This window comes from Stutzerimonas nitrititolerans (assembly GCF_003696285.1).
Lineage (GTDB): Bacteria > Pseudomonadota > Gammaproteobacteria > Pseudomonadales > Pseudomonadaceae > Stutzerimonas > Stutzerimonas nitrititolerans.
Genome location: NZ_RFFL01000008.1, coordinates 167291 through 223881, shown reverse-complemented (window position 1 = coordinate 223881; position 56591 = coordinate 167291). Strand labels below are relative to the sequence as shown.

Sequence of the window (56591 nt, the reverse complement as noted above, 5' to 3'; positions counted from 1 at the left end):
GGCGGTCGGCACCAAGCTCGTCTCCGGCCGCGCCGCCAGCGCGCTGAACGGCTTCGTCGAACTGATCGACACCCTCGCGCTGAAAGTCGAGGGCATGCAGTTGCACAGCATGGCGCAGCTGGTCATCGAGCAGTCCGGTCTGCTCGCCTATCACCGCGACGAAAAGGGCGAGAAGGCCCAGGCGCGGGTGGAAAACCTCGAGGAACTGGTGTCCGCCGCACGCGCCTTCGACAACTACAGCGACGAGCAGGAGGACGAGCAGACGCCGCTGGCGGCCTTCCTCGACCACGCCTCGCTGGAGGCCGGCGAACAGCAGGCCGGCGATCACGAGGACAGCGTGCAGCTGATGACTCTGCACAGCGCCAAGGGCCTGGAATTCCCACTCGTATTCCTGGTGGGCATGGAGGAAGGTCTGTTCCCGCACAAGATGAGCCTGGAGGAATCAGGCCGTCTGGAAGAGGAACGCCGTCTGGCCTACGTCGGCATCACCCGCGCCATGCAGCAGCTGATCGTCACCTACGCCGAGACCCGACGCCTGTACGGCAGCGAGACCTACAACAAGATCTCGCGCTTCGTCCGTGAGATCCCGCCGGCGCTGATCCAGGAAGTGCGGTTGAGCAATACCGTCAGCCGCTCGTTCAACAACCGCGGCATGAGCGGCTCGTCGCTGTTCGACGGCGCCGGCGTGCCGGACACCCCCTTCAACCTCGGCCAGCGCGTGCGCCACTCGCTATTCGGCGAAGGCACCATCCTCAACTTCGAAGGCGCCGGCGCCCAGGCGCGGGTGCAGGTGAATTTCGAGGATGAAGGCAGCAAATGGTTGATGTTGAGCTACGCCAAGCTCGAAGCGCTTTGACCCAAGCCCCCAACAAGAAACAAGGACATCCAGACGACATGAAACGCCGCCATCTGTTCGGTGCAGCCGCCCTGCTCGCCACGCTGGCCCTGGCCGGCTGCAAGGACGAACAATCCCAAGCGCCCAACCAGCAGGCGGCCGGCGCGCCCGCCAAGACCTATCACTGGAAGATGGTCACCGCCTGGCCGAAGAACTATCCGGGCCTCGGCACCTCGGCGGAACGCCTGGCCGAACGCGTCAACGCCATGAGCGGCGGGCGCCTGACCATCAAGGTCTACGCTGCAGGCGAGCTGGTACCGGCACTGGAAGTCTTCGACGCCGTCTCGCGCGGCACCGCCGAGCTCGGCCATGGCGCCTCCTATTACTGGAAAGGCAAAGTGCCGACCGCGCAGTTCTTCACCTCGGTACCCTTCGGCCTGTCGACCTCCGAGATGAACGCCTGGCTGAGCAAGGGTGGCGGACAGGCGTTCTGGGACGAAGCCTATGCACCCTTCGGCGTGAAGCCGCTGGTGATCGGCAACACCGGCATGCAGATGGGCGGCTGGTACAACAAGGAAATCAACAGCCTGACAGACCTCAAAGGCCTGAAGATTCGCATGCCGGGCCTGGGTGGCGAGGTCCTCAGCCGACTGGGCGCGACTACCGTCAACCTGCCCGGCGGTGAAGTCTTCACCGCGCTGCAGACCGGTGCCATCGATGCCACGGACTGGGTCAGCCCCTACAACGACCTGGCCTTCGGCCTGCACAAGGCGGCGCGCTATTACTACTACCCGGGCTGGCAGGAGCCCCAGGCTGTACTGGAACTGCTGATCAACCAGAAGGCATTCGACAGCCTGCCGGCCGACCTGCAGGTCATCGTGACCGAAGCCAGCCTTGCCGCCAGCCGCGACATGCACGACGACTACGTCTACAACAACGCCCTGGCGCTGGAGCAGCTCAAGCAACAGGGCACCGAGCTCAAGCGCTTCCCCGACGAGGTGCTGGCCGCCATGCGCGAGCAGTCGGACCTGGTACTCGGCGAACTGGCCGCGCAGAGCGAGCTGAACGGCCGCATCTGGGCCTCGATGAAAGCCTTCCAGGCCCAGGTCGAGCCGATGCACGAGATCTCCGAGAAGGAGCTGTACAACTGGCGTTGAGCGTTCCCAGCGCGAAAGACTGGCCTGGAACACATCCCTCTGCCCTTGCGGGAGAGGGCCAGGGAGAGGGGAAACAGGGTGTGCAGTGGCTCCCCTTCACCCTCGCCCCCTCTCCCTCTCCCTCTCCCGTCGAGGGAGAGGGGTGAAACACGGCTGGCCGACCTGATCAGTACGCCGCGTACTTGGCCTCGATAGTGCGCTGCTCGCGGATATGCTGCTCGTAGGTCAGCTGCTTGTCCTCGAGGCGATGATCCAGCTCGCGCAACTCGCGCGCCTTGTTGCGTTCGGCTTCCATCTTGGTTGCGTAGTAGTTGCGGCTCTTGGCCGAAGCAGCCGTGTCGAAGGGCATCCACAGCGGACCGAGAAAGGGATACAGCGGCAGCGTGGTGATGCCCAGCACGTAGTGCCCGGTGTAGAAATAGCCCGCGCCCGGAAAGATTCCCAGCACCGCCGCAGTGCCCACGCTCTTCTCCTTGACCAGCAGGCCCTTCTCTTCATAGATCGCCAGCTCGCGCTTCTGCCCCTCGGCCAGGTGCGTGGTACAGCCCTGCAGGGCCAGTGTGCAGGTGAGGGCTGCGGTGAGGGCTACGAGAGATTTCATCCGGTACTACTCCAAGTTTCAACGATTCGAACCGTCCGGGACGGCCTTGCCCGTGCGTCGGGCGGCGAGAGGGTAGACGAAAAACCGGCGAATCGAAACCAAAGTGCCATCATACTCAGAAGCAAAAGCCTGAAACATTTAGCGCTGGCGTTGTTTCACGACGCTGTGCACCATGGCGCGCGTACCTCCATCTATAAAAGCGGGAACACTCAATGCAACGTGTGCTTAGCATTTTCATGGCGCTGTGTATCGGTCTGACCCTCAGCATCGATGCCCACGCCAAGCGCTTCGGCGGCGGCAAGAGCTTCGGCTCGGCACCCAGCCACCAGACTCGCCAGGCAGCGCCTCAGCAACGCAACGATGCCGCCACCCAGCAGGCCGGACGTCAGCAGCCCGCTGCCGCAAGCGGTGCTTCGCGCTGGCTCGGCCCGCTGGCCGGCCTGGCCGCCGGTGGCCTGCTGGCCTCGATGTTCATGGGTGATGGCTTCGAGGGCATCCAGTTCATGGATATCCTGATCTTCGGCCTGATCGCCTTCGTCATCTTCCGCCTGCTCGCCGCGCGCCGACGCCAGCAGCAACCGGCCATGGCCGGGCACGGACATGCGCCGATGCAGCGCGAGATGCCGCAGCAGCCTTCGATCTTCGGTGGCAGCGCCGCGCCGGTCGCCGCCGCACCGGTGATCAACGCACCTGCCTGGTTCAACGAACAGAGCTTCGTCGGCGCCGCACGCGAGCATTTCATGTCGCTGCAACAGCACTGGGATGCCAACGAGATGGACAAGATCGCCGAGTTCGTCACCCCGCAGCTGCTGGAATTCCTCAAGCGCGAGCGCGCCGAGATCGGCGATGCCTACCAGTCGACCTACATCGACGACCTGCAGATCCAGCTCGACGGCGTGGACGACGATGCCGAGAAGACCACCGCCACCCTGACCTTCGTCGGCGTGTCGAAGAGCTCGCGTTTCGACCAGGGCGAGCCCTTCAGCGAAAGCTGGCGCATGGAGCGTGTCCAGGGTGAGAACCAGCCCTGGCTGGTGGCCGGCATCCGCCAGAACGCCTGAGCCCTTCAGGCTTGCGCAAGGTCCGCGCGATGCGCCGGACGCCATTCACTTGCGTATCGACATTGCTCGCTTCCCCCCTCGCTCCGACCCTCTCCCGCAAGGTGAGGGGTCGGTTGCGCAGCGCGATATACCGCCGCTTGATCAGGCTCAAGTTCTGTTTTTTATTGCGCGCAATAGACCCTTACAAAACCAAAGGATTAATCCTTTCAGCTAGCGGGCCATATACAATGCCGCCCAAGCGAAGCGCCACAAGCGCTAACAGGCCGCTTAAAAACTACCTGCGTTGGCAAATACCANAACAGGCCGCTTAAAAACTACCTGCGTTGGCAAATACCACGTTAAAAACAGCCTCAGAAAGCCGCTTGCGGCTAACGCGCTTCAGCGCGGCCCGAAGGGCGAACGAAGTGAGTAATGCTCATTTAGCAAAACTAAACTGCGCTTCTTCGGCTGTTTTTGCCTTGTCTTGCCTGCCTCGCCTACGTTTTTCAAGGGCCTGCCCGTCTTAGCCTGATAAGGAAGAAACGATGGACATGAACCGTCGCCAGTTCTTCAAGGTCTGCGGTATCGGCCTTGGAGCGACCAGCATGGCGGCCTTGGGCATGGCGCCCGAGACTGCCTTCGCCGAGTCGATACGGCATTTCAAGCTGACCAACACCAAGGAAACCCGCAACACCTGCCCCTACTGCTCGGTAGGCTGCGGCCTGATCCTCTACAGCCGCGGCAGCGGCGGCAAGAACGTCGCTCAGCAGATCATCCACGTCGAGGGCGACTCGGATCATCCGGTCAACCGCGGCAGCCTGTGCCCCAAGGGCGCCGGCCTGCTGGACTTCATCAAGAGCCCCAACCGCCTGCAGCACCCGATGGTGCGCAAGCCCGGCTCCAATGAGTGGACCCGCCTGTCCTGGGACGAAGCGCTCGATCGCATCGCCCGCCTGATGAAAGAGGACCGCGACGCCAACTTCGTGCAGCAGAACGCGCTGGGCCAGACGGTCAACCGCTGGACCTCGGTAGGCTTTCTCGCCGCCTCGGCCGCGTCCAACGAAACCGGCTACCTGACTCACAAGGTCGTCCGCAATCTCGGCATCGTAGGATTCGACAACCAAGCACGTGTCTGACACGGCCCGACGGTGGCAAGTCTTGCCCCGACGTACGGCCGTGGCGCCATGACCAACACCTGGACGGATATCGGCAACGCCGACCTGGTCCTGGTAATGGGTGGCAACGCTGCTGAAGCACACCCCTGCGGTTTCCGCTGGGTGACCGAAGCCAAGTCCGAGAACAAGGCCCGGCTGATCGTGGTCGATCCACGCTTCACCCGTACTGCCTCGGTGGCCGACTATTACGCGCCCATTCGTACCGGGACGGATATCGCGTTCCTGGGCGGCCTGATCAACTACCTGATCGGCAACGACAAGATTCAGCACGAATACGTGCGCAACTACACCGACGTGTCGTTCATCGTCAGCGAAGGCTTCAGCTTCGAGGATGGGCTGTTCAGCGGCTACGACGCCGAGAAACGCACCTATACCGACAAGTCCGGCTGGACCTACGAGCTGGGCGAGGACGGCTACGCCAAGGTCGATCCAACCCTGCAGCACCCGCGTTGCGTGTTCCAGCTGATGAAGCAGCACTACAGCCGCTACACGCCGGAACTGGCCAGCCAGATCTGCGGTACGCCCGTGGATCGCATGCTGAAGATCTGGGAAGAAATCGCCACCTGCTCGACGCCGGGCAAGACCATGACGATCCTCTACGCCCTCGGCTGGACCCAGCACTCGATCGGCGCACAGATCATCCGCACCGCGGCCATGGTCCAGTTGCTGCTGGGCAACGTTGGCATGCCGGGCGGTGGTGTCAACGCGCTGCGCGGGCACTCCAACATCCAGGGGCTGACCGACCTCGGCTTGCTCTCCAACCTGCTGCCGGGCTACCTGACCCTGGGGCTGGATGCCGAGCAGGTTTACTCGACCTACATTGCCAAGCGTTCGCCCAAGCCGTTGCGACCGGGACAGATGTCCTACTGGCAGAACTACGGCAAGTTCCACGTCAGTCTGATGAAGGCCTGGTACGGCCCAGCCGCCCAGGCGGACAACGACTGGTGCTTCGACTACCTGCCCAAGCTGGAATACGGCGGCGCCGGCTACGACGTGCTGCGCATGTTCGACATGATGTCGCGCGACGAAGTGAACGGCTATTTTTGCCAAGGCTTCAACCCGCTGGCGGCGCTGCCGGACAAGAACCGCGTGGTCAAATCGCTGGCCCGGCTCAAGTGGCTGGTGGTGATGGACCCGCTGCAGACCGAAACTTCCGAGTTCTGGCGCAATCACGACGAGTTCAACGACGTTGACACCGCCAGCATCCAGACCGAAGTGTTCAGCCTGCCGACCACCTGCTTCGCTGAGGAAGACGGTTCGCTGGTCAACAGTACCCGCTGGCTGCAGTGGCACTGGAAGGCTGCCGACGGCCCCGGTGAATCACGTCCAGACATCTGGATCATGTCCGGCCTGCACACGCGGCTGCGCGAGCTGTATCACACCGAGGGCGGCGTCTTCCCCGAGCCCATCCTCAACCTGCACTGGCCCTACAAGGTGGCCCACGAACCCTCGGCCGAGGAACTGGCCAAGGAATTCAACGGTTACGCAGTGACCGAGGTGACCGACGCCAACGGCAACCTGGTGGCCCGTCCCGGTCAGCAGCTGGGCGCGTTCAGTCAGTTGAAGGACGACGGCAGCACCGCTTCGGGCTGCTGGATCTTCTGCGGTTCCTGGACCGAGCAGGGCAACCTGATGGCGCGGCGCGACAACAGCGACCCGTACCACATGAAGCAGCACCAGAACTGGGCCTTCGCCTGGCCGGCGAACCGCCGCATCCTCTATAACCGCGCCTCGGCCGACCCCCAGGGCAAACCCTGGTCGGACCGCAAGAAGCTGGTCTGGTGGGATGCGCAGGCCAAGGGCTGGGCCGGTACCGACGTGCCGGACTACAACGCCAGCATCGACCCCGAAGCGGGGATGAATCCGTTCATCATGAACCCCGAAGGCGTGGCGCGTTTCTTTGCCGTGGACAAGATGGCCGAAGGCCCCTTCCCCGAGCATTACGAGCCGTTCGAGACGCCCATCGGCGTCAACCCGATGCACCCGAAAAACCGCAAGGTGATCAGCAGCCCGGCCGCACGCGTGTTCGATTCGGTGTGGGAATCGCTCGGCACCGCCGACGAGTTCCCCTATGCCGGCACCACCTACCGGCTGACGGAGCATTTCCACTACTGGACCAAGCACTGCAAGCTCAACGCCATCGCCCAGCCCGAGCAGTTCGTCGAGATCGGCGAGGTGCTGGCGCAGGAGAAGGGCATCGCTGCCGGCGACCGGGTGCGCGTCAGTTCCAAGCGCGGCTATCTGATCGCCGTGGCGGTGGTGACCAAGCGCATCCGTCCGCTGCAGGTCAACGGGCAGGTGGTGCACCAGGTCGGCATTCCGCTGCACTGGGGCTTCACCGGCGTGGCCAAGCCGGGGTACATCGCCAACACCATGGTGCCCTACATCGGTGACGGCAACACCCAGACGCCCGAGTCGAAGTCGTTCCTGGTCAACGTGGAGAAGGTGTAATGGCTACTCAAGACATCATTGCGCGCTCCGCGACCACCACGCTTGCCCCCTCGATCCGCCAGGTCGAGGAGGTGGCCAAGCTGATCGACGTGTCCAAATGCATCGGCTGCAAGGCCTGCCAGGTCGCCTGCTCGGAATGGAACGAGCTGCGTGACGAGGTGGGCAGCAACCACGGCACCTACGACAACCCGATCGACCTGACTGCCGAAAGCTGGACGGTGATGCGCTTCACCGAGCACGAGAAGGCCGACGGCGATCTGGAATGGCTGATCCGCAAGGACGGCTGCATGCACTGCGCCGAGCCGGGCTGCCTCAAGGCCTGCCCGAGCCCCGGCGCGATCGTGCAGTACGCCAACGGCATCGTCGACTTCAACCAGGACAAGTGCATCGGCTGCGGCTACTGCGTCACCGGCTGTCCGTTCAACGTGCCGCGCATCTCGCAGGAAGACAAGAAGGCCTACAAGTGCACCCTGTGCAGCGACCGCGTGGCGGTAGGCAAGGAGCCGGCCTGCGTGAAGACCTGCCCGACCAGCGCCATCGTGTTCGGCAGCAAGGCCGACATGCAGCGCCATGCCGAGGAGCGCATCGAGGACCTGAAGTCGCGCGGCTTCGAGCATGCCGGCCTCTACGATCCCGATGGCGTCGGCGGCACCCACGTCATGTACGTGCTGCACCATGCCGACAAGCCTTCGCTGTACGCGGGTCTGCCGGACCAGCCGATGATCAGCCCGATGGTCAGCCTGTGGAAAGGCATCACCAAGCCCCTGGCCCTGCTGGCCATGGGTGCGGCGGTACTGGGCGGCTTCTTCCACTACGTGCGGGTCGGCCCGCAGCGCGTCGAGGAAGAAGAGGACGAGCACCCGGCCGAGCCGGTGGTTCATCAACAGGATCCGGCGGTGCACACCTACGATCCCAAGCAGCCCTGAGGCATGCCGGCCCCGTTCGCGCGGGGCCGGTCGAGGACCATCGACATGAAAAAAGATGAAATCCAGCGTTACAACGCCAACGAGCGCAGCAACCACTGGGCCGTGGCGATCCTGTTCATCCTGGCGGGTCTGTCCGGCCTGGCACTGTTCCACCCGGCGCTGTTCTGGCTGAGCAACCTGTTTGGCGGCGGCCCCTGGACGCGCATCCTGCACCCCTTCCTGGGCGTGGCGATGTTCGTGCTGTTCCTGGGCCTGGTATTTCGCTTCTGGAGCGCCAACTACTTCTCCGGTAACGACGGCCTGTGGTTGAAGAATATCGGCAAGGTGATGCGCAACCAGGAAGACGGCGTACCGGCCATCGGCAAGTACAACCCCGGTCAGAAGCTGCTGTTCTGGGCGCTGCTGGCGAGCATGCTGGTGCTGCTGGTCTCGGGCATCGTCATCTGGCGGGCGTACTTCAGCCACCTGTTCGGTATCGACGCCATCCGCCTGGCCGCGCTGGCGCACGCCTTCGCCGCCTTCGTGCTGGTGATGGCGATCATCGTCCACGTCTACGCCGCGATCTGGATCAAGGGCTCCTTCGGCGCCATGCTCTCCGGCAAGGTCAGCCACCGCTGGGCGCGCAAGCACCACGAGCTCTGGTACCGTGAGGTCACCGACCGCAAGCAGGACTGATTGAGCCCATTGCAACGACGCGAGCGCGACCCTTGGGGTCGCGCTCGCTTTTTCAGGAGGCCAAAACGATGGCTGACAGACTTATGGAACCGGAGCAGATCAGCGCTTCGGCCAGTACCCCGCCCTACAGCGAACGGCCGCCCGCGCGCCTGTTCGCCCTGCGCGCCGAACGCCTGGAGAAACTGGCGACGAATCATCCCATGGGCGACTACCTGCGCCTGCTGGCCGGCCTTTGCCAGGCCCAGCAGCAGGTGATGGACGATCCACCCGCCTCGCTGCTGCCGACGCCAGAGCGCCTGGCCCAGGCCCGCACCCACAAGATGCCGCCGCTGGCCGTGGACAGCCTGGTGCGCGAGGATGGCTGGCAACCCTTCCTCGACGCCCTGCTGGAGCGCATCGAGGCACCGAACGACGCCGTCGCCAAGGTGCTGGACAGCCTGCGCCAGGCCGATGCCGCACAACGCCGCAACTGGGCCGTGAGCCTGCTGGACGGCGACTACTCGGCGCTCGACGCCGCCGTTGTGCCCTTCCTCGGCGCCGCCCTGCAGGCCGCCTGGAGCCAGGCGCTGCTGGCCCTGCCCGAGGGCAGCGTGACGGATATCGGCAGCGGCGCCCACTGTCCCTGCTGCGGCTCGCCGGCCATGACCGGGGTGATTCGCCATCGTGGCAAGCAGCAGGGCCTGCGTTATCTGGTCTGCTCGCTGTGCGCCTGCGAATGGCACTTCGTGCGGGTCAAGTGCGTGCATTGCGACTCCAGCAAGGACTTGCACTACGCCAGCCTGGAAAGCGACCGCCACGCCCCGGACAAGGCTCCGATCCGTGCCGAGTGCTGCCCCGGCTGCCAGAGCTACTTCAAGCTGCTTTACCTGGATTCCGACCCGGACGCCGAAGGCCTCTCCGCCGACCTCGCCAGCCTGGCCCTGGACCTGCGCATGGACCTGGAAGGCTACCAGCGCCAGGCACCCAACCTGCTGCTGGCGCCCGGCGGCTGAAGCAAACGTAGGGTGGATAACGCGAAGCTTATCCACCGCTTTCTCGGAGATCGGCCCGACGCGTGGAAAACGCTTCGCGGTTTTCTACCCTACGACTGCACGGCCCAACCTTCCCCTTGCGACAACCTGCTCCGCTCCGGGAAACTGCCCGGTCAGAACCTGCACCGGGAGTTCCCGCATGACCAGCCAAGCTGCCGAGTTTCGGCGCTCATCCCTCCGCCTGCCTTCCATCGACCGCCTGCTGCGCAGCCCAGCCTCCGTGCCGCTGCTGGATCGCTATGGCCGCGAGGCCCTGCTCGGAACCCTGCGTGAACTACTCGACGAACTTCGCGAACCGGCCCTGCTCGGCCAGCTCAGCGCGCCCGAACTGACCGAGGACGTGCTGGCCGGTCGCGCCGGCGAACGCCTGGCCAGCCAGCACCGCAGCCGCGTGCGTCGCGTGTTCAACCTCACCGGCACGGTGCTGCACACCAACCTCGGTCGTGCGTTGTTGCCGGATGAAGCCATCGAGGCCATCACCCTCGCCGCGCGCTATCCGCTGAATCTGGAATTCGACCTGGCGACCGGCAAGCGCGGCGACCGCGACGACCTGATCGAAGGGCTGATCCGCGAGCTGACCGGCGCCGAGGCCGTCACCGTGGTCAACAACAACGCCGCCGCAGTGCTGCTGGCGCTCAACAGCCTGGGCGCGCGCAAGGAAGGCATCATCTCCCGTGGCGAGCTGATCGAGATCGGCGGCGCCTTCCGCATCCCCGACATCATGGCCCGCGCCGGGGTGAAGCTGCACGAAGTCGGTACCACCAACCGCACCCACGCCAAGGATTACCAGGCCGCCATCAACCCGCGCTCGGGCCTGCTGATGCGGGTGCACACCAGCAACTACAGCGTGCAAGGCTTCACCGCCAGCGTGGCCACCCGCGAGCTGGCGGCCATTGCCCATGAACACGGCCTGCCACTGCTGGAAGACCTCGGCAGCGGCAGCCTGGTGGACCTGTCGCGCTGGGGTCTGCCCAAGGAGCCCACCGTGCAGGAAGCGCTGCGCGATGGCGCCGATATCGTCACCTTCAGCGGCGACAAGCTGCTCGGTGGTCCCCAGTCCGGGCTGATCGTCGGCCACAAGGACCTCATCGCCAGGATCAAGAAGAATCCACTCAAGCGTGCCCTGCGTGTGGACAAGCTGACCCTCGCCGCGCTGGAAGCGGTGCTCAATCTCTATCGCAACCCCGACCGCCTCGCCGAACGCCTGACCAGCCTGCGCCTGCTCAGCCGCCCACAGCAGGAAATCCGCCTGCAGGCCGAACGCATCGCCCCGGCATTGGCCGCCGTGCTCGATGAAAGCTGGCAGGTGGGTGTCATCGACGCCTTGGGCATGATCGGCAGCGGCGCGCAGCCCGTTGCGCGCCTGCCCAGCGCCGCCCTGTGCATCCGTACGCAGCAACCCAAGCGCCTGCGGGGCCGCAACCTGCGCCGGTTGGAAGAAGCCCTGCGTGGCCTGCCGATCCCGGTTCTCGGACGCATCGCCGAAGACGCCCTCTGGCTGGACCTGCGCCAGCTCGACGACGAAGCCGCGCTCCTCGCCCAATTGCCCCAGCTGCAACGGGCTCTTCAACAGGAGCAGGCGTCATGATCGTCGGCACTGCCGGCCACATCGACCACGGCAAGACCGCCCTGCTCAAGGCGCTCACAGGCCAGCAGGGCGACCGCCGCCGTGAGGAACGGGAGCGCGGCATCACCATCGACCTCGGCTACGCCTACGCCGACCTGGGCGACGGCAGCCTGACCGGTTTCATCGACGTGCCGGGCCACGAACGCTTCGTGCACAACATGCTCGCCGGCGCCAGCGGCATCGACTGCATGCTGCTGGTAGTCGCCGCCGACGACGGCGTGATGCCGCAGACCCGCGAACACCTGGCTATCGTCGAACTGCTGGGCATTCGCCGGGCGCTGGTGGCGCTGACCAAGATCGACCGGGTCGAACCCGCGCGGGTCGAGGAAGTCCGCCAGCAGATCACCGAACTGCTGCAACCCGGCCCCTTGGCGAGCTCGGCGATCTTCCCGGTCTCCTCGATCGAAGGCCGGGGTATCGACGCACTGCGACAGGCCCTGCTCGACCAGGCGGCACGCATCGATGCACGCAGCGACAGCGGCTATTTCCGACTGGCCATCGACCGCGCTTTCAGCGTCACCGGCGCCGGCGTAGTGGTCACCGGCACCGCTTTCGCCGGTCGCGTGCAGGTCGGCGATGAACTCATGTTGTCGCCCCACGGTCGCCGCGTGCGAGTACGCGGGTTGCACGCGCAGAATCGCGAAGCCAACGAGGCACACGCCGGCCAGCGGGTGGCGCTGAACCTCGCCGGCGAGCGCCTGGCCGTCGAGCAGATCAGCCGCGGCGACTGGCTGCTGGCCCCAGCCCTGCAAGGCGCCACGCGCCGCATCGATATCGAATTCACCCTGCTCGCCAGCGAAGCCCGCGCCCTCAAGCACTGGACGCCAGTGCACCTGCACCTGGGCGCGCAGGACGTCACCGGGCGCATCGCCCTGCTCGAAGGCGAACTCATCGCGCCCGGCGGGCATGTGCATGCCCAGCTGCAACTCAACGCCCCGCTGCACGCCATTCATGGCGACCGCGTCGTGCTGCGCGACCAGTCCGCACAACGCACCCTCGGCGGCGGTCGCGTGCTCGATCCTTTCGCCCCGCCGCGCAATCGTCACCGCCAGGCGCGGCTGGCCCAACTGCGCGCGCTGGCGGGCGAAACGCTGGAAGAAATCCTGCCGCAACTGCTGCCCAGCGCCGTCAATGGTGTGGACCCCACGCACCTGGAACGCCAGTTCAACCGCCCCCGGCAGACTTGGCAACTGCCGGACGACGCCGTGGAAATCACCACTCGCCAGGGTGCACGGTTGTTCGACCGCGCCTACTGGGAATACCTGGGGCAAAGCCTAATCCCCGCGCTGCAACGCTTCCACGAGGAACAGCCCGACGAGCTCGGCCCCGACCGCGACCGCCTGCGCCGCTACGCCCTGCCCCAACTGGAGCGGCCGGTCTTCATCGCCCTGCTGGAACAGGCGCTTGCCGAAGGCACCGTGCAAGCCAGCGGCCCCTGGCTGCACCTGCCCGAACACCGAGTACGCCTCAGCGACGAAGAAGAAGCCCTGAAGGCAAGGCTGTGGCCGTTGCTCGAGGCCGGCCAGTTCAATCCACCCTGGGTGCGCGACATGGCCAAGGAGCTGGGCATCGGCGAAGACCAGATACGCCACCTGCTGCGCAAACTGGCTCGCCTCGGCGCGCTGCAACAGGTGGTCAAGGACCTCTTCTATACCGAAACCGCAACGCGCCAGCTGGCCGACCTGCTGCTGGACATCGAACGCGAAGCCGGCGTGATCCGCGCCACCACCTTCCGCGACCGCATCGGCCTGGGACGCAAACGCAGCATTCAACTGCTGGAACACTTCGACCGCCTCGGCCTGACCCGCCGCTTCGGCAACGAACGCAAGATCCGCCCCGACAGCGGACTGGCCACCGCAACGGAGTTCAGGTAGGGTCTGTCACTCGCAAAACACCGGGGCAGACGCCCTGGCACCTTTAGAGGAAGGCAATCGCAGCCGGTGCTGCGGCCGGGCTTCAAACCCGGTTGGGGGCGGCAGCCGCTCCTGGGTGAGTTCGACTCTCACTGCCTTCCGCCAATTTCCCTCCCCTTGGTTCACGGGTTCCCATGACATGGCTCAGGGAGTGGTCCGCACGCATCCGGCGATACGACGTGACTAATGGTATTTCGGCACACGGCCGGCGGGCCGGCAGCGAAACAGCCAACTCAAACCATCAGTACAACCCGCGAGCGAACTCAACTTTCACTCCCTTCGCCACTCTTCTCGATTCGTCCCGTCCCCCACCTCGTCGCCAGTGTTCACGACCGCCGCCGCGTACCTCTATCACCCACATAGAAGGAAATTATCGCGTGCCCGACCTATAGTCTCTGGCTGTTGGTCTAGGATTTCTTGGAAACGGAATGAAGGAGATCAAGCATGTTGGCGTCCTTGTTACCTGCGTTGCGTGGATTATCACTGCCGTTGCGTCTTCAGCTCTGGGACGGCAAGGCGATCGATCTGGGGCCGGCGCCCAGTGTGACGCTGGCCATCAATGATCCGGAGATCGTCGCCGATCTCGCCCACCCCAGCCTCGATCTACTGGGTGCCGCTTATGTAGAGGGGCGGCTGGATCTGGACGGTCCGCTGGACGAGGTGATCCGTATCGGCGATGAGCTGAGCCGCGCGCTGGGCAAGGACGAAACGGCAGCCCCCTTGCCCGAATCCCACGACAAGGCCACCGATGCCGAGGCCATTTCCTATCACTACGACCTGTCCAACGATTTCTACCAGCTGTGGCTGGACCGCGACATGGTCTATTCCTGCGGTTATTTCGAGACCGGCACGGAAGACCTCGACCAGGCTCAGCAGGCCAAGCTGCGTCACCTGTGCCGCAAGCTGCGGCTGAAACCCGGCGAACGTCTGCTGGACGTCGGTTGTGGCTGGGGCGGGCTGGCGCGTTTTGCGGCGCGGGAGTTCGGCGTCGAGGTGCTCGGCATCACCCTCAGCCGTGAGCAGCTCAAGCTCGGTCGCGAGCGCGTGGCGGCCGAGGGGCTGGAGGGGCAGGTGCAGCTGGAGCTGATGGACTACCGCGACCTGCCCCGGGACGGCCAGTTCGACAAGGTGGTCAGCGTCGGCATGTTCGAGCATGTCGGCCAGGCCAACCTGCCGCTGTACTGCCGGCAGCTCTCGGAGATGGTGCGCCCCGGTGGCCTGGTGATGAACCACGGCATCACGTCGCGGCATATCGACGGCCGGCCGGTGGGCCACGGCGCTGGCGAGTTCATCGGCCGCTACGTCTTCCCCCACGGCGAGCTGCCGCATCTGGTGAAGATCGGCGCCTGCATCAGCGAATCGGGCCTGGAAATCGTAGACGTGGAGAGCCTGCGCCTGCATTACGCGCGCACGCTGGATTTCTGGAGCCGGCGCCTGGAAGCCAACCTGGACGAAGCCCGGCGGCTGGTCCCCGAGCGCGCCTTGCGCATCTGGCGGGTGTACCTGGCCGGTTGCGCCTATGGTTTCCGCCACAACTGGATCAACCTGCACCAGATCCTGGCGACCAAGCCACACGAGGACGGCTCCCACGAGCTGCCTTGGTCGCGCGCCGATCTGTATCGATAACGTCGGTCGGCCACCCGGCAGTTCCGGTGGCCGCTTGCAGGCTCAGCGCAACAGCAGCAGCGGTGTAGTGGCCGAACGCAGCATGTTGGTCGTGGTGCTGCCGACGAAGAACTGGCGAATCCGCGAGTGCCCATAGGCGCCCATTACCAGCAGTTCGATGGCGTGCTCGGCCTGATAGTCCCGCAACCTGGCCTCGACTTCGCCTTCGAGAATCGCCACATGCACTTCGAAGCCGGCATCGGCCAGCTTGTCGCGCGCGGCGTCCAGCGCTGCGCGCGCCTCATGAGTATCGCTGCTGACCGTCACCAGATGGATCGGCATGCCCTTGAGCAGCGGGCTGGCGACCAGCATCTCGACGCCCTTGCGCGAGGTGGCGCTGGCATCGAAGGCGAGCATCGCGCTGGCCGGCGCCTTGAAATCGGCCGGCGTCACCAGAATGGGCCGATGCATGGTGCGGATCACGCTTTCCAGCTGGCTGCCGATCAATTGCACCTCGCTGCCGCTGTCCTCACCCTGCTTGCCGATGACCAACAGCCGGATGTCGCCCTCCAGTTCACGCAGGCTTTCCACCAGGTCGCCGTGGCGATGGCGCAGTGTCGGTTCCACACCCGCCTTGACGGCGCGCTGCCTGGCTGCGTCGAGCATCATGCGTCCCTCTTCGAGGGCCAGCTTGTTGCGTTTCTCGTCCAGCGAGGCGAGTTCCTCCAGGAGGAATTCGCGGCTGCCCAGGCCGATGATGCCGCTGAAGTCGCCGGACAACGGGTAGCGCTGCTGGTCGAGCACGTGCAGCAGGCTCAGCGGCGAGCCCAGACGCTGACTGGCCCAGACCGCGCAATCGCAGACGGCGGCCGCCTGCGTTGATCCGTCGATACATGCCATTACCTGGGTCATGGGGCTCTCCTGCTCAGTGGTTCATGAGGTTGCCGACGGGCTCCGGTTTGTCGTGCACGCCGAAGCGATCGACGATGGTCGCGCTCGCTTCGTTCAGGCCCAGCACCTCGACCTCGGTGCCTTCGCGGCGGAATTTGAGCACCACCTTGTCCAGCGCCGAGACGGATGTGATGTCCCAGAAATGCGCCTGGCCGAGGTCGATGGTAACCCTGGCAACGGCTTCCTTGAAATCGAACGCGGCGGCAAACTTGTCCGAGGAGCTGAAGAACACCTGGCCGACCACCCGGTAGGTGCGGTGTCCGCCGTCGGTATCCAGCTGCGAGTCGATACGCAGGTAATGCCCGACCTTGTTGGCGAAGAACAGCGCGGCCAGCAGCACGCCGGCCAGCACGCCGTATGCGAGGTTATGGGTGAAGACCACGACCACCACGGTCACTACCATGACGATATTGGTGGAAAGCGGGTAGCGCCGCAGGTTGCGGATCGAATCCCAGCTGAAGGTGCCAATGGAAACCATGATCATCACCGCCACCAGCGCGGCCATGGGGATCTGCCCGACCCAGTCGCTGAGGAACACCACCATCAGCAATAGCACCACGCCGGCGATCAGCGTCGACAGCCGCGTGCGACCGCCGGATTTCACGTTGATCACCGACTGGCCGATCATCGCGCAACCGGCCATGCCGCCGAACAGCCCGGAGACGATATTGGCCACGCCCTGGCCCTTGCACTCGAGGTTCTTGTCGCTGCCGGTGTCGGTCAGTTCGTCGACGATGGTCGCGGTCATCAGCGACTCCAGCAGACCGACCACCGCCAGCGCCGCCGAATACGGGAAGATGATCGCCAGCGTCTCGAAGGTCAGCGGTACCTCGGGCCAGAGGAAGACCGGCAGCGTGTCCGGCAACTCGCCCATGTCGCCGACGGTGCGGATGTCCAGGCCGAAATAGACGGCCACGGCCGTCATCGAGAGGATGCACACCAGCGGCGAGGGGATCACCCGGCCGATCTTCGGCACGTAGGGGAACAGGTAGATGATGCCCAGTCCCGCCGCCGTCATTGCGTAGACGTGCCAGGTGACGTCGGTCAGCTCCGGCAGTTGCGCCATGAAGATCAGGATCGCCAGAGCGTTGACGAAGCCGGTGACCACCGAGCGCGAGACGAAGCGCATCAGCGAGCCCAGTCGCAGGTAACCGGCGCCGATCTGCAGCACGCCGCAGAGCAGCGTCGCCGCCAGTAGATACTGCAAGCCATGCTCGCGCACCAGGGTCACCATCAACAGCGCCATGGCGCCGGTGGCGGCCGAGATCATTCCCGGGCGGCCGCCGACGAATGCGATCACCACGGCGATGCAAAAAGAGGCATAGAGACCGACGCGCGGGTCGACCCCGGCGATGATCGAGAAGGCGATGGCCTCGGGAATCAGCGCCAGGGCGACGACGAGCCCGGAGAGTACGTCGCCGCGAATGTTGGCGAACCAGTTCTGTTTGATCGTGTGGAGCATGGAGAACCTGAGAAGCGGGAGCGGGTAACGCAAGGGTGGCGAAGGATAGCGGAACACGGCGGCGATTGCGCTGGCGAGGCCAAACCGATTCGCGCCTGTGATCGAATGAACTCGGCCCTACAGAGCAGGCGGCAAAAGCGTAGGGCCGAACTTGTTCGGCCGCTTGCGAGGCTTATTGGCCGAACAAATTTCGGCCCTACGAGTGAGAGCCCAAATGCCTGCCAACCAGCCGTTCTGGCTTAACATGGCTTCCATTACAAAAAACCCGGAAAACCGGCATGCCCACCCTCGCCAACCGCTACCGCGTCGTCCTGATCGTGCTGCTGATCTTCGCCGGCCTGCTGCTGAGCATGTACTGGGCCGGGCGCGTTGCAGAGCAGCGCACCTGGACCGAGCGCAGCCAGGAAGCCCGCGGGCAGCTCGAACTCTACGCCCAAACGATCCACACCCAAGTCGAGCGCTTCCGCTCGGTGCCGGCCTTGCTGGCGCTGGACAGCGACATCCGCAAACTGCTGGAAAACCCTGGCGACCGGCAGTTGCGCAACCAGCTCAATCGCCGTCTGGAGCGACAGAACCAGGCCGCCGGCTCGTCGGTGCTGTACCTCATCGACCGCCAGGGCAATACCCTCGCCGCGAGCAACTGGCGCGAATGGAGCAGCTTCGTCGGCTACAACTATGGCTTCCGGCCCTACTTTCGCGACGCGCTGACCCAGGACAGCGGCCACTATTTCGCCGTGGGCGTGACCACCGGCATTCCCGGCTATTTCCTCTCCAGCTCGGTGAAGAACGCCGCCGGCGAAGTCCTCGGCGTACTGGTAGTCAAGCTCGAACTGGAAGACATGCAACGCGAGTGGGTCGGCCAGTCCGGCATCCTGCTGATCACCGACGCGCTGGACATCGTCATTCTCAGCAACCGACCGGCCTGGCGCTTCCGCTATCTGCAGCCGCTCAGCGACGAAACCCGCAGCCAGCTGGTCGCCGCCCGGCGCTATGCCGAACAGAACCTGCAGCCGCTGCACAGCAGGCGCCTGCAACGCATCGACGAGGACAGCGAGCGGCGCCAGGTCGATGGACCGGACGGTCGCCACAACTACTTCTGGCAACGCCTTACCCTGCCCTCGGAAAACTGGACGCTGCACCTGCTGCAGGAGCCGCAGCTGGTAGCCGCCAACATCCGCAGCTATCGCCTGGCGGCGGCGGGCGTGTGGATGACGCTGGCCTTCCTGCTGCTCTACCTGGCCCAGCGGCGCAAGACGCGCCGGGTCGAACAGCGCAGCCGCCAGGAACTGGAGCGGCTGGTGGAAGCCCGCACCCGCGAGCTGCGCACCGCGCAGGATGGCCTGGTGCATGCCGCACGCATGGCCGCCCTGGGTCAGATGTCCGCCGCCCTGGCCCACGAGATCAACCAGCCGCTGACCGCCCTGCGCATGCAGCTGGCCAGCCAGCGGCTGCTGCTCGACAGCGGTCGCAGCGAGGCCGTGCGCGAAGGCCTGGGCCAGATCGAAGGCCTGATCGAACGCATGGCGGCGCTCACCGGCCACCTGAAGACCTTCGCCCGCAAGAACCCCGCCGGCCTGCCTCAGCGCGTGCGCCTGGACGAGGTGCTGGACCAGGCGCTGCAGCTGCTCGGCCCACGCATCCGCAGCGAGGCCGTGGACGTTCTCTGTGAGGTATCGCCCGACGCCTGGGTCAGTGGCGATTCGATCCGCCTGGAGCAGGTACTGATCAACCTGTTGAACAATGCGCTGGACGCCATGCAGAGCAGCAGCGTTCGGCAGTTGCGCATCGATTGCCGCCGCGACGGGAACGAATGGCGGCTGAGCGTCGCCGACAGCGGCGGCGGGATCGATCGCGAGCATCTGGACCAGGTATTCGAGCCCTTCTTCACCACCAAGCCGGTCGGCCAGGGCCTCGGGCTGGGGCTGGCGGTTTCCTATGGCATCGTGCGCGACCTGGGCGGCCGCCTCGAGGTGCGCAATGACGCCCAGGGTGCGGTGTTCGATATTCGACTGCCGGCAGTCGAGGCGCGTGCCAGCGAGTAACATCACCCCCTTCCTTCCCTTGCCGGGAGAGGAGGATTCATCCGTGCAAACCGCCAATCCAGCGACTGGCCATCAGCAAAGGAGCGAAACATGAGCGGTCAGGTCATCTTCATCGACGATGAATCGGCGATCCGCCAGGCCGTGCAGCAATGGCTGGAGCTGTCCGGTTTCCGCGTGCGCACCTGCGCCAGCGCGCGCGAAGCGCTGGGCCTGATCGACCGCGACTTTCCCGGCGTGCTGATCAGCGACGTGCGCATGCCGGACCTGGACGGCCTTGGCCTGCTGGAACGCCTGGTCGCGCTGGACCCCGAACTGCCGGTAATCATGGTCACCGGCCACGGCGACGTGCCCATGGCGGTACAGGCGTTGCGCCAGGGCGCCTACGACTTCATCGAGAAACCCTTCACCCCCGAACGCCTGCTCGACAGCGTGCGCCGCGCCCAGGACAAGCGCCGGCTGGTCTGCGAGAATCGCCAGTTGCGCGAGCAGTTCACCCGCAAGGGCCGCATCGAATCGATGCTGCTGGGGGTTTCCCGCGCCATGGAGAACCTGCGCCGGCAGGTGCTGGAACTGGCCGGCACCGACGTCAATGTGCTGATCCGCGGCGACACCGGCGCCGGCAAGGAACAGGTCGCGCGCTGCCTGCACGATTTCAGCCCGCGGGCGCGGCATCCCTTCGTGGCGCTGAACTGCGCGGCGATTCCGGAAACCATCTTCGAGAGCGAGCTGTTCGGCCACGAAAGCGGCGCCTTCACCGGCGCCCAGGGCAAGCGCATCGGCCGCATCGAACATGCCCACGGCGGCACGCTGTTCCTCGACGAGATCGAAAGCATGCCGCTGGCGCAGCAGGTCAAGCTGCTGCGCGTGCTGCAGGAAAGGACCCTGGAACGGCTGGGCTCCAACCGCAGCATCGAGGTCGACCTGCGGGTGATCAGCGCGGCCAAACCGGATCTGCTCGAAGAGGTACGCGGCGGGCGGTTCCGCGAAGACCTGCTGTACCGGCTGAACGTCGCCGAGCTGCACATCCCGCCGCTGCGCGAACGGCGCGAGGACATTCCGCTGCTGTTCGAACACTTCGCCAGCCAGGCGGCGCAACGCCATGGCCGCGAGCCACTGCCGGTCGGCCCCGGCGAACTGGCGCAGCTGCTCGCCCACGACTGGCCGGGCAACGTGCGCGAGCTGATCAACGCCGCCGAACGTCACGCCCTGGGCCTGGCCCCGCCGCCGCCATCCGCACCCGCCGGCGACAACGGCACCTCGCTGGCCGAACAGATGGAAGCCTTCGAGGCGCAATGCCTGCATAGCGCCCTGCAGCAGTGCAAAGGCAATATCGCCGAAGTCATGGCCCTGCTGCAGCTGCCGCGCCGCACGCTCAACGAAAAGATGCAGCGCCATGGCCTGAGCCGCAGCGACTACTTGCCGGCAGGCGGTACGGACGGCTGACTCTGTTCTCGACCGCGCTCGAACGCTCCCGTGCTCTGCCTGGGAGCCCCGCCCTCGGGGCGAAGCTCTTTGGCCTTGCTGGCAGGCTCGCGCCTGCATTCGCCGCGGGGGCGCGGCTCCCACAATAGTTGATCGCTCCCATGCTCCGCGTGGGAACCATCGGGGTGCTCAATCGCCCAGCTCATCCAGTCGTTGCTGCAGAAAGCGCCGTTCCGGTTCCAGCCGCACCAGTTGCAGAGCCACACGGTAGGCGCTGCGAGCCTCGTCGATGCGCGCCAGCCGCCGCAGCAGGTCGGCACGGGCGGCGTGGCTCAGGTGGTAGTCGCGCAGTTCGCCGCGCGCCAGCAACGCGTCCACCAGACACAGACCGGCCGCCGGGCCGTCGCGCATCGCCACGGCCACCGCGCGATTCAGTTCCACTACTGGCGACGGGCCCAGACTCAGCAGCACGTCGTAGAGCCGGACGATCTGCGCCCAGTCGGTCTGCGCCGCGCTGGGCGCCTCGGCATGCACGGCGACGATCGCCGCCTGCAGGGCATAGGGTCCGAAGTTGCGGCTGGCCAGGGCGCGGCGCACCAACATCGAGCCCTCGGCGATCAGTCGCCGGTCCCAGGCGCTGCGGTCCTGGTCCTCCAGCCGCACCAACTCGCCGGCCGCATCGGTACGCGCGGTGCGGCGCGCATCGTGCAGCAGCATCAGCGCCAGCAGGCCCATCACCTCGGCGTCGGGCAGCAGCTCCAGCAGCAACCGGCCGAGGCGGATGGCCTCCGTGCACAGGTCGGCACGGGTCAGCGACGCTCCTGCCGAGGCCGAATAGCCTTCGTTGAACACCAGATAGATCACCCGCAGCACGCTGTCGAGCCGTGCCGGCAGTTCCTCGCGCTCCGGCACGCGGTAGGGAATCCGCGCATCGCGGATCCGTGCCTTGGCACGCACGATACGCTGGGCGATGGTGGCGGGCGCGGCGAGGAAGGCCCGCGCGATCTCCTCGGTGGTCAGATCGCAAACTTCGCGCAGGGTCAGCGCCACGCGCGCGTCGGCCGGCAGCGCCGGGTGGCAGCAGGTGAAGATCAGCCGCAGACGATCGTCTTCCACCTCGTCGAGCTCCGCTTCATGCGCCTCGCCCTCCAGCTGCTCGGCCAGCAGCCGCAGCGAGGCATCGAACCGCGCACGCCGGCGCAAGGCATCGATGGCCTTGAGGCGCCCGGCGGACACCAGCCAGGCGCGCGGATTGCCCGGTACGCCGTCGCGCGGCCACTGCTGTAGCGCTGCGGCGAAAGCGTCGTGCAAAGCCTCCTCGGCGCGATCGAAGTCGCCCAGCAGGCGGATCAAGGTAGCCAGCACCCGCCGCGACTCGGCCCGGTAGACCGTCTCGACCGCCGCCGTAGCGGATTGTCCGCCGCAGCCCATGTCAGCGCTGCGGCAACTGGCGCAACGGGCGCACCTCGACACTGCCGAACGTCGCCGGCGGGATCTTCGCGGCGATGGCCTCGGCTTCGCCCTGGTCGGCCGCCTCGATCAGGTAGAAGCCGGCCAGTTGCTCGCGGGTCTCGGCGAACGGACCGTCGACCACCGTGGCGACGCCGTCGCGGACCCGCACCGTACGCGCCGTGCGCACCGCCTGCAGCGGCTCGCCGGCGAGCATATGGCCGCTGGCGCGCAGCTCCTCGCCACAGGCCAGGCAGCGCGCGACCAGCGCCTGCCATTGCTCGTCACTCATCTCGTCGACACGCTGCTCGTCGTAATAGATCAGGCACAGGTATTTCATCACGCTCTCCGTCTGCCGGGCACGGAGAAAAGCTAGCAGCCGGCGGACGGACGTGCGTCGACGGGCGACGAATATCGTTCAGCCCGCCTGTTGCTGGTCGGACGATGGCTCCTGTGACATGCAGACCTGGCCGCTTTCCATATCGAAGGGCATCGAGAAATGCTCGTGGATCACCTTCCAGTCGCCGTCGCGCCTGGCCCAGACCCGGGTGCCGCGCATCCAGCCGGTCTGCATCTCACCCTCGGCGTTGGGCCCGCCGCAGTGGTTGAGCATGCGGCTGTAGGCCAGATCGCCAACCGCCGTCACATGCAGCTCGTGGGTCTCGAAAAAGCTCTCGCCCTGGCAGAACTCGAAGCAGCGCTGCCAGTGGGCGCGGTACTCGTCCACACCCTTGAATTGCAGCGCTCCGACGGCGTCGAAGGCGACCAGGTCGTCGGCGTACTGGGCCATGATCGGGTCCAGGGCCTTGGTCTTGATGTCGCGTTCGAACGCCTCGTGGAGCTGGCGAATGCGGCTCTCGTCCTGGCGGATATCCTGTGTCATGTCCATTTCCTCCTCGTGGTTCAACGATGGGTTCATGGACTGGTCGAGTGGCAGGCCTGCGAATCGACAGGCGAGCCGATTATTTAGCTTCGATCGCTCCCATGCTCCGCGTGGGAGCGCCAGCCACGACGTGCTGCGTCGCTGGACGCAGAGCGTCCACCACCGGGGTTACCACGCTGGAGCGTGGGAACCATCGAACCATCAACCACGGTCCCGAATGCCTCACTCTTCCGCCAATCTGAATACTGTTGCGAATTATTATCATTGAGTTATCCTATCCGGCTCTGACCGTCATGCCGCCTGGCTCTGCCGACGTCATGTCTCCTCGCACCGACCACCAGCCCAGTCAGGCCCACCATGACCATCCTTCGCCTCCCTCGTAAAACAGGTGCCGCCTCCGCCCTGCTGCCCGTCTGCCTCGCCGCCAGTTTCGCCGGCGCCCCGGCCATGGCGCAGCAATCCCCAGCCCAGTCCTCGGACGAAGTGCAAACGACCGAAGGTCAGGCCAGCCCGCGCAGCGAGCCGCTCGAACTGCCCGAAACCGAAGTGGTCGCCAGCGCCGACGCCTCGGCCGGCGGTCTGACCGAGCCCTATGCCGGCGATCAGGTGGCACGTGGCGGGCGAGTCGGCATCCTCGGCAATCAGGACTATATGGATACGCCGTTCACCTCGACGGCCTATACCTCCAAGCTGATACAGGATCAGCAGGCGCGCAGCGTGTCGGATATCGTGCAGAACGATCCGTCGGTGCGCGTGGCAAGGGGCTTCGGCAACATGCAGGAGCTATACGTCGTTCGTGGCTTCCCGCTCTTTTCCGATGACATTTCCTACAACGGCCTGTATGGCCTGCTGCCGCGCCAGTATGTGGCGGCAGAGTTCATCGAGCGAGTCGAAGTATTCCGTGGCGCCAGCGCCTTCCTCAATGGCGCCGCCCCAGGCGGCACCGGTATTGGCGGCACCATCACGCTTCTGCCCAAGCGTGCGCCGAACGAGCCGCTGACACGGCTGACCGTGGGCGCGGAAAGTGGCGGTCAGGAAATGATCGCTGCCGATGTCGGCCGTCGCTTCGGAACGGAGAACCGCTTTGGCGTCCGCCTCAATGCCGCCAAGCGCGCCGGCGAGACCGGCGTCGAGGATGAAGACCAGACGCTGGACATGTTTGCCTTGGGTCTGGACTACCAGGGCGACCGGTTGCGCCTGTCCGCTGACATCGGTCATCAGTACCATTTTCTGGACAACCCGCGCCCGAGCGTGACGCCGAGCGGCGGCATTCCCAGCGCACCGGACGCCGACGACAACTTCGCCCAGCCCTGGACCTATTCGAAAGAGAAACAGACCTTCGGTACCTTCCGTGCCGAGTATGACTTCGCCGACTCGGTCACCGGCTGGGCGGCGGCGGGCATGCGCAAAGGCGAGGAAAAGAACCGGCTCTCCAACCCACGCGCCACGCCTACAGGCATCACCTCCGCGACCCGCTTCGACAATTCCCGCGAGGATCGTGTCTCTACAGCCGAGATCGGCCTGCGCGCGCGCATCCAAACAGGCACGGTCTCCCACCAACTGGTGACCTCGGCCTCGACCTACAGCTCAGAGGAACGCAACGCCTGGGCAGCTTCGGATTCAAAAGCGCCGCTCACCGGCGACCTGTACCACCCCTACGCGTCGGCCATGCCGCCATTGGCATCAGGGGGCGGCTCGTTGTCCGACCCTACAGTAGCGGAGCGCGTTCACACCCAGAGCATCGCCATCGCCGACACAATGGGTTTTCTGGACGAGCGCCTGCTGATTACCCTCGGCGCACGGCGGCAAGGGATTGAGGTGAAAGGCTACAACAACACCAGTGGCGACCGCACTTCGCAATACAACCGCTATGAGACAACACCTATGGCCGGCATCGTCTACCAATTGAACGACGATTTGTCCGTCTACGCCAACTACATCGAGGGTCTGACCAAAGGTGAGAGTGCACCTCTCGAGACGGCCGACAAACGTCCCGTACTCAACTACGGAACCTCGCTGGCCCCCTACGTCGCGAAGCAAACCGAAATCGGCCTCAAGTACGACAGCGGCTCCCTGGGTGGGAGCATTGCGGTATTTACCACGGAGCGACCGTTCGGCATCGTCGAGGATCAGGTCTTCCGCGAAGGTGGAGAGCAACGCAACCGCGGCATCGAGCTTTCCATGTTCGGCGAGCCAGTCTACGGCGTGCGCCTGCTGGGCGGCTTGACGCTGCTGGACGCCGAGCAGAAGAAGACCCTGAACGGCGCCAACGACGGCAACGATGCCATCGGCGTACCGAAGGTACAGGCCAACCTCGGCGGCGAGTGGGACGTGCCCGGCGTGCAGGGACTCACGCTGACCAGCCTGGTGGTGCATACCGGCAAGCAGTACGCCAGCGCCAGCAATGACCTCAGGTTGCCGTCCTGGACGCGTCTGGACCTGGGCGCCCGCTACAAGGTCCGGCTGGACGAGCGCGACGTCACCTTCCGCGCCCGTCTGGACAATGCCACCGGCCGCGACTATTGGGCCTCCACCGGCGGCTTCCCAGGTGCGAACTACCTCGTCCTCGGCGCCCCGCGCACCCTGTCGCTCAGCGCCACGGTCGACTTCTGATGCAGGCAAGCGCTCTTCGCCGCTGGGGCTGGGTCCATAAATGGTCCAGCCTCGTCTGCACGCTGTTCATCCTGTTGTTGTGCCTGACCGGCCTGCCGCTGATCTTCTCCCACGAGATCGATCACCTGACCGGTGCGGAGATCGAGGCGCCGCCGATGCCGGAAGGCACGCCGCGCGTATCGGTGGATCAGGTCGCCGCCGAGGCGGTGCGCGCCTACCCAGAACTGGTGCCGCTGTACTTCTTCGCCGAGGAGGACGCGCCGGACCTCTGGTACGTAAAGCTCGACACCCGCGTCGATACCGATGAAAGCCAGTCGCTGCTGATCATGTCCGACGCCCGCACCGCCGAGGTGGTGGGTGTGCCGAACTTCGACGAAGGTTTCATGAGCGTGATGTATCGCCTGCACGTCGACCTCTACGCGGGGCTGCCAGGCAAGCTGTTCCTCGGCGCTATGGGGTTGCTGCTGATGGTGGCGATCGTCTCCGGCGTGGTGCTCTACGCGCCCTTCATGCGCAAGCTCGGCTTCGCCGAGGTGCGCCGCGAGCGGGCGCCACGCACACGCTGGCTGGACCTGCACAACCTGCTCGGCATCGTCACGCTGGTCTGGGCACTGGCGGTGGGTTTTACCGGGGTGATCAACACCTGGGCGGACCTGATCTTCAAGGGTTGGCAGGCCGATCAGGTGCGCGCCTTGCAGGCCGGCGATACGCGGGTGCTGCTCGGTGCCGATGCCGGCGAGGCACCCGCAGCAGACGGCTCGGTGCAGACTGCCGTGGAGCGCGTGCTGGTGGCCGCGCCGGGCATGGCGGTGGCGATGATCGCCTACCCCGGCACCCTGCGCGCGACGCCCGAGCACGTGGCAGTGATTCTCAGCGGCGATACGCCATTGACCTCACGGCTGACCCAGGCGCTGCTGGTGGACCCGGATTCCGGCGAAGTGCTCGAGGCCAGCGCCCGTCCCTGGTACGTCACCGCGCTGCAACTGTCCGAGCCGCTGCATTTCGGCGACTACGGCGGCCTGCCGCTGAAGATGCTCTGGGCGCTGCTGGATGTGCTCACCATCGTCGTGCTGGGCAGCGGGTTGTACCTGTGGCTCAAGCGCGGCGCGACGGAGGCCCGAACATGATCCGCATCTGGTTGTGGCCTGTCGTGATCGCCCTGCTGTCGATCCTCGGCCTGGTCGCCGGGCTGGTATCCGAAGGCCCGGGCGACTGGCTGAGCTGGGCCGCGCTGGCCGTGCCGGTGGTGATCGGCTGCCATGGCCTGGCGCGTGGCCGGGCCGCGAAGCAATCGCCCAATGCTGCGATGGCGCGCCCGGCCAATCGTGGCTGAGGGCATGCCGTAACACTAGTTGTCTGAAGGGCTGGATCGGAGGGCAGCGGACGCGGTCATAGTCTGCACGACCGTCGTGGAGACCCCGCATGTGCCCTTGCCGCCTGCTCAACCGCGTGGCGCTCGCCGCGACCCTGGCCTTCAGCAGCACGGGAGCCGCTTTCGCCATGCCACAGGTTCTGATCGGTAGTTACACCCACGACAGCGGCAGTCCAGGCATCCAGCGTCTGCGCTTCGATCCTGAAAGCGGTCGTGTCGAGCCACACCCCCTGCAGTCCCTGGTCAGCGCCAACCCGTCGTGGTTGACGCTGGACCTGAAGAACAACCGCCTTTATGCAGCGAATGAAAACGGCCCTGGCCAACCTGATTCAGTGGGGCGGGCCAGTGCCTTCGCCATCGACCCGGCCACTGGCCAGTTGTCGCCTCTGGGGCAACAGATCAGCCTGGGCGACGAGCCGACCCACCTGAGCCTGAGCCATGACGGGCGCTACCTGTTCATCTCCAACTACGGCTCCGGCCCGAATCCAGGTGGCAGCCTGGCGGTCATGCCGGTTGGCGAGGACGGCACACTGCAACCGGTGACGCAGCTGGCCACGCACAAGGCCAGCGAAGTACATCCCCAGCGCCAGAAATCGGCGCACGTGCACTCGGCCGTGCTGTCACCCAATGGCAAGACGCTGTTCGTCAGCGACCTGGGCGCCGATCGGGTATTCGCCTATCGCTACGACCCGGCCAACCCCGAGCGGCCGCTTACCGCCGCCGAGCCCCCGGCCATCACCCTGCCCGCCGGCAGCGGGCCGCGGCATCTGGTGTTCAGCCCCGACGGCAGCCAGGCCTACGCCACGCTGGAGCTCAGCGCCCAGGTCGCGCGTTTCGATCATGTGGATGGCACGCTGGTGCAACGGCAGCTGGTGGACCTGGCCGAGGGCGACAGCCTCGACGCGCATTCGCCCGGCGCCATTCATCCCTCGGCGGACGGGCGCTTCCTTTACGTCAGCGACCGCGCCAAGGCGAACCGCATCATGGTCTACGCCATCGACGAACACGGCAGCCTGAACGAGATCCAGCAGCGCACCAGCGAAGGCCGCGAACCGCGTGAATTCGCCATCGATCCCAGCGGCCGCTTCATGCTGATCGCCAATCAGAAAAGCGATGCGCTGGTAATACTGCGCCGCGACCCTGACAGCGGCCTGCTGGGCGAAACCCTGCAGACGCTGCCGATTGGCAAACCCTCGGATGTGAAGTTCATCGACAGCGCCGAGCCCTGATCCTCAGGACAGCAGGCTGACCACTGCAAAACGGCTGATGGTGGCCTGGGCGACCACCGTCTGGGTAACCGCGGCATAACTGGAAGGGCTGCGCTGCATCAGGTTGAACACCGAGCGCGAAAAGTCCATGGCCCACTGCTTTTCATCGGCATGGGCCTGACGCGCCAGGAATTCGCGGATTTCCTGCTGCCGATTGCTCATCTGCTCGCGCAGCGCGGTGATCTTGTCGAGCCCGGCGACCACTGAATCGAGCAACCGCCGTAGCTCACGAAAGGAATCCAGTTGCAAGTCATCGGGAAAGCTCAGCAGCTGCTCGTCCTGGCTCGGCAGGTGGAGATACTTGCCCTTGGCGAACAGCTTGCCCTCGCCCTGCACCGCCAGCTGCGTCTTGAGCATCTGCCAGTCGCCTTCACGGGCAGAGAACTTCAGCTGACCGTTCTGATCCAGCTCGGCGCGAATTCCGGCCTGGCCCAGGCTGCCGTTGAAGCGCCGCAGGATCTGCTCGTCGCTCATCTCGTCGTCGAGCACCACCGCCACCGGCTCGGCCAGTTGACGACCGCCGCTGAACAACAGCGTCTCGCGACCGGACTGGCGAATCTGCTCCAGCGACTCCAGTCCTTGCAGACTGAAGCGGCTGCGCACCGGCTCGTTCAGGCGCAGCCTGAAGTTGGCGTCCAGCGAGTTGGCGGAGCGTTTGGTGCGCTCCTCGAGCAGCGCATCGACCTGCTGCACCGCCTGGCCGATAGCCTCTTCGCCATTGGGCGGTGGCGAGCTGATCTGGCGGCTGAGAGCCAACTTGAGTTGCGACAGACGCGTCTGCAGATCGCCGAGATAGCTATCGGCCGACTGCATCGAGGAAAGCTGCTGGTTGAGTTGCAGGCTAAAGCTGGTGCTCTTGCTTGTGGTTGCCGGTTCCGAAGGCGAGGTTTCGCTCGGCGCACCGGTGCGCAACGGTGCGGGTGCATTGCGCAGCAGGGCCTCACGACGTTCCTGCGGGTTTATTACAGTAACGCCGGGTAGCGATTTTCCAATCTTCATTCAGGGCTACCTGGCTCAGAGCATGCCGAACAGCGACAGCCCGTTGATCTTCAAATAGGTCTTCTGCGTCGCCTGCAACGACAGCTGATAATTGGCCAGGTCGATGCTGGCCGCCGCGTAGTCCAGCTGGGACAGCTCGCCTTCGATCTTCTGGTTGACCAGCGATACGTCCTCGTTGCTGCTCGACAGCAAGGTCAGCGTATTCTGCCGCCCCCCTAGCTCGGTGACCGCGCCGAGCAGGTCGCCATGGGTCGCGTCGAGGTTGTCCAGGGTCGCCGTGATCTGCGTACGCAGCGCAGGATCGGTAGCGTCCAGCGCGGGATCGGCCAGCGTCTTGATCAGCGCGTGGAGGTCGTTGAGCACCTTCACGTCCGTCCCGAACACCTGCACAGCAGTGATGTTTTCCTCCACCAGCACGCCGTTGGCGACGGCCGCCTGGCGGTACTGGTCGTTGCCGGTGAGGTTGTAGGTTTCGCTCGCCTCGTCGAAGGTGATGGCCGGATGGTTGCTGAGCGTTCCGGAAAACAGGTAGCGGCCTTCCTCGTCGCGCACGTTGGCGAAGCTGAGGATGGTTTTCTCAAGACTTTCCAGCTCGTTGGCCATGGCTGCCAGATCTTCGCTGGTATTGCTGCCATTGGCCGCCCACAGCAGCAGGTCGCGCACGCTGAGCATGGTGTCGGAGGCGGCTTTGAGGTTGGCCTCCTGCTTGGAGAGGTTGCCTGAAACGTTGGCAATGTTGGTGCGGTACTGGGTGAGGGTGGCTTCCTCGCGCTGGATGCGCAGCACGCGCACGGCAGAAATCGGATCGTCCGAGGGCAACAGCATGCGCTCGTTGGACGCCATCTGTTGCATCAGCTTGCCGAGCTTCTCGGAGCTGGAGTTCATCGAGCCGTGCATCATGGCTGTGATCTGGGCGTTGGAGATGCGCATGGAAATTACTCGTCAGTCGAATCGGTCGCGGCCGGCTCAGAACATCGCCAGTACGGCGTTGAATAGATCATTGGAGGTGCTGATGACCTTCATGTTGGCCTGATAGGCCTGCTCGTAGGCCATCAGGTTGACCGCTTCTTCATCCAGGTTCACGGCGCTGACGCTGTCGCGCTGGGCCTGGGCCTGTTCGGAGACCGTCTTCGCGGCGCTGAGGTCCGCCTGGTTCTGTCGGCTGGCGCTGGCAACGCGGCCAACCAGGCCCGCGTAGGCGTCATTCAGGGGTACGGTGCTGCCGGCGACAACGATGCCCCTGGATTTCAGCTCGAGCAGCTCGAGCAGTTGCTGGTTGTTACCGACCACGCCCTGTCGATCGCCGTTGGCGTCCAGCTCGAATTCACTGGAAAACGCCAGCTCTTCCGGGGCCAGGCTTCCTACTGCAAGCATGCCGCTGGTGCTGTTGGCGTCGTAGACGAACAACGGCTGCCCAGGGTTGCCGTTGAGATCGTAACCACCGGCGAGGGTATCGTTGACCATCTGGCTCAGCGCGCTGGCCATGTCGTGTAGATCCTGCTGAGCCGGACGCAGCGCGCCGTACTCCATGTCGTACAGGCTGCCGAGGGAGCCGCCGAGACCGTCCTGGTTCAATGGGAAGGAGGTCTTGGCGAAGTCCAGCGTCATCTCCTGCTCGCCGGCAGCATTTTCCTCGACCTTGAGCTGCCCGGCGGTGATGCCGGCCACCAGCGGCTGGCCGTTGGCCAACGACACGTCGAGGGTACCGTCCGGTGCTTCCTGGACGCGAATGCCGGCGTACTGGCTGAGCTCCTTGACCAGATTCTCGCGGTAGTCGCGCAGGGTCGCAGTGTCACGCCCGGTCGACTCCATCTCGCGAATCTGCGCATTGAGTTCGGCGATGTTGCCGGACAACCCATTGATCTCGCTGGTCATGGCCACCCGCTGGCCCTTGAGCGCATTGAGCTGGGTGCCGATATTGCTGTTCAGGCCATTGAAGCGCTGCGCCAGCTGCTTCGCCTCGCCGATGATCTGCTGGCGCAGGGCAATGGACTCGGGCGTGGAACTGGCTTCACTGAGAGCGGCGAAGAAGTTGTCCAGACCGACGCTGACGCTGGAGCCTTCGCTGTCGATCAGGCCTTCCAGCGCGGTCAGGTATTGCTGATTGGTGCTGAAGTATCCCTTGTCGGTGCCGGCACGCCACAGTTGCTGGTTGTGAAAGTCGCTGGACAACCGGCGGATGCTGGTCACCTGAACACCACCGCCGATACTGGTCGCGGTTTGCCCGCCGAGCGAATGCTGCTCGGGTGTCAGCCGACTGAAGCCGGGTGTGTTGACGTTAGCGATGTTCTGCCCGGTCGCCGTCAGGGCGATCTGTGTGGCGCGAACGCCGCTGTAGCCAATTTGACCAAGAATACTCACGACACGACTTCCTTCGGCTCGATCCGGATCGGTTGTGCAAAGGCCACGGAAAGGTGACCGGCGCCGACAACGCTGCGCTGCTGGTTGGGTAGAGCGACCGCATCGGTGACAGAATTAAGCGGTGGCTGGACCTTCGCCCACGGCTCGCCGGCGCTCGGCGCCGTTGCTTGCAGGTCGCTGAGGATGTTGCGGGTGTAGTTGCGGGTTTCCGCGTAGGGGATCTTCTGTACCCAGGCGCCCGTGCCGATCTCACCCTTGCGCGGGTCGCCATGGCGTTCGAGCCACTCGTCGACCTTGCCGGGGCCGGCATTGTAGGCCGCCAGCGCCAGTGCTTCGTGGCCGTCGTAGCGATCGAGCATCTTGCTCAGATAGGCACTGCCCAGGCGCTTGTTGTAGGCCGCGTCGGTGGTCAGGCGTGCCTCGCTGAACGGCAGGCCGAGCTCGGCCGCCATGTCGCGCGCGGTGCCGGGCATCAGTTGCATCAGACCCCGGGCGCCCTTGGACGAGACCGCCGCGATATTGCCGCTCGACTCATGCTTGATGACGCTGTCGACCAGTGCCGTGAACCCGGCCTTACCGCTTTCCCAGGCGCTGTCGAGAACCTCGACCCCGCGCTGCCAGGTGCCGCGTAGGGCGTGCAGTCCGCCGCCCTGCAAGCCGCTACCGACGTGTCCAGCCAACGCCGTAGGGGCCGGTGCCGTGCCTGCCGCGTCACCGCTCAACTGCTGCACCAGCATGTCGGCGATGCCCGTCTGGCGCTTGCCTGCCAAGGTGTCGGCCAGTACCTCATCGTAGAAGTCGCGCATGGTGTTGAGCTCGCGGCTGCGCATGGGGTTGTCGGCCCCGAGCACATCGCCGGCCTTGCGCATCTGCTTGAGGATCTGCTGCAGGAACATGGCCTCGAACTGCTCGGCGACGACCTCCAGTTGCTGGCGGCGCGCTGCGGTCGGACCGTCCGGACGGTTGCGCAAGGTACTGAGATGCTGAGGAAGGGAAACGATGCTCATCGTGTTACATCACTATCAATTCAGCGTTCAGCGCGCCGGCGCGCTCCAGGGACTGCAGGATGCTCATCACATCGTCCGGCGTGGCACCGAGACTGTTGATGGTGTTGATGATGCTCTCCAGGCTGGCGCCTTCGGGCCACTTGAACATGGCCTTGCGGTCCTGCTCGATGGCAACGTCCGATTGCGGTGTGACCACCGTTTCGCCGCGCGAGAACGCGCCCGGCTGGCTGACCTGGGGTCGCTCGCTGATGGTCACGGTGAGGCTGCCATGAGCGACCGCAGCGGCCTTGACCCGCACCCCTTCGCCTACCACCACGGTGCCGGTACGACTGTTGAACACCACCTTCGGCCGCGTCCGGCCTTCTTCCACATCCAGTCGTTCGAGCATCGCCATGAAGCTCATGCGCTGGGTATTGGTGACCGGCGCGCGGACCGATACCTTGGTGGCGTTGAGCGCAGTAGCGGTGCCCTTGCCGAACAGCTCATCGATGGCCTCGACCACCCGGGAAACCGTCTGAAAACTCGGCTGGCGCACGTTGAGCATCACATCAGGGCGCTGGGCGAAGTCGCTGGGAATCATCCGTTCGACCGTGGCGCCATTGGGGATCAAGCCGCTATTGGAGGTATTGATCGCCACCCGCGAGCCGCTGGCGCCCTCGGCATTGACCCCACCGATGATCACCGCTCCCTGGGCCAAGGCATAGACTTCGCCGTCCACGCCTTGCAGCGGCGTCATCAGCAGCTGACCACCGCGCAGACTCTTCGCATCGCCCAGGGACGACACCGTGACGTCGATGCTCTGCCCCGCGCTGTAGGACGGCGGGACCATCGCCGTGACGGTCACCGCGGCGACGTTCTTCAGCTTCGGGTCGACGTTCGGCGGCAGGTTCACGCCGAACTGCTTGATCATGTTGACCACCGACTGGTTGGTGAACTTGACCTGGTTCTTGTCGCCCGTGCCGTCCAGGCCGACCACCAGGCCGTAACCCACCAGCTGGTTGCCGCGGATGCCTTCGATGTCCACCAGATCCATCAGCGGCACCGCCTGCGCCGGCAGGTATCCGCACAGCGCACAGGCAGCAAGGAACAGCTTGAGCAATCGCATCGTTTTCAAGGCCTACTGGCTAAAGGGGGAACAGCGGCGAGGCGAAGAACCGCGTCAACCAGCCCGCCGAGTTGCTGTCGTTGAGCACACCGCGCCCGGCATAGGAGATCTTCGCGTTGGCGACGCTCTGCGAGGACACCTGGTTGTAGCGGTTGATATCGTCGACCCGCACCAGCCCGGCGAGGCGAATGAATTCGTCGCCCTGGTTCAGGCGCAAAGTCTTTTCGCCCTTGATCAGCAGCGTGCCATTGGGCAGCACGCGATGCACCGTGACGGCGATGGAGCCGCGCAGGGTGTTCTGCTGCGAGCTCTTGGCCGAGCCGTTGAAGTCACGCTCGGCGCCCGCCGAAGTCTCGACGTCGGGATAGGTCTTGCCGAGCACCGTAGGAATGCCGATGCCGACGCTCGATTCCTTGCCGAAGCTGGTGCCGGCGCTCTTGCTCGACTGGGTCGACTCGTCGAGCACCACGGTGAGGATGTCGCCGACGCGCACTGCGCGCTTGTCGCTGACCAGCGAGCCGCCGTAGCCGGAACGGAACAGGCCACCTCCGCTGGTGGGCGGCAGGCTGTAGTCCAGCTCCAGCGGCTCGAACTCGCTGGAATCGGTTTCCGGCAGCATCTCGTTGAAGCTGGCGCAACCGCTGAGCAGCGCGAGCGCGACGAGCATGATCGGAGTGCGCATCATCGGTCTCAGACGGTCTGGTTGAGGAACTGCTGCATGCCGCTGGCCGCATCGAGTACCTTGGCGTTGGCCTCGTAAGCCCGCTGGATGGCGATCATCGCCACCATGGCTTCGACCACCTGCACGTTGGAGCCTTCCAGCACGCCCTGCTTGAGCTGACCCAGCCCTTCTTCACCCGCCACACCCTCGACCGGCTCGCCACTGGCGACGGTTTCGCGATAGAGGTTGCCGCCCAGTGCCTCCAGCCCGCCCGGGTTGGTGAAGTTGACCAGGGTGATCTGGCCCAGCTCCGAGGGCAGGGTGTCGCCGGCCAGCACGGCGGTGACGATGCCGTCGCTGCCCACGGTGAAGCCGGTGCTGCCCTCGGGCACTTCGATGGGCGGGTTCAGCGGCAAACCCTGGGCGTTGACCATCATGCCCTCGGCGTTGAGCTGGAACTGGCCGTTTTCGGTATAGAGGATGTCGCCGTTGGGCGCTTCCACTTGAAAGAAACCGCGCCCGACGATGGCCAGGTCCATCGGCTGGCCGGTGGTCTGCATGCTGCCTTCGGTGAACACCTTCTGCGTACCGGCGACGCGCACACCGCTGCCCAGCTGAATGCCGGACGGCACGGTATTGATCTCGTCGGCCTGGGCGCCGGGCTGCTTCTCGATGCTGTAGAACAGGTCCTCGAAGACGGCGCGGTCGCTCTTGAAACCGTTGGTGTTGACGTTCGCCAGGTTGTTGGCCACGGTCGCCATGGCGGTATCCTGGGCGGCCAGTCCAGTCTTGCTGACCCAAAGTGCGGAATTCATGCGTTATCTCCCGATCAGCTGCCGCGGATCATTCGGTTGCCGGCGTCGGATAGGTCCTCGGCGGCTTTCATCATTTTCACCTGGGTTTCGAACAGGCGGTTGAGACTCATGGTCGAGGCCAGCTCGTCGATCGCCGAGACGTTGCTCGACTCCAGAAAGCCGCTGGCCAGACGCACATCCTCGCTGGGTGCGGCGGGCTCGCCATTGCGTGTCACCAGCAGGCCGGCTTCGTTCTTCATCAGATCGGCCGCCGGCACGTCCACCAGGCGGATGCGGTCGACCTCGGCCATCATCCAGTCGCCGGGCGCCATGATCGAAACGGTGCCGTCATTGCCGATTTCCACGCGGTCATGCTCGGGCAGCTCGATCGGCCCGCCCTCGCCCATGACGGCGCGACCATTGAGGGTCAGCCGCCCTTCGGAGTCGATCTGCATGCTGCCCTGACGGGTATAGGCCTCGCCCTCGCCGTCCTGCAGCACGATCAGGCCGGTGCCCTTGACGGCGAAGTCCAGCTCGCGGCCGGTAGCCATCAGTGGGCCGGCTGCCAGGTTGACGCCGTTGTTCTGCACCACCGCCATGTGCCGGCTGTCGTAGCCATAACCCTCGACCGCGACCGCCTGGGCACGCTCCATGTCGGCGCGAAAACCGGGCGTGTTGACGTTGGCAAGGTTGTTCGAGCGCACCGTCAGCGACATCATCGTGCGGCTGGCGGCGGTCATCGCCGTGTATCCCAAACGATCCATGAATCAGCCTCAGATGGCGTTGAACAGAACCTGGGTCAGTTCCTTGTTGGTGGAAATCACCTGGGTGTTGGCCTGGTAGTTGCGCTGGCCTTCCATCAGACCCACCAGTTGCTGGGTCAGGTCGACGTTGGAGCTTTCCAGCGCGCCAGACGCCAGGCTGCCATACTGGCCGACACCCGGCGCACCAAGCATGGCCGTGCCCGAGGCGGCAGTTTCGGTCCAGGCGGTGCCGCTGATGTTCTTCAGACCTTCGGCGTTGACGAAGCTGGCCAGTACCACTTGGCCTTGCAACAGGCGCTCACCATTGGAATAGCTGGCGTAGACCTTGCCGTCCTTCTCGACGCTCATGCCGGTCTGCTCGCCCGCGGCGTATCCGGTGGCGCGGTTGCCGGTCACACTGAATTCGGAGCCGTACTGGCTGGTGCCGCTGTAGTCGAGCTGGATGTTCAGCGGATCGACGCCGCCGCCCGGCGTCGCGGTCAGCGCGACCGTGCCGATCGGCGCGGTGAGCGTGCCGGCGCCGTCGAACGTCAGCGCCTGGGGCGCTCCCGGCAGTGCGGTACCGTCGACGTAGTAATGGGCGTTCCAGGTGTTGTCGGCGGTCTTTACGAAATACTGGGTCAGGGTGTGTTCCTTGCCCTGAGAGTCGAACAGCTTGGTGGTGTAGGTGGAGTTGTAGCTGTCCGCCGCCAGCGGGTCGAAGGCCACGGCGGGCACGTCCTGGTTCGCGTCAAGATTGGCAACGAAACTCAGGGCGTCGGTGGCCTTGGCCGGAATCCCGCCGGACGTCAGCTGCAGGTCGCTGACGGTACCTGTCTGCAGATTGCCCGTGGCATCGGCCGGATAGCCCTGCAGGCGTTGGCCGAGGCTGTTGGTCAGGTAGCTGTCCTTGTCGGTGCCGAACACGCCTGCACGGGTGTAGGAGATGTCGCCGTTGCTGGCGCGGGTGACGAAGAAGCCGCCGCCAGAAATCGCCAGATCGAGGCTGCGGTTGGTGGTGGTCAGCGCGCCGCCCTGGCTGATGCTCTGGGTGGTGCCGGTGACCTCGACGCCCATCGCCTGGCTTTCGGCATAGAGGCTGCCGAAATCGGTACGCGAGGACTTGAAGCCGACGGTGCCGGAGTTGGCGATGTTGTTGCCGATGGTGTTGAGTTGTTCGTTGACGGCGGACAGACCGGTCAGGGCGATATTGAAGCTCATGGGCTGATCTCGATGCGATAAGTGGATGACAGGCGGGCGTGGGCTCAGCCGCCGAGCAGGCCGACCTCGGTCTGGGCAAACTCGAGAATGTTGTAGAAGGGCACCGAGCCGACGCCCTTCACCTGCAACACCGGCCCCTCGGCGCTGACGCGCACGTTGCTGACTTCACCGGCCACTTCCACCTGCGGGAACTCGCCGCTTTCCGTCTCGACACTGACGCTGTACTGGCCGTCCGGAAGCCCGAGCTTTGCCGGGTCGATGGTGAAGGGCACCTTGCCGGCGGATTGGCCGCCCAGCTCGATGCGCGTCTGCGTGCCATTGGAATCGGTCAGCAGCAACGCCGTGCGGGTCGAAGCGTGGCCCAGCTCGAACTGGCCATTGACGGCCTGTCCGTCGAGGTCCAGCGACTCGACCGCGACGCTCACCTGCTGGCCGACCAGGCCGGCGGCGGTCAGCGTCTGCAGGTTGTCGGTCAGCACCAGGTTGCTCTGCATCAGGCTGGACATGTTTTCCATGCTCTTGACCTGCGACATCGCCGAGTACTGGTTGAGAAACTCAGTGCTATCCACCGGCTTGGTCGGGTCCTGATTCTGGATCTGCGCGACCATCAGGCTGATGAAGTTGTTCTCCATCGTGGCGGCATCGCTGACGTTCACTGCCCGCTTGACCTGGTCGATGGAGTTACCGTCCAGGCTGCTGTCCATTACGGAATTAACGGTCGACATCAGGCTTCTCCTAGCCGCAGCAGGCTCTGCTGCATGCTTTTCACACGGTTGAGCACCTCGACGCCGGTCTCGAAGCTGCGTGTGGCCGACATCATGTCGGTCATCTCTTCGATCTGATTGATATCGGGGTAGTAGACATAGCCCTCGCCATCGGCCAGCGGATTGCCCGGCTCGTAGCGGCGCTTGGGTTCGGCACCCGAGGTGACCACGTCGAGCACCTGCACATGGGCGCCGCCGAGGCCGACGCCACGGGTCAGCGAGTTGTTCTCGTACACCGCGGCGAACATCGGCTTGCGCGCCTGGTAAACGTCGGCCGGGTTGGCGGCTGCCGAGTCGGTATTGGCCAGGTTGCTGGCCACGGTATTGAGACGCACGGTCTGGGCGTTCATCGCCGAGCCGGCGATGCGGTAGATGGAGTCGAATGACATGGCCTCAACGTCCCTCGATGGCCTGCTTCAAACCACGGAATTTCATCGTGACGAAGGTCAGGCTGGTCTGGAAATCCATGGAGTTGCGCGAGAACTGCGCCTGCTCGGTCGATAGCTCGACGGTGTTGCCATCCTGCGAGGCCTGGCCCGGTACACGGAACAGCAGGCGCGGGTCGGTGCCGGTCGTGCTGATGCGCGGCGAGATGGCGCTTTCCAGGCGCTGCATTTCCTTGCTGAAGTCGATATCCCGCGCCTGGAAGCCGGGGGTGTCTTCGTTAGCCAGGTTCGCCGCGAGAATCTCGCTGCGCTGCATGCGCAACGCCAGGGCGCGTTCGTGAACGCCCAGGGCTTCATCAATCCGTATACTCATTCACCGATACCTTCACCGCACGAGCGGGCCGAACGACAGCCCACAGTCTGCCGGGTTGATAGCAGGAACCATGCCGAACCGATAAATACGGGTAAACCCTTGTTTTATATTGAAAAAATCAGCTCATCCGAAAGCCTTTCAGTGCCATTGCTTCCGCATCGAGAAGTCGTTCGGCCGGCAAGCGGAAAAACGGCTTCCGCCTGGCTAACCCTGCTCGCGCTCGTGCTGATCTCGCCCCTGCAGGCACAAGCCGACGCTACCGTTCAGATCCAGAAGGCAGTGGAGCAACACCTGAGCACCATGCTTGCGCAGCAGGCGGAGCGCCAGGGTTGGCAAGGCATGCAACTGCGCTATGAAATGGATCTGCCGGCCGACGCGCGCAACCACTCGATTTGTGTCGCACCCTTGCGAATTCGCGCCACCGGCGGAGCCGCATCGGCCATGGAACGGCAACAACTGGAGATCCGCTGCCCCGAGGCGCCGAGCTGGTCGCTGAAGGCAACGGCGTACGCCCATGTTTTGCTGCCTGTCGTGCATGCCGAAAGCATCATCGAACGCGGCCAGACCATCGACGCTGACGATATCGAACTGCAGCGCATCAACATCGCCAATGCCCGGCGCGGCTACTACAACCGCCCAAGCGAGGTGATCGGCATGGCTGCCAAGCGCCGCATACGCGCCGGACAGACCATCACCCCGGCGTTGCTCGAACAGCCCATGGCGGTCAAGCGCGGGCAACCGGTGAAGATCGTTGCCAGCCAGGACGGTATCGAAGCCTCCACCTCCGGCGAAGCCCTTAGCGACGGCCTGCCCGACGAAATCATCCGGGTGCGCAACGTACGTAGCGGCAAGGTGATCGATGCGAAGGTGGTGGAGGAAGGCGTGGTGACGAGTACCTTCTAGGGGGGAGAGCTGCGGACGGGAGGCTACCAGCAACGATTTGCCTGAGCCGGGCTTGAAACGCGAAAAATATTTTGACGTCAGGATTTAATCCCCTCTCCGAGCCTGTCGCCCTAATCCTTCAGCAGGCAGTCAAGCCAGCTCCTAAAAGCCCACTTAGCACGAAGGATGATCACCATGGCTCTGTCCATTCACACGAACTATTCCGCCCTGACCACCAACACCGCTCTTAACAAGTCCAACAACGCACTGGCCACCAACCAGCAGCGCCTGGGCACCGGCCTGCGCATCAACTCTGCCGCCGATGATGCCGCCGGTCTGCAGATCGCCACTCGCCTGAACGCTCAGAGCCGTGGCATGGGCGTTGCCATGCGCAACACCAGCGATGCGGTTTCCATGCTGCAGACCGCCGAAGGCGCGTTCAGCGAAACTACCGACATCCTGCAGCGCATGAAGGATCTGTCGACCCAGGCGGCGAACGACACCAACACCGCAGCCGACCGCACCTCTCTTCAGGCCGAGTTCGATGCCCTGGGCGAAGAGCTGACCAACATCTTCAACAACACCAAGTACGCGGGTGAAAACCTGTTCACCACCAAACTGGCTGCTGCGGTCAACTTCCAGATCGGTGCGAGCGCAGCTGAGACCATGGCATTCGATGTCAGCACCGATATCGGCACCCTGACAACCACCCTGACCACCACCGTTCAGGCCCTGTCGCTCGCCTCCGCCACAACTGCCGGCGCTGCCATCACTGGCCTGGAAACCGCACTGAACGAAGTCGGTTCGATGCGCGCCCAGTTTGGCGCGACCATCAACCGCCTGAACCACACCAGCAACAACCTGGCGAACATGAAGGACAACACCGAGATGGCCAAGGGCCGCATCATGGATGCCGACTTCGCCATGGAAAGCGCCAACATGAGCAAGAACTCCATGCTCATGCAGTCCGGCATCTCCATGCTCAAACAAGCCGGCCAGATGCCTGGCATGGTCATGGGCCTGCTGGGCTAAGCCTCAAGCGACACCGGCGATCGCAACGATCAGCCATCGAAAGCCCCGACTGGTTCGGGGCTTTCCCGTTTCCAACACTCGGAATCGTGCGCACCCGACAAATGGCGGCCCGCTCAAGAAGCGGCTATCGCAAACACTAGATGTGCCCAATAACGGCTTCAGATTTCCGTTTTGCATGGCACATCTGCGCATCCCAGAAGCTCGGGAAAGAGCTTTAGCCAGCGCCCGCTCGGCAAATTACTGTAACAAGCCGCTTGTAGTATCAAAAAAACGGCGCCAATATGCCGCCGCATTTGCAGACTACGTCACAACTGCTCTCTATTCTTTTGTTTGGCGCTCATGACCTCATCTACGCCCCCTCAGGCCACCGATGCCTTCATTTGCCCTTTCTTGAAAACGGGCCGAGACGGCTGTTCGGCTCGCTTCGACCGCGCGCTGTTTCAGCTTGTCATCAGCGATGAACAGGAGAAAATCCTCGACCTCGGGTTTTCCGGCAGCCGTGTACTCGAGAAATTGCTGCAGGCACCGGGCGAGGTGGTTTCGCGCGAAGAATTGATGAGCTACGCCTGGGAAGGTCGAGTCGTCGGGCAGGGCAGCCTCAATCAACAGATCTACACCCTGCGCCAGGCCTTGTTCGACGATAGCAACCAGATCATCCAGACACTGCCTCGTCGCGGTTACTTGTTCAACCCGCAATACCTGCATGACATGGAACAAGCCAAGACCCCACCAGTGGAAGCGCCTGCTGCCAGGCGCACCGTGGTGATCGAGTTGCCCACTCCGGGCGCAAGGCCCGTGATAAACCCCGTTCCGCTGCGACACCCCCGCCCCCTGCGGCGAAAGGTATTGCTCGCCGGAATTGGACTGCCGCTACTGGCAGGGCTGACAGCTCTGGGCGTGCATCTGGGGAAGCAGGCTTCAGAGCCTTTCCTCACACACAATCGACAGATCAAGGAACTGGACGTGCTCTATGTAGAGACGAATCAGCCCCTGCTGGACTCGCTGATCAGGGAAACCGGATCGCTGATCCGCAGCCTGAGCGCGATGAGCGCCCAGCCGACCCGACTGATCGTCAGCATGACCCCGGGCTTTTATGAAATCCGCTGTCTGCGGCGCAACGGCGGAGTCAACTGGCTGAAGGTTCAGAAGGAACAGATTCGTGCTGTGGCTACCGAACACCTACGCGAGTGTCTGAAATGAACGACCACGAAAAGACTCCCTGGTCGAACAAGCGCCTGCTGGGCGTGATAGCACTAGCAACCCTGCCGCTCTGGACCTTCGTAGCGCTGGGCACGACCGGCGGTCTCGCTACCACCCTTGATGGCCACTACCACGCCAGCGGCCAGGTGTTGCTGAGCGACGGTCGTGTCATTCCGATCAGCCAAAGCCTGGTGTTCGACAAGGGCCGCTTCCATTCGATGACCGGAAACACGGCCCTGATCGCTGAGGCCTCCGGGCGCGTGGAGCGGGATCTGCAGGGGCGTATCAAGCTGCTGGTCGAGGAACGCCAGATCAGCGGACTGTCGGCCGAGTCCGAGATCGACGAGCAACTGATGTTCAACCTGTTGTACGGCGGCCACCGGGGTGCCCAGGTTACCCTCGACCAGGTTGGCGCCTGCCTCTATGGGATCGAGAGTCGCCAGGTCTACTGCGCCGAGGATCACCCACGCCGCGACTCCTGACACCAGCGGCGGAATGACCGTTACTGGCTCTGCGCCTGATAACTCGCGCCACTCTCGGAAAAGCGTGCCCGCGCATAGCTATCGCCGAACAGCTCCTCGTACAGGGCCTCGGCCGAAGCGGTCAGCAGCAGGATTTCAACCCGGCGGTTGGCGCCATTCTGCGGATCTTCCGGGTGTAACGGCATGACATCCGCTTGCGCCGTCACCTGCAGTACGGAGCGTTCGGCCAGGCCTGCATCGACCAGTGTCTGTCGCGCCCGCAGCGCACGATCACCCGACAGGTTCCAGTTGTTGTAGCCATTGCCCTGCCGATAAGGCATGGCGTCGGTGTGGCCGCTGATGATCAGCTTGTTGTCGACCTTCACCAGTACACCCGCCAGCACACCGAGCAGTTTGCGGAAATGCGGATTCAGGGTGGCGCTGCCACGCTGGAACATGAAGCGCTGCTGATCGTCCTTGATCAGGATGCGCAAGCCCTGTGGCACCACATCGACCTCGAGATTGGCCAGCGCATCGACCTCGCCGGCAACCTCGCGCATCAGCTCGGCGAGTTTCTTCAGCTCTTCGGTGGAGCCGTAGCGCAGGCTGCCATCCTCCTCGGTCCGCTCCTCGCGGCGGGTAACCTCAGGCTGGGCCGGACGAACCGGGATACCGTCCAGCTCCAGCGGCGAAGTGCTGGTGCCATCGAATATCCCCGCGCCTCCATCCACCAGCGGGTTGCTTTCCTGTTCGCCATAGGAGGGGTTGGACAGCTCCATGCGCGGCTGCACGATCCACAGAACCATGAACAACGCCATCATGGCCAGGGTGAAGTCGGCAAACGCTACCTTCCAGGCGCCGCCGTGCGCATCGTCGTGGCCCTTCTTGCCGCGGCGCTTGATGATGATCTCGCGCTCGGCGCCGCCTTTGCCCCGGGTCTTCATGCGGCGTCCCTTTCTTCCTCGTACTGGTTGACCCAGACTTCGAGCTGCCGGAAGGCCGGTTTGACGTCCTGCTCGATCAGCTTGCGGCCGGCGTCCACCGCCAGCAGCGTCGGCTTGCCGGCCAGATGGGCGACCAGCGTCGTGCGCACGCATTCAAGCGCGGAAAGCTCGGTCTTGATCCGCTGGCTCATGGCATTGGACAGCGGCTCGGCCAGGCAATAGCAGAAGAAGATACCGAGAAAGGTACCCACCAGCGCCGCCGCCACATGGGCACCGACTTCCGCAATCGAACCGCCGATGCTGCCCATGGTGATGATGATGCCCATGATCGCCGCCAGGATGCCGAAGCCAGGCATCGCCTCGCCGACCTTGTGCAGCGAGCGCGATGGCTGCAGCAGCGCGTGTTCCATCGCCTCGAGTTCCTGTTCGAGAAAGCCTTCGAGTTCGTGGGCGCTGATCTTGCCCATGGCCATCAGACGGAAGTTGTCGGCGATGAACGCCATCAGGTTCTTCTCCTGAAGGATCAGCGGGTAGCGCACGAAAAGATCACTCTCTTCGGGCTCTTCGATGTGGGCATCGAGTACCTTCAGACCGCCGATGTCGACCATTTCCAGCAGTTCGTAAAGAAGCATCAGCAACTGGCGCTGGAATTCCTCGCCGCGACGCTGGTAGATGAAGACGCCGCGAATCTGCGAGAGCATTTCCAGCAGCACTTCCTTCGGATTGCCCACCACCAGACTGCCGATGGCGGCGCCGAGGATGATGACGACTTCCGCCGGCTGCCAGAGCACCCGCATGTCGCCGTTGGCCATGGCGTAGCCACCGAGCACGCAACCGATGATGATTAATGCACCTAGTACTTTCTGCATGAACGTCTCTAATTTCTCTCGGTTAGGAATCGACAGGCCTTGCCGATCGCCTGTTTGCTCAGCTGACAGACCCGGGCATCGCTGACCTCCAGCACCAGGGCGATTTCCTTCAGGCTCAACTCGTGCTGGTAATACAGCGTCAACACCAGGCGCTCGCGCTCGTCCAGCCGGCTCAACGCCTGTGCCAGCACGCGCTCCTTGATCAGTCGCTCCTCGAGCGGCTCGGTGGAGTCGGGGAAGTGTCCGTGGCCGCTCTGCAGCAGCTCGTCGAGACTTTCGATGGCCTCGGAGGAATCGGCCAGGAGGAAGTCCTGATATTCCTTCTCGTCCAGGCCGGCGTATGCCTTGATCTCGTCGTCGCTGGGCTCGCATCCCAACCGGCGCGTCAGTTCGCGAATCGCATCGCGCACCTTGTGCGCCTGCTGACGAACCTGGCGGGGGCGCCAATCCTGGCGCCGCAGCTCATCGAGAATCGCACCGCGGATGCGCAGGGAAGCGAACTTGCCGAACTGCCCGTCCGGCTCGCCGTAGCGGCGCAACCCCTCGAGCAGCCCCATCATGCCGATCTGCTCCATGTCCTCGCGGTCGAGCACCTGGTTGGCCTGCAACGACAGCTGCCGGACGATGCGCTTGACCAGCGGCAGGTACTGCATCAGCCAGCGCTGCTCGACCGCCGGCGCGAACACCGAAGGGCCCGCTGGCGTGGCGCCGTAGTAGTCGATAGGGCAAGGAGCACTCATGGCGCGGCCGTTACTGCACGAGCAGCTTGTTGACCAGCACGTGCTTGAACGGCACGACGGCATTCTTGCTGGCAAAATCTTCGAACAGCACGACTTCCAGGCGTTGCTGCAACTCACCGATCTGCATTGATCTCAGCTCGTTGAACGCCAGTGATGACAGGTAGGCAACCACGGAGTTGCGCACGATGGGCTCGGCCTGCGTGAAGTCCTTCGGCTTGTCGGAAGCCTCCGCCTGCAGCACCAGGTCGAGCACGAAGTAATGCTCGCGGCCCTCGCCACGCACGCTGACGATGATCTTGTCCACCGGGAAGAACTCGTAATGCGATGGTTCCGCTGGTCGCGCCTCCTCGGCTACGCCAGTCGCCGAACCGGGCTTGAGCAGCCAGTAGCTGACGCCAACACCACCGGCCACGGTGATGACGTTGAGCAGCAGCATCAGAAGTACGAGGCGGGACGTCGACATTTCACACTCACAATTGGCTAGTTAGGTTGGCAATCGGTCAAACCGTGACCAGTACATCCCGGGCATGCTCGGACGCCCGGCTTTCTTCCTGATCATGGGGCCGGGCCGCTCTCGGCAGCTCCTCGGCCGTCGGCACCGGCTGTCGTGGCTGCCCCTGTCGGCCACCGCCGTCGGCACCCACCTGCACGTTGACCTGCACGAAGTGCTGGCCGACCAGCTCCTGGCGCAGGCGATCGCTGGTCTGCTGCAGCAGCCGCGCCACGTCGGCGTTCACCGCGGACAACTGCACGTTCAGCCGGCCCGATTCGTGGCTGAGCAGAATCTCCAGGCTGCCCAGTTCCGGCGGGTCCAGGCGGATGGTGGCGCTCTGGATCTTCTGCTTGATCTGCAATTCCACGTTTTCACGCAGCGAATGCAGCATCTGCTCGCCCCACTTGGCTTCCGGAGCCTGCAACTTGAGCGAACGGTCGAGCGCTGGCGACGGCGCTGCCTGTCCGCGCTCCGTCGTGGTCAGCGGGTCACCCGCCTCGAGCGGTTCGGCATCGGCCAGCAGCGGCTCGAGCGCGGATGGCGCGTCGACCGCCTGCACCGCCATAGGCAGCGGCTGGGCCGAACCGGCAGGCATATCGGTAGGCGCACGCATCGCCGTACCCAATTCGCCGAAGCGGGCACTGGCCAGCGGATTGACTTCGAGGAAGCTACCCTGCCGGCCACTGGCAGGCACCGCCTCCAGTCGCTCTGCCGATGCGCGCGTCGATGGCGCATCCGGCAAGGACGGTTGTAGATTCGATAACCAGCCGAGCTGCTCGTCGAGCCTGCCGTTCTCAGGGGCGGGCGGTTGCTGCGCCAATAGCTCAGGCACCGCATTCGCCTGCGCTGCCTCGCGAGCTTCGATCTCGGCCAGTTGCCGCTCGATGATTTCCAACAGCCCGGGCTCGGCGGATTCGGCCGCTGCCTCATCGTCGAATGACACAACAGCCGGCTCTGTCACTGCCGCTGAAACGCCCCCTCGCAACGAAACAACCGACCGCTCCACCGGCTGCGCCGCGGCACTCACGGCAGCAGATCGCATGCGCTCGCCGAAGCCACGCGCGGCATCGCCCGCCGGTTTCGCCGAAACGCTACGGGCCGCTGCGGGCTGTACGGTTTCGGTAGTCATGGAATTTACGGCAGCAGGCATGGATGTAGTGGACTGGATCATCGCAGGCCCCCGGCCTGAAACATGTCGATTCGCTGGTAGGCGGCGCGGCCTTCGGAATATTCGAGATGGTTCAGCAACAGCAGGCGCAGGCGTTCGCATTCATCCGCACAGGCTTGCAGGCCCTCGCCATGAAGCTGCTTGAGCAGGCGCTTGGCGGCGAGCGTCGGCTCGTCGAGTTCGCTTCGCCCGGCCAATACCTCGAGGCATTGCCGCACCGCGACGTCCACGGCGGCAACGGTGCTCCAGTCTCCGGCCTGCAAGGCCTGCTGCAGTTGCGCATGCAACTCGAGCAGGCGCTCGCGATCACTTACGGGCGGCACTGACGCCCTCCCAGCCTTCACGGAGAATGCCGAGCAGATTGACCACTTCGTCCAGCCCCTCCAGCGACAGCGACACGCTCACGTCCGAGAGACGATAGATGCAGTATTCGTAGAGACGCGCCAACCCCTGCACCACCTCGCCACCGCCCTCGTCGTCGAGCGCGCCGTTGAGGCCGTTGAGGATGTTCATGCACTTTTCGAGGGACTGGCCCTTCTGCTGGTAGCGCTTGTGCTCGATATGGCCACGGGCACGGGCCAGCTCGTCGAGCAGGCCATCCATCAGCACCAGCACCAGCTCGTAAGGCGAAGCGGATGCAGCGCGGGCTTCGAGATCCACCGAGCGGTAGCTTTCATAACTGTCGTTTTGGAGGTAGGTGCTCATCCGAACAATCCGAAGGTCTGCTCCATGCTCTGCATGGTCTGCATCATGGAGGTGAACTGCTTGAGGTAGCGGCTGTAATGGGTGTCGTACTGCTGCTGAAGGTTCTCGAACTGCTCGTCGATACGGCGCAGGCTCATATCCAGCGTGTCCATACGGTTCTTCAGCATGCCGTTGGTGCTGCTGGTGTAGCTGGCGACAGTCTTGTCGATGCTGTCGAGCAGATTGTCCTTGCCGGTGAACAGCGCCTCGAAGCCTTCGGGGTTGCTGGCCACGGCGGCCTCGAAACGCTTGCTGTCGATGGTCAGCTTGCCGTTGCGGTCGGCGCTGATGCCGAAGTTGATCAGACTGGTGCCGCCGAAGTCGGTACGCAGCAAAGCGTTCAGGCGGCTCTCGATGGAGCGCACGCTGGCATCGCCGGCCAGCATGCCGCGCGCGGTGCTTTCGCTACCGCTGGCGGTCAGGCTGTCGAAACTGGACATCAGCGTATTGAAAGCATCGATGAAACTCTGGGCCTTGGCCTGGGTGCCTTCCTTGTCCTGGGCGATGTCGATGGTGAGCGGCGCATCACCTGCCGCATGGGCCTTGGTGAACGTCATGCTGACGCCATCGATGACATTCTCGAAGGTGTTGCTGGCGTTGGTCAGTTTGATTCCGGAGGTGTCGCGCCCCAGATAAACCTCGGCGTCCGCCGCGCTGGACAGCCGAGTCGGGCCGGCAACCGCAGCCTCCACCGCGGCGTTACCCGTGGCGCTCAGGCTGATGGCCTGCGCGGCGCCGGTTTCTTCGCTGGTCAGTACCAGGTTGATCGCGCCATCGCTGCGTACCAGCGTGGCCTGGACGCCGTTGTTGTCGGCAGCGTCGTTGATCGCTCTGGCAAGCTCGTCGAGCGTGGTGAGGCCGCTCATGTCGACATCGAAAGAAGCGCCGTCCTGCTCGATGGTGAGTGTGCCGCCGCCCGCGAGATTCGCATCCGTCAGGCCCTGCAGCGCCAGCTGGTCCTTGCTGGCCAGCTGCTTGACGAAGAAATCGTAGCTACCGGTCGTCGCCTTCGTGCCCACCGTCGCGCTGGCGTAACCTTCCTGACTGAAGGTCGCGCTGTTGGTGAGCATGCTCGAGGTGCTGCTGTTGAGCTTGGTAATGGCTGACTTGAAAGTCGTCAGCGAGCTGCGCAGCGTGCTCAGCGCATCACGCTGGGCCTTGTAACTGGTTTCGTTGCGGTTGAGCCGATCCAGCGAAGACTGAACTTCGTAGGTCGCCAACTGCGTCGACATCTGCTGTACGTAATCAGAATCTATTGCCATCACCGTCCCCTCTTGATGCCTGTAGAGCAAATTGAGTGCCAGGTCACAAAGACCCATATGGCGGGCCTTTCAAGGCACTCATGCAGAAAAGAAGCTTCCGCAACGCACCAGGACGAGGAAACGGGGAAATGCCGTTTCCGCATCGGCGACAGGCGGAATGTCCCTGTTTAAAGGCGACGCCAGCGAGCCGGGGATTAAAGCGTTTGCAGGATTAATCCCCTGATGGAGGGGTAGCGGCGGAAGGGGGCGCCCAGGCGAAGACGGACGGGCAACGGTTACAGGCTAGTAAGCCTGGTGCGTATAGAGCTGGGCGCCCTGGTTGCCGAGCAGCAGTTGCTGCAGGATCTCGTGGTGCATGGCAAGCAGCCGGCCATTGCGCTCGTTGAGCTGCTGGCATTGCCTGGCCAGGTCGCCGAGCTGCTGCCAGTGCCGCTGCAAGGCTTCGCCACGCTCGCCCGAGCAACTGGCCAGCAAGCGCTGCATGCCGGGGCCAGTGGCCTCCAGGCGGAAGGCGGTGAGCACCTTGCTGCGACGCTGAGCGCGGGCGGCAAGCACTTCGATGCGGTTGTCGATCTGCGCATTGATGCGCTCGATCTCGGGCACATCACGCTCCAGCAGATGGCCGTAGAGCATCTGCATCAGTTCGCGCAGGCTGCGGTAGTCGCTGCAGTCCTGTTGCAGATCGTCATCTACGACGGCGAGAAGCTTTTCCCGCTGGCTCACGCATCGTTTCCGCGGTGGAAACTGAGCATGCTGCTCGCCAACTCGCCCACGTCGCTGCTGATCTCACCGCGTTGCAGGGCCTGCTTGATCGCGGCGACACGGTCCATATCCACCTCAGGCATGGCACGCAGGGCTTCGTGCATCTGTTCGAGCGGCAGGTTCTCGGCCTGACGGGCTGCCGGCAGGGAAGGCTGGCGCGCAGCTACCTGGTGAGCCGTGGACTGCTCGATGGGCAGGACGGAGACGGGCTTGAGATGCCGGCTGATTTCCATGTTTTCGTTCCAACTCGGTGGTTACTGCCTGATAAGCGACCGCTCGGGCGGATTACTTAAATCTTTTTCCAATAGGCTGACGAGCAACCTCCAGCGGCCACCGCTGCGGTGTGGACTTCAGCGTCGCTCTCGCCACCAGCTCTGCGCCGCCAAACCATCCTGGATCTTCTGTTCCTGCGCTAATAGCTGTTGCTGCCACTGCTGCATCTTGGCGTCGATCACATGTTCGACCACCCTCTCGCTGCGCATGGCCTGCAGCAGTTCCTGTTGAATGCGCGCCAGTGCCTGCTCGGCCACCGCCAGCTCGCGCCGTTGCAGTTCGACCATCTTGTACAGGGTCGCCTTGTAGCGCTGCTGGTTGTCGCGTTGCAAGGGTGTACTCATCGGCACGGAAAATCCGCACAAGCGACTCAGGCCGGTGATGTTGTTGCGATAGCGCTGACAGAGGTTCTGCTGGTACCGGACCTGCCCAAGCATCTGCTTGACCCGGTTGCCACGCAGGCTGGCCAACCGTGTGAGCGTTTCGATCTGCTGTCTCATGGTTTCCTGACGATGCTCTGCAGCAGGGTCAGGCTGGCTTCCAGTTCCGCCGCCTCCCCCACATCCTGGCGCAGGAAGCGGTCGATGCTGGGCGCAAGCTTCACCGCGCGGTCGGTCTTGGCATCCGCGCCCGGGCTATAGCCCCCCAGCGGGATCAGCTCCTTGATCTTCTCGTAGGTGCTGTAGAACTCCTTGAGCTGGCGCGCGGCGCCCAGGTGCGACGGCTGGCCGACCTGACTCATGCAGCGGCTGACCGAGGCGCAGATGTCGATCGCCGGATAGTGACCGGCATCGGCCAGACGACGCGACAGCACGATATGGCCGTCGAGTATCGCTCTTGCGCAATCGACGATCGGGTCCTGCTGATCATCGCCTTCGGCCAGCACGGTGTAGAGCGCGCTGAGACTGCCATTGTCGTTGGCGCCGTTACCGGCGCTTTCCACCAGCTCCGGCAGCATGCCGAACACCGATGGCGGATAGCCCTTGGTCGCCGGCGGCTCGCCGAGGGCCAGGGCGATTTCGCGCTGGGCCATGGCGTAGCGCGTCAGCGAATCCACCAGCAACAGCACATCATTGCCCTGGTCGCGGAAGTAGCCAGCGATGCTGTGGCACAGCTCGGTGGCCTTGAGCCGCATCAGCGGCGACTCGTTGGCCGGCGCAACTACCACCACGGCCTTCTTCAAGCCTTCCTCGCCAAGCGAATGCAGCAGGAACTCCTGCACCTCGCGACCACGCTCGCCAATCAGCCCGACAACCACCACGTCGGCCTTGGTCTGGCGGGTGATCATGCCCAGCAGCACGCTCTTGCCGACCCCGGAACCGGCGAACAGGCCGACCCGCTGGCCCTTGCCCAGGGTCAGCGTGGCGTTGATCGCCCGCACGCCGACATCCAGCGGCTCGCTGACCGGCTTGCGCTTGAGCGGATGCACCGACGGCAGCTCGGCGGGCAACGGGTCGCGCCCGCTCAGCTTGCCCAGGTCGTCCAGCGGCTCGCCGAGCCCGTTGAGCACGCGCCCCAGCCAGGATTCGTCGATATGCAGCTTGGCGTCGTCGGGTGCCGGAAACACGCGCGAACCTGCGGTCAGGCCCACCGGTTTCTTGAAGGGCATCAGGTAGGTGATGTCGCGGTTGAAACCCACCACCTGCGCATCGAGCATGCTGCCGTCGCCCTGCTCGACGAAGCAGCGCTGACCGGTCATGCGCTGGCAACCGAGGCTCTCCAGCAGCATGCCGGAGACCCGTACCAACCTGCCGCTGACCTTGGCCAACTGCACACCATCCAGCGAGCGCAGCGCCTCGTCGAGCCGGAAGCTCTCGCGCAGCGACATCTCAGCCTTCTGCCCTGATGTGTTCGGCCAGGGTTTCCATGCACGAATCCAGGCGCTGCTGGCAGCCGATATCGGCTTCGGCCTGAGCGGTCACTACCCGGCACTCGCCCAGGGCCAGTTTTTCATCCGGCACCAGGCGCCAGGCAGCCGCGCGCTCGGGCGCCAGCTCTCTGATGCGGGCGCATTCTTCCGGATTGAGCAGAATGCGCGCATCGTCCTGGTCACCGGGCATGGCCGCCAGCGCTTCCTCGGCGAGGGTCAGCAACTGCGTCGGACTCAGCGTCAGTTCACAGCGGATGACCTGCCTGGAAACCTTCTGCACCAGCTCGAGCAACTGTTCACGACGCGCCTGCTCGAAATCGCGATGAAAGCGCTCGAAGCTTTCGATCAGCCGATCCAGCGGCTGCGCCGCCTCGTCGAAGGCCTTTCGGCCCTGGGCACGGCCTTCTTCATGGCCGATGGTCTTGCCGTCGACGATGCCGCGCTCGAAGCCTTCGCGATAGCCCGCTTCGCGGCCCTGCTCCAGCCCCTGCTCGTACCCCTTGTCGATGCCTTCCTGAAAACCTTCGGCGACGGCGCGTTGCAGTGCTGCCGGATCGCCAGCCAGGCTATCGGAAGCCTGTGTCGCGGGCCTGACCCGCGGCGGAAAGCGGAACGGGCGCCAGGAGCGGCCTTCGCCTTTGATGATCTTGATGCTCATCGGCGCTTACTCGACCGTCTGTTCGCGGAACAGCTGAACCTGCAGCTCGCCGTCGGCGGACATTTCGCGAACCACCGCCATGATGTCCTTGCGTACCTGTTCGACCCGCGACAGCGGTACCGGACCCTGGCGACGGTTGATCGATTCCATCTGCTGCGCCTGGCGCTTGGGCATCGCACCCTGGATGGCACGCACCAGCTCAGGCTCCGCGCCCTTGAGCGCAACCACCCATTCTTCCAGCGGGATCACTTCCAGCAGCGTCTGCAACACATCCTGGTTCTGCCGCGAGAGGATGAAGAAGTCGTACATTTCATCCTCGATCTTGCCCACCAGCTCCTCGTTGTGGGCGCGCAACAGCTCGAACATCTGGTCACGGTTGCCCTTGAAGCGGTTCATGATGTCCGCCGCCTGCTTCACGCCACGCACCTGCGAGCCCTGGTTCGACAGCACCTGCAAGCTGCGATCGATCAGTTGCTCGAGTTCGGCGATCACGTCGCTGTTGACCTCGTTGAGGTTGGCGATGCGGTACAGCAGCTCGTCCTGGCGCTCGGCCGGCATGCATTCGAGCACGTCGGTGGCCATGCCCGGCGGCAGGAAGGCGAGGAACACCGCTTGCATCTGCGCATGTTCCTTGGCGATCAATGCGGCGAACTGCCTGGGGTCGAGCCACTCCATCTTGGCCATCTTGGCGCGGATCTCCTCGCCATAGATGGAATCGAGCAGCGAACGGGTTATATCGCTACCCAATGCCTTGCCGAGCATGCCGGCGAGATAGGTGCGCGAGGCTCCCTTGATGCTGCTCTGCTCCTTGTAGTCATCGAAGAAGCGGCTGATCACATCGGAGACCATCGGCTGCTTGACGTTGGACAGGCGCGCCATGGCCTGGCTGATGCTGATGATTTCCTCGCGGGAAAAGTTGCGCAGGATACCCGCGGAGATGTCATCGCCCATACTCAGCATGAGTATTGCCGCCTGGTCCAGCGAGCTGACCGAGCGCAGCTGCACCGGCCGCGCCTTGATTTCCTTGCTCGAGCCGGTTGCCGACTCAGCCGGCTGGGTTGAGGTCTCTTTCATTGCGGCCTATCCAGTGCTTGATGACTTCCGAAACGCGTTCCGGGTCGTTCTTGGCGAGCATCTGCAAATGCTCGATCTGCAATTCGAGACCCGACCCCGGCGCCGGCAGGCGAATTTCCGAGAGCGGGTTGAGCTCGCCGAATACCTGCACGCCATCGTTGCCGCCACTCGGGCTGGCCAATGCCGCTCGCGCCTGAGCCTCAAGACGGGCCGCTCCGGCCGCCATGGCAGCCTCCGGCACCTGCGCTTCCGACGGCTCCAGCGCGTTGCGCTGAGTCAGGCTGCGCACGGCGGGGCGAACCACGATCAGCAACAGCAGCAGGGCGATCAGGCCGGCTATGGCGAGCTTGGCGAGAGCATGCACCTGGCTGTTCTCCCACCAGGGCAGCTCCTCGGTGCCGGTATCGGCGACGGCAAAGGGCAGTACGCTGAGGGTCAACAGATCGCCACGCGCCTGCTGGAAGCCCACCGCGCTGCGCACCATGGCATCCAGTTCCGCGCGAGCCTCATCGCTCCAGCCACCTTCCGGTGCGGCGTCGGCATTCAACACCACGGCGATGCTCTGCTGACGAAGGGCAAAGCCGGCATGTTTCACGTGGACCACGCTCTGGTCGTAATCCAGCTGACGCGTGGATTCCTCACGAATGGAGGTCGCGCCTTTGGTCTCGCCTTCGGTGGCGGGCGCCTCCCCCTCCTCCGGCGGTGCCACGGGACGGTTGGCCAGCGAGCCGGGAATGCCCAGCGCCAGCTGATCCAGCGCGCTTTCGTTGCTCAGCACCTCGCGGCGCAGACGCGGTGTCTCACCGAAGGACTGAAAGGTCTCTTCCTTCTGGCTGAAATCGATGTCGGCGGCGACGCTGATACGGTAGTTGCCGCGGCCCAGCACCGGCGCCAGAACTTCCTCGATGTTGGCTACGGCCTTCTGCTGATAGTCCTCGACGGCTTGCCAGTTCTGCGCCGGACCGCCGCCAACATTCAACCCGCGCGACAGCAGTGCGCCGTACTGATCGACTACACCGACATCTTCGGGCTTGAGGTTGGGCACACTGCCGGAGATCAGATTCACGATAGCCGCGACCTGCTCGGTCGCCAGCCTGTAGCCAGGCTCCAGCTGCACCATCACCGAGGCCTTGGTCGGTGCACGCTTGCTGACCACGAAGGAGCTGTTCTCCTCCTGCGCCAGATGCACCCGCGCCTGCTGGACACCCTTGAGTGACATCACCGTGCGGGCCAATTCGCCCTCCAGGCTGCGCTTGAGGCGTACATCCTGAACGAACTGGCTGGTGCCCAACGGCTCCTCCTTGTCGAACAGCTCGTAGCCAGCCGGCAATGCCACTTTCACACCCTTGGCGGCGAGCAGCATGCGCGCTTTCGAAAGCTGCTCCTCGCGTACAAGGATCTGGCCGCTCTGCGGATGGACGCGATATTGCAGCGTTTCGCTGTCGAGTACCTGCATCACCTCGGCGACCGGGAAGGCTTCGCCCGCACCATGCAGCGGACGGAAGGAGCTGTTGTCGCGCCACATGTAGAAGACCACGGCCACGGCCAGCGCCGCGGCGATCACCGCCATGCCGGCAAGGGTCACGCGCGGATCGAGCTGAAGACCACCGGCGGGCAGCCTGCTTTTGATTTTCTGCAGCACGTCCTGGCTCTCACGCCCGATCAAAGCGGCATTCTCATGACGTCGTCGAACGCCGTGGTCAGTTTGTTGCGCACCTGCAGCAGCGCGGAAAACGACACGCTGGCCTTCTGGCTGTCGATCATGGCGCCGACCAGGTCGTCACTCTTGCCGCTGTCGACCGCCGCCATGGCGGCGCTGGCCTGATGCTGCCGGGCATCGACCGAGCGCATCGCGGCCATGAACAAGCCACCGGCATCGGGTGCGGCCTGGCTCGCCGGCTGGATCGCCGGGCTTCCGGCGACCTCGGCCAGCTGCTGCATCCGGCCCAGCATGTCCTGCTGCACCTGCATGATTGAACTCATTGGGTGTTTCCTTCGAGGTTCAGAAATTCAGCTCGATGCCCTGCTCACGCATGGCATTGAGGCGGTAACGCAACGCGCGCGAGGTCATGCCAAGGCTGGCGGCGGCCTTGGTCTTGTGCCCGTCGAACTTGCGAATGGTGTCGATCACATGCTGGTACTCGGCCCACTTGCCGCTGGCACGCAGGGCCGCCTTGCCGCCTTCGGCAAACGGCACTGGTGGCTTCTCCTGTTGCTGTTCAGCCATCGGCGCTACAGCCAGCCCCAGATCCTGCGGCTGGATGAACAGGCCGTTGCGCAACACCAGTGCACGCTGCACGGTGTTTTCCAGCTCGCGGGCATTGCCCGGCCAGTCGTGCTGCAGCAATGCGCGACAGGCCTCGGCGGTCAGCAGGTTCTCGTCGGCATCCTGGGGGGCGTACTTGGCGATGAAACGCCGGACCAGGGGCAGCACGTCTTCCTTGCGCTCGCGCAGCGGACTGATGTGTAGCGGTAGTACATCGAGGCGGAACATCAGATCGGCACGGAAGCGCCCTTCGGCCACTTCGCGCTGCAGGTCGCGGTTGGTGGCGGCGATGATGCGAACATCGAGCGCGATCTCCTTACGGCCGCCGAGGCGCTCCACCCGCTGCTCCTGCAGCACGCGCAGGAGCTTGGCCTGCAGGCCCAGCGGCAGCTCGCCGATTTCGTCCAGCAGCAGGGTGCCGCCATTGGCCTGCTCGAACTTGCCCGGCTGCGCAGCCACCGCCCCGGTGAAGGCACCCTTCTCATGGCCGAACAGGATCGACTCGAGCATCTGCTCGGGAATCGCCGCGCAGTTAACGGCGATGAAAGGGGCATCGGCGTCTGCGGAGAAGCGATGGATGTAGCGCGCCATCAGCTCCTTGCCGGTGCCGGTTTCGCCGGTGATCAGGATCGGAGCGCGGGTCAGGGAAACACGCTGCGCCATGGCCAGCAGCCGCCGGCTGCCCTGTGAGCAGGAGACGAAACTTTCCTGTGCCGCATCGGCATGCTCCTGGCGACGCAACAGGGCGCTGAGCTGGCTTTCGCTGAAAGGCGACAACAGGTAGTCGACACAACCCAGTTCGAGCAGGGCCGCGGCTTTTTCCTGATCCGCGTACTGCACTACCGGGATGACATTGATATTGCTCGCCCGCCGCACCAGCGCACCGACCTGCGAATACAACCTCTGTTCGGCAATACCACCGATCAATACGAAGATGAGCTTCGCCTCTTGCAGCGTGCCCTCATCCAGTTCGTCGAAACC

At 64.4% G+C, this 56591-nt stretch carries 55 protein-coding genes and 1 tRNA gene (2 of these 56 running past the window's edge); 21 read left to right on the top strand and 35 right to left on the bottom strand.

The window, feature by feature from the left end:
* Both uvrD and EA795_RS12345 read left to right on the top strand, forming a co-directional pair.
* Positions 1 to 856, top strand: partial view of a DNA helicase II gene (gene uvrD, locus EA795_RS12350; RefSeq protein ID WP_058076226.1) — the end only. It extends 1334 nt beyond the left edge of the window; 856 of the gene's 2190 nt are visible here — the last part of the coding sequence; its start codon lies beyond the left edge, outside the window; it ends in the stop codon at positions 854 to 856.
* A gap of 38 nt (positions 857 to 894) precedes the next feature.
* Entirely contained in the window at positions 895 to 1992 is a 1098-nt protein-coding gene (locus tag EA795_RS12345) for a TRAP transporter substrate-binding protein (RefSeq protein WP_122077576.1), read from the top strand.
* Between the two features lie 166 nt (positions 1993 to 2158).
* On the opposite strand, the gene EA795_RS12340 is transcribed toward EA795_RS12345, so the two are convergent.
* Entirely contained in the window at positions 2159 to 2593 is a 435-nt protein-coding gene (locus tag EA795_RS12340) for a TM2 domain-containing protein (protein ID WP_014851133.1), read from the bottom strand.
* A gap of 212 nt (positions 2594 to 2805) precedes the next feature.
* Here EA795_RS12340 and EA795_RS12335 point away from each other — a divergent pair, with 212 nt between their 5' ends.
* The 9 genes from EA795_RS12335 to cfaB all read left to right on the top strand — a co-directional run bounded on the left by EA795_RS12335 (position 2806) and on the right by cfaB (position 15057).
* Positions 2806 to 3654, top strand: coding sequence for a Tim44 domain-containing protein (locus EA795_RS12335; protein ID WP_122077574.1), 849 nt, complete (start codon positions 2806 to 2808; stop codon positions 3652 to 3654).
* Positions 3655 to 4178: 524 nt separating this feature from the next.
* Positions 4179 to 7259: a formate dehydrogenase-N subunit alpha gene (gene fdnG / locus EA795_RS12325; RefSeq protein ID WP_147456300.1), complete on the top strand. Its 3081-nt coding sequence runs from the start codon at positions 4179 to 4181 to the stop codon at positions 7257 to 7259.
* Positions 7259 to 8185, top strand: coding sequence for a formate dehydrogenase subunit beta (gene fdxH, locus EA795_RS12320; RefSeq protein WP_122077570.1), 927 nt, complete (start codon positions 7259 to 7261; stop codon positions 8183 to 8185). The genes fdnG and fdxH overlap by 1 nt, the downstream gene beginning before the upstream one ends.
* Before the next feature lie 45 nt (positions 8186 to 8230).
* Positions 8231 to 8860 carry a formate dehydrogenase subunit gamma gene (locus EA795_RS12315; protein ID WP_122077568.1) on the top strand — a complete coding sequence of 210 codons (630 nt, stop codon included), beginning with the start codon at positions 8231 to 8233 and terminating at the stop codon, positions 8858 to 8860.
* A 68-nt stretch (positions 8861 to 8928) separates the two neighbouring features.
* Entirely contained in the window at positions 8929 to 9852 is a 924-nt protein-coding gene (gene fdhE / locus EA795_RS12310) for a formate dehydrogenase accessory protein FdhE (RefSeq protein ID WP_122077566.1), read from the top strand.
* Positions 9853 to 10030: 178 nt separating this feature from the next.
* Entirely contained in the window at positions 10031 to 11479 is a 1449-nt protein-coding gene (gene selA / locus EA795_RS12305; protein WP_058076235.1) for an L-seryl-tRNA(Sec) selenium transferase, read from the top strand.
* Positions 11476 to 13392 (top strand): selenocysteine-specific translation elongation factor, encoded by a 1917-nt coding sequence (gene selB / locus EA795_RS12300; protein WP_058076236.1) that lies wholly within the window; start codon positions 11476 to 11478, stop codon positions 13390 to 13392. The genes selA and selB overlap by 4 nt, the downstream gene beginning before the upstream one ends.
* A gap of 48 nt (positions 13393 to 13440) precedes the next feature.
* A tRNA-Sec gene (locus EA795_RS12295) sits at positions 13441 to 13536 on the top strand.
* A 339-nt stretch (positions 13537 to 13875) separates the two neighbouring features.
* Complete coding sequence (gene cfaB, locus EA795_RS12290) at positions 13876 to 15057, top strand: C17 cyclopropane fatty acid synthase CfaB (RefSeq protein WP_122077564.1); 1182 nt, start codon at positions 13876 to 13878, stop codon at positions 15055 to 15057.
* 42 nt (positions 15058 to 15099) lie between these two features.
* On the opposite strand, the gene EA795_RS12285 is transcribed toward cfaB, so the two are convergent.
* Together EA795_RS12285 and EA795_RS12280 are read right to left on the bottom strand one after the other, a co-directional pair.
* The gene (locus EA795_RS12285) at positions 15100 to 15948 is read right to left on the bottom strand and encodes a universal stress protein (protein WP_014851122.1); all 849 of its coding nucleotides are present in this window, start codon (positions 15946 to 15948) and stop codon (positions 15100 to 15102) included.
* 13 nt (positions 15949 to 15961) lie between these two features.
* Positions 15962 to 17449, bottom strand: coding sequence for a SulP family inorganic anion transporter (locus EA795_RS12280; protein ID WP_122077562.1), 1488 nt, complete (start codon positions 17447 to 17449; stop codon positions 15962 to 15964).
* A 278-nt stretch (positions 17450 to 17727) separates the two neighbouring features.
* On the opposite strand from EA795_RS12280, the gene EA795_RS12275 reads away from it, so the two are divergent.
* Both EA795_RS12275 and EA795_RS12270 read left to right on the top strand, forming a co-directional pair.
* The gene (locus tag EA795_RS12275) at positions 17728 to 19491 is read left to right on the top strand and encodes a sensor histidine kinase (protein ID WP_122077560.1); all 1764 of its coding nucleotides are present in this window, start codon (positions 17728 to 17730) and stop codon (positions 19489 to 19491) included.
* A gap of 90 nt (positions 19492 to 19581) precedes the next feature.
* On the top strand, positions 19582 to 20934 hold the full coding sequence (locus EA795_RS12270) for a sigma-54-dependent transcriptional regulator (RefSeq protein ID WP_122077558.1): 1353 nt from the start codon (positions 19582 to 19584) through the stop codon (positions 20932 to 20934).
* A 168-nt stretch (positions 20935 to 21102) separates the two neighbouring features.
* Here the strand turns inward: EA795_RS12270 and EA795_RS12265 are convergent, their stop codons facing one another.
* The 3 genes from EA795_RS12265 to EA795_RS12255 form a co-directional block, all read right to left on the bottom strand.
* A complete protein-coding gene (locus EA795_RS12265; RefSeq protein WP_122077556.1) occupies positions 21103 to 22344 on the bottom strand; it encodes an RNA polymerase sigma factor in 1242 nt (413 codons plus the stop codon).
* Position 22345: 1 nt separating this feature from the next.
* A complete protein-coding gene (locus EA795_RS12260) occupies positions 22346 to 22702 on the bottom strand; it encodes a YciI family protein (RefSeq protein WP_058076242.1) in 357 nt (118 codons plus the stop codon).
* 78 nt (positions 22703 to 22780) lie between these two features.
* A complete protein-coding gene (locus EA795_RS12255; protein ID WP_043942699.1) occupies positions 22781 to 23245 on the bottom strand; it encodes a YybH family protein in 465 nt (154 codons plus the stop codon).
* Between the two features lie 357 nt (positions 23246 to 23602).
* On the opposite strand from EA795_RS12255, the gene EA795_RS12250 reads away from it, so the two are divergent.
* The 4 genes from EA795_RS12250 to EA795_RS12235 all read left to right on the top strand — a co-directional run bounded on the left by EA795_RS12250 (position 23603) and on the right by EA795_RS12235 (position 28459).
* Positions 23603 to 25858: a TonB-dependent receptor gene (locus EA795_RS12250; protein WP_122077554.1), complete on the top strand. Its 2256-nt coding sequence runs from the start codon at positions 23603 to 23605 to the stop codon at positions 25856 to 25858.
* On the top strand, positions 25858 to 26985 hold the full coding sequence (locus EA795_RS12245; protein WP_122077552.1) for a PepSY-associated TM helix domain-containing protein: 1128 nt from the start codon (positions 25858 to 25860) through the stop codon (positions 26983 to 26985). Before EA795_RS12250 ends, EA795_RS12245 begins: the two co-directional genes overlap by 1 nt.
* On the top strand, positions 26982 to 27191 hold the full coding sequence (locus tag EA795_RS12240) for a hypothetical protein (protein WP_122077550.1): 210 nt from the start codon (positions 26982 to 26984) through the stop codon (positions 27189 to 27191). Before EA795_RS12245 ends, EA795_RS12240 begins: the two co-directional genes overlap by 4 nt.
* 89 nt (positions 27192 to 27280) lie before the next feature.
* The gene (locus EA795_RS12235) at positions 27281 to 28459 is read left to right on the top strand and encodes a lactonase family protein (protein ID WP_122077548.1); all 1179 of its coding nucleotides are present in this window, start codon (positions 27281 to 27283) and stop codon (positions 28457 to 28459) included.
* A 3-nt stretch (positions 28460 to 28462) separates the two neighbouring features.
* On the opposite strand, the gene EA795_RS12230 is transcribed toward EA795_RS12235, so the two are convergent.
* Genes EA795_RS12230 through flgB form a run of 12 tightly spaced genes read right to left on the bottom strand, consistent with a single transcriptional unit; the run spans position 28463 to position 38912 of the window.
* Complete coding sequence (locus EA795_RS12230) at positions 28463 to 29497, bottom strand: hypothetical protein (RefSeq protein WP_014851111.1); 1035 nt, start codon at positions 29495 to 29497, stop codon at positions 28463 to 28465.
* 15 nt (positions 29498 to 29512) lie between these two features.
* A complete protein-coding gene (flgL, locus tag EA795_RS12225; RefSeq protein ID WP_122077546.1) occupies positions 29513 to 30427 on the bottom strand; it encodes a flagellar hook-associated protein FlgL in 915 nt (304 codons plus the stop codon).
* Between the two features lie 36 nt (positions 30428 to 30463).
* Positions 30464 to 31858, bottom strand: a complete 1395-nt coding sequence (flgK, locus tag EA795_RS12220; RefSeq protein ID WP_014851109.1) for a flagellar hook-associated protein FlgK — start codon at positions 31856 to 31858, stop codon at positions 30464 to 30466.
* Positions 31855 to 32865 (bottom strand): lytic transglycosylase domain-containing protein, encoded by a 1011-nt coding sequence (locus EA795_RS12215; RefSeq protein ID WP_014851108.1) that lies wholly within the window; start codon positions 32863 to 32865, stop codon positions 31855 to 31857. The genes flgK and EA795_RS12215 overlap by 4 nt, the downstream gene beginning before the upstream one ends.
* A gap of 4 nt (positions 32866 to 32869) precedes the next feature.
* The gene (locus tag EA795_RS12210) at positions 32870 to 33970 is read right to left on the bottom strand and encodes a flagellar basal body P-ring protein FlgI (RefSeq protein ID WP_014851107.1); all 1101 of its coding nucleotides are present in this window, start codon (positions 33968 to 33970) and stop codon (positions 32870 to 32872) included.
* 19 nt (positions 33971 to 33989) lie between these two features.
* Positions 33990 to 34655, bottom strand: a complete 666-nt coding sequence (flgH, locus tag EA795_RS12205) for a flagellar basal body L-ring protein FlgH (RefSeq protein WP_014851106.1) — start codon at positions 34653 to 34655, stop codon at positions 33990 to 33992.
* A gap of 5 nt (positions 34656 to 34660) precedes the next feature.
* Positions 34661 to 35446 (bottom strand): flagellar basal-body rod protein FlgG, encoded by a 786-nt coding sequence (gene flgG, locus EA795_RS12200; protein WP_014851105.1) that lies wholly within the window; start codon positions 35444 to 35446, stop codon positions 34661 to 34663.
* 14 nt (positions 35447 to 35460) lie between these two features.
* Positions 35461 to 36189, bottom strand: a complete 729-nt coding sequence (gene flgF / locus EA795_RS12195; RefSeq protein ID WP_122077544.1) for a flagellar basal-body rod protein FlgF — start codon at positions 36187 to 36189, stop codon at positions 35461 to 35463.
* A gap of 9 nt (positions 36190 to 36198) precedes the next feature.
* A complete protein-coding gene (gene flgE, locus EA795_RS12190; RefSeq protein ID WP_122077542.1) occupies positions 36199 to 37389 on the bottom strand; it encodes a flagellar hook protein FlgE in 1191 nt (396 codons plus the stop codon).
* A 44-nt stretch (positions 37390 to 37433) separates the two neighbouring features.
* Positions 37434 to 38114 carry a flagellar hook capping FlgD N-terminal domain-containing protein gene (locus tag EA795_RS12185; RefSeq protein ID WP_122077540.1) on the bottom strand — a complete coding sequence of 227 codons (681 nt, stop codon included), beginning with the start codon at positions 38112 to 38114 and terminating at the stop codon, positions 37434 to 37436.
* The gene (flgC, locus tag EA795_RS12180) at positions 38114 to 38542 is read right to left on the bottom strand and encodes a flagellar basal body rod protein FlgC (protein WP_014851101.1); all 429 of its coding nucleotides are present in this window, start codon (positions 38540 to 38542) and stop codon (positions 38114 to 38116) included. The genes EA795_RS12185 and flgC overlap by 1 nt, the downstream gene beginning before the upstream one ends.
* Before the next feature lie 4 nt (positions 38543 to 38546).
* A complete protein-coding gene (flgB, locus tag EA795_RS12175) occupies positions 38547 to 38912 on the bottom strand; it encodes a flagellar basal body rod protein FlgB (protein WP_014851100.1) in 366 nt (121 codons plus the stop codon).
* On the opposite strand from flgB, the gene flgA reads away from it, so the two are divergent.
* From flgA to EA795_RS12155, 4 genes are all read left to right on the top strand, one after another.
* Positions 38877 to 39815, top strand: coding sequence for a flagellar basal body P-ring formation chaperone FlgA (gene flgA / locus EA795_RS12170; protein ID WP_240645009.1), 939 nt, complete (start codon positions 38877 to 38879; stop codon positions 39813 to 39815). The two genes, flgB and flgA, sit on opposite strands and share 36 nt — an antisense overlap.
* A gap of 174 nt (positions 39816 to 39989) precedes the next feature.
* Positions 39990 to 40826, top strand: coding sequence for a lateral flagellin LafA (gene lafA / locus EA795_RS12165; RefSeq protein WP_014851098.1), 837 nt, complete (start codon positions 39990 to 39992; stop codon positions 40824 to 40826).
* Positions 40827 to 41165: 339 nt separating this feature from the next.
* Complete coding sequence (locus EA795_RS12160) at positions 41166 to 42026, top strand: winged helix-turn-helix domain-containing protein (protein ID WP_170162230.1); 861 nt, start codon at positions 41166 to 41168, stop codon at positions 42024 to 42026.
* Positions 42023 to 42508, top strand: a complete 486-nt coding sequence (locus EA795_RS12155) for a hypothetical protein (protein ID WP_122077536.1) — start codon at positions 42023 to 42025, stop codon at positions 42506 to 42508. Before EA795_RS12160 ends, EA795_RS12155 begins: the two co-directional genes overlap by 4 nt.
* Before the next feature lie 20 nt (positions 42509 to 42528).
* Here EA795_RS12155 and EA795_RS12150 read toward each other — a convergent pair whose 3' ends face one another.
* The 17 genes from EA795_RS12150 to EA795_RS12070 all read right to left on the bottom strand — a co-directional run.
* Positions 42529 to 43431: an OmpA family protein gene (locus EA795_RS12150; protein ID WP_058076251.1), complete on the bottom strand. Its 903-nt coding sequence runs from the start codon at positions 43429 to 43431 to the stop codon at positions 42529 to 42531.
* Positions 43428 to 44300 carry a flagellar motor stator protein MotA gene (gene motA, locus EA795_RS12145; protein WP_014851094.1) on the bottom strand — a complete coding sequence of 291 codons (873 nt, stop codon included), beginning with the start codon at positions 44298 to 44300 and terminating at the stop codon, positions 43428 to 43430. The genes EA795_RS12150 and motA overlap by 4 nt, the downstream gene beginning before the upstream one ends.
* 8 nt (positions 44301 to 44308) lie before the next feature.
* Positions 44309 to 45040, bottom strand: coding sequence for a FliA/WhiG family RNA polymerase sigma factor (locus tag EA795_RS12140; RefSeq protein ID WP_122077534.1), 732 nt, complete (start codon positions 45038 to 45040; stop codon positions 44309 to 44311).
* Positions 45041 to 45050: 10 nt separating this feature from the next.
* A complete protein-coding gene (locus tag EA795_RS12135) occupies positions 45051 to 45503 on the bottom strand; it encodes a flagellar basal body-associated FliL family protein (RefSeq protein ID WP_043942482.1) in 453 nt (150 codons plus the stop codon).
* 37 nt (positions 45504 to 45540) lie between these two features.
* Positions 45541 to 46476, bottom strand: coding sequence for a flagellar hook-length control protein FliK (locus tag EA795_RS21410; protein ID WP_240645008.1), 936 nt, complete (start codon positions 46474 to 46476; stop codon positions 45541 to 45543).
* Between the two features lie 224 nt (positions 46477 to 46700).
* Positions 46701 to 47024 (bottom strand): hypothetical protein, encoded by a 324-nt coding sequence (locus tag EA795_RS12125; RefSeq protein ID WP_058076255.1) that lies wholly within the window; start codon positions 47022 to 47024, stop codon positions 46701 to 46703.
* Complete coding sequence (gene fliS / locus EA795_RS12120; protein WP_014851089.1) at positions 47008 to 47406, bottom strand: flagellar export chaperone FliS; 399 nt, start codon at positions 47404 to 47406, stop codon at positions 47008 to 47010. Before fliS ends, EA795_RS12125 begins: the two co-directional genes overlap by 17 nt.
* A complete protein-coding gene (gene fliD, locus EA795_RS12115; RefSeq protein ID WP_058076256.1) occupies positions 47403 to 48707 on the bottom strand; it encodes a flagellar filament capping protein FliD in 1305 nt (434 codons plus the stop codon). Before fliD ends, fliS begins: the two co-directional genes overlap by 4 nt.
* 282 nt (positions 48708 to 48989) lie before the next feature.
* Positions 48990 to 49430: a flagellar protein FlgN gene (gene flgN / locus EA795_RS12110; protein WP_058076257.1), complete on the bottom strand. Its 441-nt coding sequence runs from the start codon at positions 49428 to 49430 to the stop codon at positions 48990 to 48992.
* A complete protein-coding gene (flgM, locus tag EA795_RS12105) occupies positions 49427 to 49702 on the bottom strand; it encodes a flagellar biosynthesis anti-sigma factor FlgM (protein ID WP_122077532.1) in 276 nt (91 codons plus the stop codon). The genes flgN and flgM overlap by 4 nt, the downstream gene beginning before the upstream one ends.
* Before the next feature lie 117 nt (positions 49703 to 49819).
* Entirely contained in the window at positions 49820 to 50242 is a 423-nt protein-coding gene (locus EA795_RS12100) for a flagellar FliJ family protein (RefSeq protein WP_014851085.1), read from the bottom strand.
* Entirely contained in the window at positions 50239 to 51570 is a 1332-nt protein-coding gene (fliI, locus tag EA795_RS12095) for a flagellar protein export ATPase FliI (RefSeq protein ID WP_014851084.1), read from the bottom strand. The genes EA795_RS12100 and fliI overlap by 4 nt, the downstream gene beginning before the upstream one ends.
* A gap of 1 nt (position 51571) precedes the next feature.
* Positions 51572 to 52270, bottom strand: coding sequence for a flagellar assembly protein FliH (gene fliH / locus EA795_RS12090; RefSeq protein WP_122077530.1), 699 nt, complete (start codon positions 52268 to 52270; stop codon positions 51572 to 51574).
* A 6-nt stretch (positions 52271 to 52276) separates the two neighbouring features.
* Positions 52277 to 53344, bottom strand: coding sequence for a FliG C-terminal domain-containing protein (locus EA795_RS12085; protein WP_014851082.1), 1068 nt, complete (start codon positions 53342 to 53344; stop codon positions 52277 to 52279).
* Positions 53316 to 54986: a flagellar basal-body MS-ring/collar protein FliF gene (gene fliF / locus EA795_RS12080; protein ID WP_122077586.1), complete on the bottom strand. Its 1671-nt coding sequence runs from the start codon at positions 54984 to 54986 to the stop codon at positions 53316 to 53318. Before fliF ends, EA795_RS12085 begins: the two co-directional genes overlap by 29 nt.
* 20 nt (positions 54987 to 55006) lie before the next feature.
* Positions 55007 to 55327 carry a flagellar hook-basal body complex protein FliE gene (fliE, locus tag EA795_RS12075; RefSeq protein WP_014851080.1) on the bottom strand — a complete coding sequence of 107 codons (321 nt, stop codon included), beginning with the start codon at positions 55325 to 55327 and terminating at the stop codon, positions 55007 to 55009.
* A gap of 19 nt (positions 55328 to 55346) precedes the next feature.
* Positions 55347 to 56591 carry the 3' portion of a sigma-54 dependent transcriptional regulator gene (locus tag EA795_RS12070; protein ID WP_376745304.1) on the bottom strand. Its footprint extends 84 nt past the window's final position, so only the last 1245 of its 1329 coding nucleotides appear in the window; the start codon falls outside the window, past its right edge; it ends in the stop codon at positions 55347 to 55349.

What these genes read in the sequence shown, in the direction of transcription:
- lafA (WP_014851098.1), top strand. Translation starts at nt 39,990, where the DNA reads ATGGCTCTGTCCATTCACACGAACTATTCCGCCCTGACCACCAACACC.
- EA795_RS12185 (WP_122077540.1), bottom strand. Translation starts at nt 38,114, where the DNA reads ATGTCGACCGTTAATTCCGTAATGGACAGCAGCCTGGACGGTAACTCC.
- EA795_RS12235 (WP_122077548.1), top strand. Translation starts at nt 27,281, where the DNA reads ATGTGCCCTTGCCGCCTGCTCAACCGCGTGGCGCTCGCCGCGACCCTG.
- EA795_RS12160 (WP_170162230.1), top strand. Translation starts at nt 41,166, where the DNA reads ATGACCTCATCTACGCCCCCTCAGGCCACCGATGCCTTCATTTGCCCT.
- flgL (WP_122077546.1), bottom strand. Translation starts at nt 30,427, where the DNA reads ATGCGCATCTCCAACGCCCAGATCACAGCCATGATGCACGGCTCGATG.
- flgH (WP_014851106.1), bottom strand. Translation starts at nt 34,655, where the DNA reads ATGATGCGCACTCCGATCATGCTCGTCGCGCTCGCGCTGCTCAGCGGT.
- selB (WP_058076236.1), top strand. Translation starts at nt 11,476, where the DNA reads ATGATCGTCGGCACTGCCGGCCACATCGACCACGGCAAGACCGCCCTG.
- flgF (WP_122077544.1), bottom strand. Translation starts at nt 36,189, where the DNA reads ATGGATCGTTTGGGATACACGGCGATGACCGCCGCCAGCCGCACGATG.
- EA795_RS12085 (WP_014851082.1), bottom strand. Translation starts at nt 53,344, where the DNA reads ATGAAAGAGACCTCAACCCAGCCGGCTGAGTCGGCAACCGGCTCGAGC.
- motA (WP_014851094.1), bottom strand. Translation starts at nt 44,300, where the DNA reads ATGCAGAAAGTACTAGGTGCATTAATCATCATCGGTTGCGTGCTCGGT.
- fliI (WP_014851084.1), bottom strand. Translation starts at nt 51,570, where the DNA reads ATGTCGCTGCGCGAGAGCTTCCGGCTCGACGAGGCGCTGCGCTCGCTG.
- EA795_RS12155 (WP_122077536.1), top strand. Translation starts at nt 42,023, where the DNA reads ATGAACGACCACGAAAAGACTCCCTGGTCGAACAAGCGCCTGCTGGGC.
- flgC (WP_014851101.1), bottom strand. Translation starts at nt 38,542, where the DNA reads ATGTCATTCGACTCCATCTACCGCATCGCCGGCTCGGCGATGAACGCC.
- EA795_RS12260 (WP_058076242.1), bottom strand. Translation starts at nt 22,702, where the DNA reads ATGAAATACCTGTGCCTGATCTATTACGACGAGCAGCGTGTCGACGAG.
- EA795_RS12315 (WP_122077568.1), top strand. Translation starts at nt 8,231, where the DNA reads ATGAAAAAAGATGAAATCCAGCGTTACAACGCCAACGAGCGCAGCAAC.
- EA795_RS12285 (WP_014851122.1), bottom strand. Translation starts at nt 15,948, where the DNA reads ATGACCCAGGTAATGGCATGTATCGACGGATCAACGCAGGCGGCCGCC.
- EA795_RS12250 (WP_122077554.1), top strand. Translation starts at nt 23,603, where the DNA reads ATGACCATCCTTCGCCTCCCTCGTAAAACAGGTGCCGCCTCCGCCCTG.
- fdhE (WP_122077566.1), top strand. Translation starts at nt 8,929, where the DNA reads ATGGCTGACAGACTTATGGAACCGGAGCAGATCAGCGCTTCGGCCAGT.
- EA795_RS12140 (WP_122077534.1), bottom strand. Translation starts at nt 45,040, where the DNA reads ATGAGTGCTCCTTGCCCTATCGACTACTACGGCGCCACGCCAGCGGGC.
- EA795_RS12135 (WP_043942482.1), bottom strand. Translation starts at nt 45,503, where the DNA reads ATGTCGACGTCCCGCCTCGTACTTCTGATGCTGCTGCTCAACGTCATC.
- EA795_RS12280 (WP_122077562.1), bottom strand. Translation starts at nt 17,449, where the DNA reads ATGCTCCACACGATCAAACAGAACTGGTTCGCCAACATTCGCGGCGAC.
- EA795_RS12270 (WP_122077558.1), top strand. Translation starts at nt 19,582, where the DNA reads ATGAGCGGTCAGGTCATCTTCATCGACGATGAATCGGCGATCCGCCAG.
- fdxH (WP_122077570.1), top strand. Translation starts at nt 7,259, where the DNA reads ATGGCTACTCAAGACATCATTGCGCGCTCCGCGACCACCACGCTTGCC.
- EA795_RS12230 (WP_014851111.1), bottom strand. Translation starts at nt 29,497, where the DNA reads ATGAAGATTGGAAAATCGCTACCCGGCGTTACTGTAATAAACCCGCAG.
- EA795_RS12255 (WP_043942699.1), bottom strand. Translation starts at nt 23,245, where the DNA reads ATGACACAGGATATCCGCCAGGACGAGAGCCGCATTCGCCAGCTCCAC.
- EA795_RS12265 (WP_122077556.1), bottom strand. Translation starts at nt 22,344, where the DNA reads ATGGGCTGCGGCGGACAATCCGCTACGGCGGCGGTCGAGACGGTCTAC.
- EA795_RS12245 (WP_122077552.1), top strand. Translation starts at nt 25,858, where the DNA reads ATGCAGGCAAGCGCTCTTCGCCGCTGGGGCTGGGTCCATAAATGGTCC.
- flgB (WP_014851100.1), bottom strand. Translation starts at nt 38,912, where the DNA reads ATGAGTATACGGATTGATGAAGCCCTGGGCGTTCACGAACGCGCCCTG.
- EA795_RS12335 (WP_122077574.1), top strand. Translation starts at nt 2,806, where the DNA reads ATGCAACGTGTGCTTAGCATTTTCATGGCGCTGTGTATCGGTCTGACC.
- cfaB (WP_122077564.1), top strand. Translation starts at nt 13,876, where the DNA reads ATGTTGGCGTCCTTGTTACCTGCGTTGCGTGGATTATCACTGCCGTTG.
- EA795_RS12100 (WP_014851085.1), bottom strand. Translation starts at nt 50,242, where the DNA reads ATGAGACAGCAGATCGAAACGCTCACACGGTTGGCCAGCCTGCGTGGC.
- EA795_RS12150 (WP_058076251.1), bottom strand. Translation starts at nt 43,431, where the DNA reads ATGAAGACCCGGGGCAAAGGCGGCGCCGAGCGCGAGATCATCATCAAG.
- flgE (WP_122077542.1), bottom strand. Translation starts at nt 37,389, where the DNA reads ATGAGCTTCAATATCGCCCTGACCGGTCTGTCCGCCGTCAACGAACAA.
- selA (WP_058076235.1), top strand. Translation starts at nt 10,031, where the DNA reads ATGACCAGCCAAGCTGCCGAGTTTCGGCGCTCATCCCTCCGCCTGCCT.
- flgM (WP_122077532.1), bottom strand. Translation starts at nt 49,702, where the DNA reads ATGGAAATCAGCCGGCATCTCAAGCCCGTCTCCGTCCTGCCCATCGAG.
- EA795_RS12340 (WP_014851133.1), bottom strand. Translation starts at nt 2,593, where the DNA reads ATGAAATCTCTCGTAGCCCTCACCGCAGCCCTCACCTGCACACTGGCC.
- fliH (WP_122077530.1), bottom strand. Translation starts at nt 52,270, where the DNA reads ATGAGCATCAAGATCATCAAAGGCGAAGGCCGCTCCTGGCGCCCGTTC.
- EA795_RS12215 (WP_014851108.1), bottom strand. Translation starts at nt 32,865, where the DNA reads ATGAGCATCGTTTCCCTTCCTCAGCATCTCAGTACCTTGCGCAACCGT.
- EA795_RS12210 (WP_014851107.1), bottom strand. Translation starts at nt 33,970, where the DNA reads ATGCGATTGCTCAAGCTGTTCCTTGCTGCCTGTGCGCTGTGCGGATAC.
- EA795_RS12240 (WP_122077550.1), top strand. Translation starts at nt 26,982, where the DNA reads ATGATCCGCATCTGGTTGTGGCCTGTCGTGATCGCCCTGCTGTCGATC.
- flgG (WP_014851105.1), bottom strand. Translation starts at nt 35,446, where the DNA reads ATGAATTCCGCACTTTGGGTCAGCAAGACTGGACTGGCCGCCCAGGAT.
- fliE (WP_014851080.1), bottom strand. Translation starts at nt 55,327, where the DNA reads ATGAGTTCAATCATGCAGGTGCAGCAGGACATGCTGGGCCGGATGCAG.
- fliD (WP_058076256.1), bottom strand. Translation starts at nt 48,707, where the DNA reads ATGGCAATAGATTCTGATTACGTACAGCAGATGTCGACGCAGTTGGCG.
- EA795_RS12275 (WP_122077560.1), top strand. Translation starts at nt 17,728, where the DNA reads ATGCCCACCCTCGCCAACCGCTACCGCGTCGTCCTGATCGTGCTGCTG.
- EA795_RS12345 (WP_122077576.1), top strand. Translation starts at nt 895, where the DNA reads ATGAAACGCCGCCATCTGTTCGGTGCAGCCGCCCTGCTCGCCACGCTG.
- fliS (WP_014851089.1), bottom strand. Translation starts at nt 47,406, where the DNA reads ATGAGCACCTACCTCCAAAACGACAGTTATGAAAGCTACCGCTCGGTG.